The 57,671-nt window shown below is 49.0% G+C and carries 42 protein-coding genes (2 of these 42 cut by a window edge); 31 read left to right on the top strand and 11 right to left on the bottom strand.

Annotated elements, in window-relative coordinates; genetic code table 11:
- Positions 1-4,701 carry the 3' portion of a DUF8508 domain-containing protein gene (locus tag ACY2RR_RS11395; protein ID WP_490108268.1) on the top strand. It extends 327 nt beyond the left edge of the window, so the window shows 4,701 of its 5,028 coding nt (coding positions 328-5,028); the start codon falls outside the window, past its left edge; its stop codon occupies positions 4,699-4,701.
- Between the two features lie 62 nt (positions 4,702-4,763).
- On the opposite strand, the gene gltA is transcribed toward ACY2RR_RS11395, so the two are convergent.
- Complete coding sequence (gene gltA, locus ACY2RR_RS11390; RefSeq protein WP_490108267.1) at positions 4,764-6,050, bottom strand: citrate synthase; 1,287 nt, start codon at positions 6,048-6,050, stop codon at positions 4,764-4,766.
- A 521-nt stretch (positions 6,051-6,571) separates the two neighbouring features.
- Here gltA and sdhC point away from each other — a divergent pair.
- From sdhC to sucD, 9 genes are all read left to right on the top strand, one after another.
- Positions 6,572-6,946 carry a succinate dehydrogenase, cytochrome b556 subunit gene (gene sdhC, locus ACY2RR_RS11385; protein ID WP_490108266.1) on the top strand — a complete coding sequence of 125 codons (375 nt, stop codon included), beginning with the start codon at positions 6,572-6,574 and terminating at the stop codon, positions 6,944-6,946.
- Positions 6,940-7,308 (top strand): succinate dehydrogenase, hydrophobic membrane anchor protein, encoded by a 369-nt coding sequence (gene sdhD, locus ACY2RR_RS11380; protein ID WP_490108265.1) that lies wholly within the window; start codon positions 6,940-6,942, stop codon positions 7,306-7,308. Before sdhC ends, sdhD begins: the two co-directional genes overlap by 7 nt.
- Positions 7,309-7,311: 3 nt before the next feature.
- The gene (gene sdhA, locus ACY2RR_RS11375; RefSeq protein ID WP_490108264.1) at positions 7,312-9,084 is read left to right on the top strand and encodes a succinate dehydrogenase flavoprotein subunit; all 1,773 of its coding nucleotides are present in this window, start codon (positions 7,312-7,314) and stop codon (positions 9,082-9,084) included.
- A gap of 19 nt (positions 9,085-9,103) precedes the next feature.
- Positions 9,104-9,814, top strand: coding sequence for a succinate dehydrogenase iron-sulfur subunit (locus ACY2RR_RS11370; RefSeq protein WP_490108263.1), 711 nt, complete (start codon positions 9,104-9,106; stop codon positions 9,812-9,814).
- 446 nt (positions 9,815-10,260) lie between these two features.
- The gene (locus ACY2RR_RS11365) at positions 10,261-13,107 is read left to right on the top strand and encodes a 2-oxoglutarate dehydrogenase E1 component (RefSeq protein ID WP_490108262.1); all 2,847 of its coding nucleotides are present in this window, start codon (positions 10,261-10,263) and stop codon (positions 13,105-13,107) included.
- A 32-nt stretch (positions 13,108-13,139) separates the two neighbouring features.
- Complete coding sequence (gene odhB / locus ACY2RR_RS11360) at positions 13,140-14,375, top strand: 2-oxoglutarate dehydrogenase complex dihydrolipoyllysine-residue succinyltransferase (protein ID WP_490108261.1); 1,236 nt, start codon at positions 13,140-13,142, stop codon at positions 14,373-14,375.
- A gap of 37 nt (positions 14,376-14,412) precedes the next feature.
- Complete coding sequence (gene lpdA, locus ACY2RR_RS11355; protein ID WP_490108260.1) at positions 14,413-15,849, top strand: dihydrolipoyl dehydrogenase; 1,437 nt, start codon at positions 14,413-14,415, stop codon at positions 15,847-15,849.
- Between the two features lie 153 nt (positions 15,850-16,002).
- Positions 16,003-17,172, top strand: a complete 1,170-nt coding sequence (gene sucC, locus ACY2RR_RS11350) for an ADP-forming succinate--CoA ligase subunit beta (protein ID WP_490108259.1) — start codon at positions 16,003-16,005, stop codon at positions 17,170-17,172.
- Complete coding sequence (sucD, locus tag ACY2RR_RS11345; RefSeq protein WP_490108258.1) at positions 17,169-18,041, top strand: succinate--CoA ligase subunit alpha; 873 nt, start codon at positions 17,169-17,171, stop codon at positions 18,039-18,041. Before sucC ends, sucD begins: the two co-directional genes overlap by 4 nt.
- Positions 18,042-18,098: 57 nt before the next feature.
- On the opposite strand, the gene ACY2RR_RS11340 is transcribed toward sucD, so the two are convergent.
- The 3 genes from ACY2RR_RS11340 to ACY2RR_RS11330 form a co-directional block, all read right to left on the bottom strand.
- Positions 18,099-18,848, bottom strand: coding sequence for an endonuclease (locus ACY2RR_RS11340; RefSeq protein WP_490108257.1), 750 nt, complete (start codon positions 18,846-18,848; stop codon positions 18,099-18,101).
- 78 nt (positions 18,849-18,926) lie between these two features.
- On the bottom strand, positions 18,927-20,957 hold the full coding sequence (gene gspD, locus ACY2RR_RS11335) for a type II secretion system secretin GspD (protein ID WP_490108256.1): 2,031 nt from the start codon (positions 20,955-20,957) through the stop codon (positions 18,927-18,929).
- A 76-nt stretch (positions 20,958-21,033) separates the two neighbouring features.
- Positions 21,034-21,666: a type II secretion system protein N gene (locus ACY2RR_RS11330; protein ID WP_490108255.1), complete on the bottom strand. Its 633-nt coding sequence runs from the start codon at positions 21,664-21,666 to the stop codon at positions 21,034-21,036.
- Between the two features lie 376 nt (positions 21,667-22,042).
- Here ACY2RR_RS11330 and gspE point away from each other — a divergent pair, with 376 nt between their 5' ends.
- The 9 genes from gspE to ACY2RR_RS11285 all read left to right on the top strand — a co-directional run bounded on the left by gspE (position 22,043) and on the right by ACY2RR_RS11285 (position 29,801).
- Positions 22,043-23,536, top strand: coding sequence for a type II secretion system ATPase GspE (gene gspE, locus ACY2RR_RS11325; RefSeq protein WP_490108400.1), 1,494 nt, complete (start codon positions 22,043-22,045; stop codon positions 23,534-23,536).
- 4 nt (positions 23,537-23,540) lie between these two features.
- Positions 23,541-24,764 (top strand): type II secretion system inner membrane protein GspF, encoded by a 1,224-nt coding sequence (gene gspF / locus ACY2RR_RS11320; RefSeq protein WP_490108254.1) that lies wholly within the window; start codon positions 23,541-23,543, stop codon positions 24,762-24,764.
- 68 nt (positions 24,765-24,832) lie between these two features.
- Positions 24,833-25,285: a type II secretion system major pseudopilin GspG gene (gene gspG / locus ACY2RR_RS11315; RefSeq protein WP_490108253.1), complete on the top strand. Its 453-nt coding sequence runs from the start codon at positions 24,833-24,835 to the stop codon at positions 25,283-25,285.
- Position 25,286: 1 nt separating this feature from the next.
- On the top strand, positions 25,287-25,829 hold the full coding sequence (gene gspH / locus ACY2RR_RS11310) for a type II secretion system minor pseudopilin GspH (RefSeq protein WP_490108252.1): 543 nt from the start codon (positions 25,287-25,289) through the stop codon (positions 25,827-25,829).
- Complete coding sequence (gene gspI, locus ACY2RR_RS11305; RefSeq protein ID WP_490108251.1) at positions 25,807-26,223, top strand: type II secretion system minor pseudopilin GspI; 417 nt, start codon at positions 25,807-25,809, stop codon at positions 26,221-26,223. Before gspH ends, gspI begins: the two co-directional genes overlap by 23 nt.
- On the top strand, positions 26,220-26,987 hold the full coding sequence (gene gspJ / locus ACY2RR_RS11300) for a type II secretion system minor pseudopilin GspJ (protein ID WP_490108250.1): 768 nt from the start codon (positions 26,220-26,222) through the stop codon (positions 26,985-26,987). The genes gspI and gspJ overlap by 4 nt, the downstream gene beginning before the upstream one ends.
- On the top strand, positions 26,987-27,967 hold the full coding sequence (gspK, locus tag ACY2RR_RS11295) for a type II secretion system minor pseudopilin GspK (protein WP_490108249.1): 981 nt from the start codon (positions 26,987-26,989) through the stop codon (positions 27,965-27,967). The genes gspJ and gspK overlap by 1 nt, the downstream gene beginning before the upstream one ends.
- 2 nt (positions 27,968-27,969) lie before the next feature.
- Positions 27,970-29,298, top strand: coding sequence for a type II secretion system protein GspL (gene gspL, locus ACY2RR_RS11290; protein WP_490108248.1), 1,329 nt, complete (start codon positions 27,970-27,972; stop codon positions 29,296-29,298).
- Complete coding sequence (locus ACY2RR_RS11285) at positions 29,298-29,801, top strand: type II secretion system protein M (RefSeq protein ID WP_490108247.1); 504 nt, start codon at positions 29,298-29,300, stop codon at positions 29,799-29,801. Before gspL ends, ACY2RR_RS11285 begins: the two co-directional genes overlap by 1 nt.
- On the opposite strand, the gene ACY2RR_RS11280 is transcribed toward ACY2RR_RS11285, so the two are convergent.
- The 3 genes from ACY2RR_RS11280 to ACY2RR_RS11270 all read right to left on the bottom strand — a co-directional run bounded on the left by ACY2RR_RS11280 (position 29,798) and on the right by ACY2RR_RS11270 (position 33,091).
- On the bottom strand, positions 29,798-30,175 hold the full coding sequence (locus ACY2RR_RS11280; RefSeq protein WP_490108246.1) for an MAPEG family protein: 378 nt from the start codon (positions 30,173-30,175) through the stop codon (positions 29,798-29,800). The genes ACY2RR_RS11285 and ACY2RR_RS11280 overlap by 4 nt on opposite strands.
- A 36-nt stretch (positions 30,176-30,211) precedes the next feature.
- Complete coding sequence (locus ACY2RR_RS11275; RefSeq protein ID WP_490108245.1) at positions 30,212-31,981, bottom strand: HAD family acid phosphatase; 1,770 nt, start codon at positions 31,979-31,981, stop codon at positions 30,212-30,214.
- Positions 31,982-32,077: 96 nt separating this feature from the next.
- Positions 32,078-33,091, bottom strand: a complete 1,014-nt coding sequence (locus ACY2RR_RS11270; protein ID WP_490108244.1) for an AraC family transcriptional regulator — start codon at positions 33,089-33,091, stop codon at positions 32,078-32,080.
- Between the two features lie 208 nt (positions 33,092-33,299).
- Between ACY2RR_RS11270 and ACY2RR_RS11265 the strand changes: the two genes are divergently transcribed.
- Positions 33,300-35,315, top strand: a complete 2,016-nt coding sequence (locus ACY2RR_RS11265) for an oxidoreductase (protein ID WP_490108399.1) — start codon at positions 33,300-33,302, stop codon at positions 35,313-35,315.
- A gap of 156 nt (positions 35,316-35,471) precedes the next feature.
- Complete coding sequence (locus ACY2RR_RS11260; protein ID WP_490108243.1) at positions 35,472-36,455, top strand: zinc-binding dehydrogenase; 984 nt, start codon at positions 35,472-35,474, stop codon at positions 36,453-36,455.
- On the opposite strand, the gene ACY2RR_RS11255 is transcribed toward ACY2RR_RS11260, so the two are convergent.
- Complete coding sequence (locus ACY2RR_RS11255; protein ID WP_490108398.1) at positions 36,456-37,355, bottom strand: DUF1853 family protein; 900 nt, start codon at positions 37,353-37,355, stop codon at positions 36,456-36,458.
- 180 nt (positions 37,356-37,535) lie between these two features.
- On the opposite strand from ACY2RR_RS11255, the gene greB reads away from it, so the two are divergent.
- Together greB and ACY2RR_RS11245 are read left to right on the top strand one after the other, a co-directional pair.
- A complete protein-coding gene (greB, locus tag ACY2RR_RS11250) occupies positions 37,536-38,018 on the top strand; it encodes a transcription elongation factor GreB (protein WP_490108242.1) in 483 nt (160 codons plus the stop codon).
- Positions 38,019-38,165: 147 nt separating this feature from the next.
- Complete coding sequence (locus ACY2RR_RS11245; protein ID WP_490108241.1) at positions 38,166-38,477, top strand: hypothetical protein; 312 nt, start codon at positions 38,166-38,168, stop codon at positions 38,475-38,477.
- Positions 38,478-38,526: 49 nt separating this feature from the next.
- Here ACY2RR_RS11245 and ACY2RR_RS11240 read toward each other — a convergent pair whose 3' ends face one another.
- Together ACY2RR_RS11240 and ACY2RR_RS11235 are read right to left on the bottom strand one after the other, a co-directional pair.
- Complete coding sequence (locus ACY2RR_RS11240) at positions 38,527-39,612, bottom strand: 3-deoxy-7-phosphoheptulonate synthase (protein ID WP_490108240.1); 1,086 nt, start codon at positions 39,610-39,612, stop codon at positions 38,527-38,529.
- A 143-nt stretch (positions 39,613-39,755) separates the two neighbouring features.
- On the bottom strand, positions 39,756-40,547 hold the full coding sequence (locus ACY2RR_RS11235) for a sulfite exporter TauE/SafE family protein (protein WP_490108239.1): 792 nt from the start codon (positions 40,545-40,547) through the stop codon (positions 39,756-39,758).
- 172 nt (positions 40,548-40,719) lie between these two features.
- Between ACY2RR_RS11235 and cysB the strand changes: the two genes are divergently transcribed.
- Positions 40,720-41,694 (top strand): HTH-type transcriptional regulator CysB, encoded by a 975-nt coding sequence (gene cysB, locus ACY2RR_RS11230; RefSeq protein WP_490108238.1) that lies wholly within the window; start codon positions 40,720-40,722, stop codon positions 41,692-41,694.
- Between the two features lie 61 nt (positions 41,695-41,755).
- Here the strand turns inward: cysB and ACY2RR_RS11225 are convergent, their stop codons facing one another.
- Positions 41,756-42,739: a metallophosphoesterase gene (locus tag ACY2RR_RS11225; RefSeq protein WP_490108237.1), complete on the bottom strand. Its 984-nt coding sequence runs from the start codon at positions 42,737-42,739 to the stop codon at positions 41,756-41,758.
- 231 nt (positions 42,740-42,970) lie between these two features.
- Here ACY2RR_RS11225 and ACY2RR_RS11220 point away from each other — a divergent pair, with 231 nt between their 5' ends.
- The 7 genes from ACY2RR_RS11220 to cobB all read left to right on the top strand — a co-directional run.
- Positions 42,971-44,602: a ricin-type beta-trefoil lectin domain protein gene (locus ACY2RR_RS11220; protein ID WP_490108236.1), complete on the top strand. Its 1,632-nt coding sequence runs from the start codon at positions 42,971-42,973 to the stop codon at positions 44,600-44,602.
- A gap of 146 nt (positions 44,603-44,748) precedes the next feature.
- On the top strand, positions 44,749-45,939 hold the full coding sequence (locus ACY2RR_RS11215) for a hypothetical protein (RefSeq protein WP_490108235.1): 1,191 nt from the start codon (positions 44,749-44,751) through the stop codon (positions 45,937-45,939).
- Between the two features lie 144 nt (positions 45,940-46,083).
- Positions 46,084-47,367 carry an HlyD family secretion protein gene (locus ACY2RR_RS11210; RefSeq protein WP_490108234.1) on the top strand — a complete coding sequence of 428 codons (1,284 nt, stop codon included), beginning with the start codon at positions 46,084-46,086 and terminating at the stop codon, positions 47,365-47,367.
- The gene (locus ACY2RR_RS11205; RefSeq protein ID WP_490108233.1) at positions 47,364-50,498 is read left to right on the top strand and encodes an efflux RND transporter permease subunit; all 3,135 of its coding nucleotides are present in this window, start codon (positions 47,364-47,366) and stop codon (positions 50,496-50,498) included. Before ACY2RR_RS11210 ends, ACY2RR_RS11205 begins: the two co-directional genes overlap by 4 nt.
- Positions 50,488-51,894 (top strand): hypothetical protein, encoded by a 1,407-nt coding sequence (locus tag ACY2RR_RS11200; protein WP_490108232.1) that lies wholly within the window; start codon positions 50,488-50,490, stop codon positions 51,892-51,894. The genes ACY2RR_RS11205 and ACY2RR_RS11200 overlap by 11 nt, the downstream gene beginning before the upstream one ends.
- A gap of 100 nt (positions 51,895-51,994) precedes the next feature.
- A complete protein-coding gene (locus ACY2RR_RS11195) occupies positions 51,995-57,280 on the top strand; it encodes a hypothetical protein (RefSeq protein ID WP_490108231.1) in 5,286 nt (1,761 codons plus the stop codon).
- Between the two features lie 73 nt (positions 57,281-57,353).
- Positions 57,354-57,671, top strand: the 5' portion of a protein-coding gene (gene cobB / locus ACY2RR_RS11190) for a Sir2 family NAD+-dependent deacetylase (RefSeq protein ID WP_490108230.1). The gene runs 387 nt beyond the window's last position; the window shows 318 of its 705 coding nt (coding positions 1-318); the start codon lies at positions 57,354-57,356; the stop codon falls past the right edge of the window.

Genomic DNA, 57,671 nt, shown 5'->3' with positions numbered 1-57,671 from the left:
GCACCTTTTGGTTCCATTGTGGATTCCGTGGCAGTAAATGATGGCAACAGCAATGACTTGGCTTACAGCCCTGCCGTTTTAGTACGTAATGCCGATGGTGTGGACTTTACTTTTGGTGGAGCTTCCCGGGTTGTTGATGGTGTGGATACAGATTCCGCCAGTGACTATGTTCGCAACAACTACGACGATAATGCTCCAACACCTGCTGGTCAGGCTGATAACACACCGGGAGCTCCCAATGTTGTTGAAGATGGCGGAGGCAACTCTGGTGGTGTAGAGAGCAAGGCGATTTATGACATTCAGGGTAAAGGTCATACGTCCCAGTATGTTGGTCAGACCGTTGCTACCGCAGGTATTGTCACGGCTGTAGAAAGCAATGGTTTCTACCTTCAGGGAGAGGCCGATGGTGATGTCGCCACATCTGATGCATTGTTTGTTTTCACTGGCAGTGCGCCAACTGTTGCAGTTGGGGATGATATCTCTCTTCAGGGTACGGTTGCAGAATACACGCCCGGTGGTTCCAGCTCTGGCAACCTTTCTATCACTCAGTTGACCAGTATCTCTGAACTGACCATAAACAGCAGCGGCAACGATCTTCCCGAAGCTGTTGTTATTGGTCAGGGCGGTCGTGAACAAACAGCTTCCGTTGTTGATGATGACCAGCTGGCTTTGTTCGACCCTGAAAATGACAGCATTGATTTCTTTGAAAGTCTCGAAGGGATGCGGGTCACTGTGCAGGATGCACATGCTGTGTCTGCAACCAATAAATACGGTGAAATCTTCACCGTTGCTGACCAGGGCCAGAATGCGACCGGTTTGAATAGCCGGGGTGGAATTGATCTGGCGGCAGATGATCTGAACCCTGAGCGCATCCAGATTCAACTAGATGATGACCTGTTGTCTGGCTTTGATGCCCAAGTCAATGTAGGCGACAACTTAGGTAACGTGACAGGGGTTATGGATTATTCCTATGGCAACTATGAAGTAAAAGCTACGGAAGCGTTTTCAGTAACAGCGGGTGATCTGCAGAAAGAGCAGACTCAACTTGTTGCTGGTGCTAATGAGCTTACTGTTGCCAGTTACAATGTCGAAAATCTTGATGCTCAGGACGACAACAGTCGTTTTGAAAGTCTTGCCCAGCAGATCATTAACAACCTCTCTAATCCCGATATTCTGGCGCTGCAGGAGATTCAGGATAATGATGGTTCTACCGACAGTGGCGACCCTTCAGCGGATCAAACCTGGCAGAAACTGATTGATGCCATAGAAGCTGCTGGTGGCCCCAGTTACGAGTATGTGCAGCTGGACCCTGCCAACAATGCCGATGGTGGTCAGCCTGGTGGCAATATTCGTGTCGGTTATCTCTACAATCCTGACCGTGTTGATTATGTAGAGAACTCAGCGCAAAAGCTGACTGATGATGCCTTTGACGGTACTCGCAAGCCTTTGCATGCCCAGTTTGAGTTTAATGGTGAGACTGTTGATCTGGTGAATGTTCACCTGTCATCCAAATATGGCAGCACACCGATTTATGGCTCCCAGCAGCCATTTGTAAATGCTGGTTATGAAGACCGAATGGAGCAGGCTCAGGCAATCAATGATTATGTTGATGGGCTGATGGCTGCCGATCCTGATGCCAAGGTGATGGTGCTGGGTGATTTCAACTCATTCCAGTGGGAAGGCCCGGCTGATGTGATGGAGGGACAGGGCGCTGACAATGTGATGACCAACCTGATTGATGGTCTGAGCGATGATGAGCACACCTATAACTTCCAGGGTAACTCTCAGGTTCTGGATCAGATTCTGGTCAGTAACAACCTCGCTGGTTCAGCAGAGCTGGATGTTGTGCATGTCAACACTGAGTTTGCTGATGGTGCCAGCGATCATGAGCCTCTGGTTGCCCGGGTGACCATTGGTGAGCCGGTATACACATTACAGATTCTGCATGCTTCCGATCTGGAAGGCGGTGTAGAGGCCATTCCTCGTGCAGCCAACTTCGCAGCAATTGTTGATGCCTTGGAAGACACTTACGACAACAGTATTACCTTGTCGGCAGGTGACAACTATCTCAGTGGCCCTTTCTTCTCAGCTTCCGGTGATCGTGGGGTATTCCGGGATAGCGATGTATTTAATGACTTCTACAACAAACTGTTTGGTCTGGAAGGTGATGAAAGTTATCAGGGCTTGAGAGAGGGTGGTGGTCGGGTGGATATATCCATCATGAATGCCATCGGCTTCGATGCTTCAGCGCTGGGTAACCACGAGTTTGATGTGGGCACATCTGTTCTGGCGGATATTCTTGCTCCTGAATACAAAGGTGAAGGTCTGGCGGATGACCGCTGGGTTGGTGCTCAGTTCCCTTATTTGAGTGCAAATCTGGACTTCAGCAATGACCCTAACCTGGCCGAGTTTTATACCGATCAGCTGCTGCTGTCGTCTTCCTTTGCAACCGGCCCACAACAATCGGGCACACCAACTCCAAAGATTGCCCCGGCCACTATCGTAGAAGAGGGTGGTGAGAAGATTGGTATTGTGGGTGCGACTACTCCACTGCTGGCGCAGATTTCTTCACCCGGAAACACCAGTGTTATCAACGGCGATAACCCAAGCGATATGCAGGCTCTGGCCGATGTTCTGCAACCTGTTGTTGATCAGCTGCTGGATCAGGGTATCAACAAGATCATCCTTGTTTCCCACTTGCAGCAGATTGCTTTGGAAAAAGAACTGGTACAGCTTCTCCACGGTGTCGATGTGGTTATTGCTGGTGGCTCTGACACTTTGCAGGCGGATGAAACCGATGTTCTGCATGCTGGTGATGTGGCGGCAGAAAATTATCCGTTCACGACGACAAACGCTGATGGCGATCCAGCAGTAATTGTTAGCACTGATGGACAGTACAGCTATGTTGGTCGTCTGGTCGTAGATTTCGATGCCGATGGCAAAATCATCGTTAACGACAATGGCGAAGTGACGGATGCCGATATCAGTGGTGCGTATGCCAGCACCGATGAAAACGTTGATGCTCTGTGGGGTGAAGACGATGCTTTTGCAGAAGGCACCAAAGGTGATTTGGTTAAAGATCTTACCGATGCCGTGCAGGAGCTGGTGAATGAGAAAGACAGCAATATTCTCGGCAGTACTAATGTTTTCCTCGAAGGTCGCCGTGAAGCAGTTCGTACTGAAGAAACCAATGTTGGTAACCTGACCGCCGATGCCAATCTGGCTGCAGCGCAGCAATACGACAATAGTGTGATGGTGTCCATCAAGAATGGTGGCGGCATTCGTGCCCAGATCGGCACTATTCAAGATGATGGCACTGGTAACTACAGTGAGTTGCCTCCACAGGCTAACCCCGCCAGTGGTAAGCAGGCTGGGCAGGTTTCCCAGCTGGATATTGAGAATACCCTTAAGTTCAATAACTCACTGACTCTTCTTACTTTGACAGCCGAGCAGCTGGTTCAGGTGCTGGAGCATGGTGTAGCAGCTTCCGGTGAAGGTAATACTCCCGGGCAGTTTGCTCAGGTCAGCGGTGTGCACTTCAGTTATGACACCTCTCTGGCATCTGGTTCCCGTGTTCGCTCTGCTGCTCTGGTTAATGGAGAAGGGCAGGTCATCCAGATTCTGGTCGAGAGCGGAGAGCTGGTTGCGCCTGCGGATATGGCTATTCGTATCGTGACACTTGGCTTCCTGGCTTCCGGTGGTGACGGCTATCCATTTGCAGACTTTGCCACGGATGTTGTTGATCTCACTGATGTGTTAACGGATGTCGGAGCGTCAGACTTTGCTGCGCCGGGTAGTGAGCAGGATGCTCTGGCCGAGTACCTGCGGGCAAACTTCAATGATCAGCCTTACAACGCAGAAGAAACTGATGCTTCAGAAGACACCCGCATCCAAAACCTTGCTGAGCGTGAAGACACAGTTCTTCAGGGGCAGACAACTATTCCTGTGGATGTGGTTGATGGTAGTGGTGATGGTGTTCTTATGGGAGCTGCTGGAGCCGATATGATCAACGGTGGTGCTGGTGATGACCTGATTGATGGCCTGGGCGGAGATGATCATCTTCTGGGTGGTTATGGGGATGACAAGCTCTATGGCCGTGAAGGGCAGGATCTTCTGAAAGGTGATGGCGGCAACGACTGGCTCTATGGTGGAGTGGGTGCCGACGAACTTCATGGTGGTAATAACCAGGATTACCTGTTCGGTGAAGAGGGTAATGATCGCTTATTTGGTGAGCACGGTAATGACGAGCTGGATGGTGGCAAAGGTAATGACTATCTGGCCGGTGGTGAAGGTCAGGATTACCTGCTTGGCGGTAAGGGCAACGATCAGCTGATGGGGGGAAGTGGCCATGACTGGCTGGAAGGTGGTCAGGGTTCTGATCATCTTGAAGGTGGTAGCGGTCATGACTATCTTGCCGGTGGTAAAGGTGATGACTGGCTGCTGGGTGGTTCAGGGCAGGATGTGTTTGCTATTGCTGCGAATGGTGGTCATGACACTATTCGTGACTTTGAGGCGGGCAGTGACACTATTCTCCTGAATGGGCTGGGCTTCGATTCTCTGGATGCTGTGCGTGACGCCAGTGTACAGCAGGGGCGTAATCTGGTTATTAGCATTGACGATAACAACTCACTGACCCTGATTGGTATGCGGGATGATCTGCTCAATGAGCAGAACCTGCAGTGGGGCGATCAATTAGTGTAGATGCTGTTATAAAAAATCCCCCACCATTTCTGGTGGGGGATTTTTTGTCTCAGAACTATGAATTAACGGTCAGACATTGGGGTGAAATCCCGTTTTGCAGGGCCAGTATAGAGCTGGCGTGGGCGACCGATTCGGTAGCTGCTGCTGATCATCTCATGCCAGTGAGCAATCCAGCCTGGAGTACGGCCGGTGGCAAAGATAACCGTGAACATTTCAACAGGAATGCCCAGGGCTTTCAGGATGATGCCGGAGTAGAAGTCCACGTTTGGATATAGCTGGCGATCAATAAAGTACTGGTCTTCCAGGGCAATCTGTTCCAGACGCTTGGCAATCTTGAGCTGAGGATCGTTAATGCCCAGTTCACCAAGAACTTCGTCACAGGTTTGCTTCATAACTTTGGCCCGTGGGTCAAAGTTCTTGTAAACCCGGTGGCCGAAGCCCATCAGGCGGAATGGGTCATTCTTGTCTTTGGCCTTGGCAACAAATTCATCGATATTGGCTTCATCACCAATCTCATCCAGCATCTTCAGAACGGCCTCATTGGCACCACCGTGAGCAGGACCCCACAAAGCGGCAATACCGGAAGCAATACAGGCAAATGGGTTAGCGCCACTGGAGCCTGCCAGACGTACAGTTGATGTGGAAGCGTTCTGCTCATGGTCGGCGTGGAGCAGGAATATCTTGTCCATGGCGCGAGCCAGAACAGGATTGACTTCATATTCCTGACATGGGGTAGCAAACATCATGTGCAGGAAGTTGCCGCCATAGGAGAGGTCGTTCCGTGGATACATGAATGGCTGGCCGATGGAGTACTTGTAAGCCATGGCCGCCAGAGTTGGCATCTTGGAAATCAGGCGGTAGGCAGTGATTTCACGATGACGCTCATTATTTATGTCCAGGGAGTCGTGATAGAAAGACGACAATGCACCAACAAGACCGCACATGATAGCCATGGGGTGAGCATCACGACGGAAGCCGTTCAGGAATTCGATCATCTGCTCGTGAACCATGGTGTGACCCATGATTGTCGTTGAGAAGTTTTCCTTTTGCTCTTCTGTTGGCAGTTCGCCGTAAATCAACAGATAACAGACTTCAAGAAAGTCTGATTGATCGGCCAGCTGCTCAATTGGGTAGCCTCTGTGTAAGAGGATTCCCTTGTCACCATCTATAAAAGTGATCTTTGATTCGCATGCTGCGGTGGATACAAAACCCGGATCGTAAGTGAAAACACCATTGGCGGTGAGTTTTCTTACGTCTATGACATCGGGTCCAAGAGTTCCGCTGTAAACCGGCAGTTCCAAGGATTCTTCACTACCTTCTATGGTTAGCCGCGCGAGCTTCTCAGCCATGGGCCCTCCTGCTAGTACTATCTGATTGTGTATTTGCTTTCTTGTAATTTTTTTGAGCCTGATGTCGTGTATTTACGTATTTTATTTATGGCTCAGTGTGCTTGGTTTTGCCCAACTATAGAGAGATTAATGTTTTTGTCAAACAGGCTGTAGGCTTCGGGTAATAACGTTTTCTCTCTAAAAGTTGATTCCTTGAACGGAATATTATTGTCCCTGTTTTGATGTTGTTTTTGTCAATAGCACCTGCAGGTATTTTTATTAACCCTGTTGTTTTGTTTTGGTGCGCAGGCATTGTTCTGGTGCGATGCAGGGCATAGGTTCTAGTGGTTTATACGGAGGCGCGCCGTTGTAATCAAAAACCGAAATGACTATACTTCCGGCCGAACTCTGAGGGGGGTGAGTACATATTTTCGGATGTTTTATTCAAAAACTCAGAGCATATGATCTGTCTTCAACCTTCAGCGTAAAACACAATTCATGCACAATTCCAAAAGCCCGTTCGGGTTACAGGGTGTTAGACCGTGAATAGCAAGAGACCAGTCAATCTCGACCTGACAACAATAAGGTTGCCCTTACCCGCCTACACGTCCATTTTGCACCGAATCTCCGGTGTGATCCTGTTTGTGGGTATTGCTTTCCTTTTATATGGGCTTGATCTCTCACTGGGTTCCAGGGAAGGGTTTAAGCAGTTTACCGAGTGTCTTACTTCACCAGTTGCCAAGTTTATAACCTGGGGATTGCTGACCGGCCTTGGTTATCACTTTGTTGCTGGTATCAAGCATCTGATTATGGATGCTGGTATTGGTGAAACGAAAGAGTCCGGCAAAACTGGCGCACAGGTTACTCTGGTGCTGGGTGTTGTCCTCAGTATTCTGGCGGGGGTGTGGGTATGGTAACCAATATTACCAATCTGTCGCGCAGTGGTCTTTATGACTGGATGGTGCAGCGGGTAACCGCCCTTGTTCTGGCCGCATACACCGTATTTATGGTGATCTGGTTGCTGTGTAATTCTCCCGTAGGGTTTGAAGAGTGGAGAGCGCTGTTTGACCAGACCTGGATGCGGGTATTCAGTCTGCTGACTCTGATTTCTTTGGGGGCGCATGCCTGGGTAGGTATGTGGACCATCTCTGGTGATTATCTGAACGAGCGAGCCCTGGGTAAAAAGGCGCTGGCTTTCCGTTTTCTGTTTCAGGCGCTGTGCGGCATTACTATGTTCAGCTATGTGGTCTGGGGTGTTCAGATTCTTTGGGGGTTATAAGGGATGTCGAAGATTCGTACGCTGACATTTGATGCCATCGTAATTGGTGGTGGCGGTGCAGGTATGCGCGCGGCTCTGCAATTAACAGAGTCTGGTGTCAGTACTGCATGTATTACCAAGGTTTTTCCAACCCGTTCACACACTGTATCTGCTCAGGGCGGTATTACCTGTGCAATTGCTAGTGATGATCCTAATGATGATTGGCGCTGGCACATGTACGACACTGTAAAAGGGTCGGACTATATTGGTGACCAGGACGCGATCGAGTATATGTGCTCTGTCGGTCCTCAGGCTGTTTATGAGCTGGATCACATGGGTTTGCCATTCTCACGTACTGAAGAGGGTCGTATTTATCAGCGTCCTTTCGGTGGTCAGTCCAAGAATTTTGGTGAAGGTGGTCAGGCAGCCCGTACCTGTGCTGCTGCTGACCGTACCGGTCATGCTCTGTTGCACGCCCTGTATCAGGGTAACCTGAAAGGTGGAACCACCTTCTTTAATGAGTGGTATGCCGTTGATCTGGTGAAGAATGCGAAAGGCCAGGTGGCCGGTGTTATTGCTATCTGCATCGAAACCGGTGAAGTGGTTTATATCAAAGCCAAAGCAACAGTTATGGCGACTGGTGGCGCTGGCCGTATTTACGCTTCTACCACCAATGCCCTGATCAATACCGGTGACGGTGTGGGCATGGCTCTCCGTGCCGGCTATATGGCTCAGGACATGGAAATGTGGCAGTTCCACCCAACCGGTATTTATGGTGCTGGTGTACTGGTGACTGAAGGTTGTCGGGGTGAGGGTGGCTTCCTTATTAATGGTGATGGTGAGCGTTTTATGGAGCGTTACGCACCAAATGCCAAAGATCTTGCTGGTCGTGATGTTGTTGCACGTTCCATGATTCTTGAAATTATGGAAGGTCGTGGCGCAGGTCCTAACAAAGACCACGTGCTGCTGAAGCTTGATCACCTGGGTGAAAAAGAGCTGCATGCCAAGTTGCCTGGTATCTGCGAATTGTCCAAGACTTTTGCTCATGTTGATCCGGTGAAAGAGCCAGTTCCTGTTGTGCCAACCTGTCACTACATGATGGGTGGTATTCCCACCAATATCGGCGGTCAGGCTCTGCACCAGAATGCTGACGGTGTAGAAGAAGTTATTGAAGGTCTTTACGCCTGTGGTGAGGCTGCCTGTGTATCTGTTCATGGGGCTAACCGTCTGGGTGGTAACTCCCTGCTTGATCTGGTGGTATTTGGTCGTGCTGCAGGTCTTCAGATCAAGAAGAGCCTGGAAGAAGGTTTCGACTCTGTTGATGCCAGCGAAGAAGATATTCAGCGTGCCATGGGGCGTCTGAATCGCCTGAATAACTCTACTTCCGGTGAGAAGGTGGCGGACGTTCGTAAAGAGCTGCAGAACATTATGCAACTGAACTTTGGCGTATTCCGCGAAGAGGCCACCATGCAGGAAGGTCTCAAGCAGCTGGATGCTTTGAAGGAGCGTTTGAGTAATATTCATCTGGCAGACAAGAGTAAGGCGTTCAATACTGCGCGTATCGAAGCTCTTGAGCTTGAAAACCTCTATGAAGTTGCTTACGCCACGGCTGTTTCGGCTCTTGAGCGTAAGGAGTCCCGCGGTGCTCACGCCCGTAACGACTATCAGGAACGTGACGACGAGAACTGGCTGAAGCACTCTCTGTACTTCCCGGTAGAGAAAAAGGTTGGCAAGCGTGATGTGAATTTCTCGCCCAAGACCATGGAAGCGTTCCCGCCTAAGGCGCGGTCTTACTGAGAATCGAGGGAGGCTTAAGATGAGTTTACAGGTAAGCGTTTATCGCTATAACCCCGAGACGGACTCTGCGCCTTACATGCAGGATATCAATATTGATATTCCTGAAGGTAAGGATCTCATGGTTCTCGACGTTCTAGCTCTGATTAAAGAGCAGGATGACAGTCTGGCTTATCGCCGCTCCTGCCGTGAAGGTGTGTGTGGTTCTGATGGCTTGAATATCAGTGGCACGAATGGTCTGGCATGTATTACCCCGCTGTCTGAAGCAGTGCGCAAGGGTAAGCTGGTTCTGCGTCCTCTGCCTGGTTTGCCAGTTATTCGTGATCTGGTTGTTGATATGTCTCTTTTCTATAAGCAGTACGAAAAGATTCGTCCCTTCCTGATTAATAATTCACCGGCACCGGCTATTGAGAGACTGCAGTCCCCGGAAGAGCGGGCAAAGCTGGATGGTTTGTACGAGTGTATTCTCTGTGCCTGCTGTTCTACATCCTGCCCATCCTTCTGGTGGAATCCTGATCGGTTTGTGGGTCCTGCTGGTTTGTTGCAGGCTTACCGCTTCCTGGCGGATAGCCGTGATACTGCAACTGAAGAGCGTTTGTCAGCACTGGATGATCCGTTCAGTGTATTCCGCTGCCGTGGCATTATGAATTGCGTCAATGTGTGTCCTAAGGGGTTGAACCCAACAAGGGCGATTGGCCATATACGTAATATGCTTCTTGCAAACGGTACCTGATGAAAAAAAATCCCCGGTTATCCGGGGATTTTTTTTGCCTGTTAGGTATGGTGTTGGTGCATTTTTGTGATTGTGCAAAAAAAGGATACAGAAAACCGTTACTTAACAGGTGATTTGTGTAGGTGATAATGCCTATAATTAGCGACAGATTTACGGCAAGTGTCCAATGGGTTTGGACTTGCCGTATTTGGGTTTGATTGCTGCACTTATGAGGCGCAGTTAGCAATACGGTATTTACCAGAGACGATCTTTGATGTCAGTTTGTCTGCATCCAGAACTACAAGCGTCTCGTAAGGTTTAACCAACAGGGGCTTCCGGGCACAATCCGGGCTATCTGTGGGGACCGGCAAATGACAGAGCATATTTCGATCTGTTCGCCCGTCATTTAACGACCAGTCGTGCCTGCTGGCAGATAGTGTGCCCCTTCATTTGGGGTGATAGATACAATGCAAGATGGTGTCATGCAGCGGATGTGGCAATCTGCCCATATCTCCGGGGGGAACGCTGCATATGTAGAAGAATTGTACGAACGCTATCTGCGTGATCCAAATGCAGTGCCCGAGCAGTGGCGTGACTATTTTGCTGGCCTTCCTCAGGTCAGTGGTGCGACTGCCAACGATATTCCTCACTCAACCGTTCGGGAAAACTTTGTCCACCTGGCTCAAAGTCGCCAGCGACGTCAGCCTGTGGCTGCCAGCTCGGTTAGCAGCGAACATGAGAAGAAGCAGGTTCTGGTGTTGCGGCTGATCAATGGTTATCGGGTTCGTGGACACCAGAAGGCCAAACTTGATCCCCTTGGGTTAATGAGCCGTAAGGATATTCCTGATCTTCAGCTGGAGCATCATGGCCTGACTGAGGCTGACCTTGATACTCCTTTCCAGACCGGTTCTCTTTTTATTGGAAAAGAAGAAGCCACGCTGGGCGAAATCTGTGAAACCCTCGAAGCAACCTATTGCAGCTCAATAGGTGCCGAGTTTATGCATATTGTCGACACTGAACAGCGTCGCTGGTTCCAGCGAAAGCTGGAAAGTGTTCGTGGTCGTCCGGAAATGAGCGCCGATGCCCGTATGCATCTGCTGGAACGACTGACTGCAGCTGAAGGTCTTGAAAAATACCTCGGCACCAAATTCCCCGGAACCAAACGTTTTGGCCTTGAAGGCGGTGAGTCACTGATCCCTATGCTGGATGAGATGATTCAGCGGACCGGTGCAGGCTCTGTTAAAGAAGTTGTTATCGGTATGGCTCACCGTGGCCGCCTGAATGTTCTGGTTAACATCCTTGGTAAAAACCCTTCCGACCTGTTTGATGAGTTTGAAGGGAAGATTAACCTTCATTCCCAGAACGGTTCTGGTGATGTTAAGTACCATCAGGGTTTCTCTTCCAATGTCATGACCCCCGGCGGGGAAGTTCACCTCGCATTGGCATTTAACCCATCCCACCTGGAAATTGTCAGCCCTGTGGTTGAAGGTTCTGTTCGTGCGCGTCAGGATCGTCGCCAGGATATGGATCGTGATCAGGTTTTGCCTATCTCCATTCATGGTGACGCAGCCTTCGCAGGCCAGGGTGTGGTGATGGAAACCTTCCAGCTGTCCCAGACTCGTGCCTACGCCACCGGGGGCACCATCCATATTGTTGTCAACAATCAGGTTGGTTTTACCACCAGTAAGCGGGAAGATGCTCGCTCTACGGAATACTGTACAGACGTTGCCAAAATTGTTGGTGCACCAATCCTTCATGTAAATGGCGATGATCCTGAAGCTGTGATCTTTGCCACCAAACTGGCAGCTGATTACCGAAAAGAGTTTAAAAAAGACGTTGTTATTGATCTGGTCTGCTATCGTCGTCGTGGCCATAACGAGGCAGACGAGCCATCTTCAACGCAGCCGATGATGTACAGTCAGATCAAGGTTCAGGACACAACCCGTACTTTGTATGCCAAATCACTGGTTGAGAACGGGGTGATCTCCGACGAGCAGAATAACGGTATGGTCGAAGACTACCGTACTGCTTTGGATAATGGTCAACACGTAGCCAAGAGTCTGGTGCGTGAACCAAATACCAATCTTTATGTTGACTGGACTCCTTATCTTGGGCATGAGTGGACAGCTCTCCATGATACCCGTGTCGCTTTGGGAACCCTGCAAGAGCTGGGGCAGTCTTTGTCTCAGGTTCCGGAAGGTTTTGCCCTGCAGCGCCAGGTTGGCAAGATAGTTGATGACCGCCGCAAGATGGCTGCTGGTGCATTGTCCATTAACTGGGGTATGGCGGAGCTGATGGCTTACGCTTCACTGTTGATGGAAGGGCATCCAGTGCGTATCACTGGTCAGGATGTTGGCCGTGGTACTTTCTCCCATCGTCATGCTGTCCTGCATAGTCAGAAGGATGGAGCTACCTGGGTACCTCTTGCTCATCTTGCTGAAGATCAGCCACCTCTGCAGATTTATGATTCTGTTCTCTCTGAAGAGGCAGTACTGGCTTTTGAATATGGTTACGCGACAACCCAGCCTAATTCACTGGTGATCTGGGAAGCTCAGTTTGGTGATTTCGCCAACGGCGCGCAGGTTGTTATTGACCAGTTTATTACCAGCGGCGAATCCAAGTGGGGACGTCTGTGTGGTTTGACCATGCTGCTGCCACACGGTTATGAAGGGCAGGGGCCAGAGCACTCATCCGCCCGACTTGAGCGTTTCCTGCAGCTGTGTGCTGAACATAATATTCAGGTGTGTGTACCTACCACACCTGCTCAGGTTTTCCATATGATGCGACGTCAGGTTCTGCGTCCGTTGCGTAAGCCTCTGGTTGTATTTTCTCCCAAGAGTCTCCTGCGTCATAAAGAAGCTGTTTCTTCGCTGGAGGAGCTGGCGGAAGGTTCTTTCCAGACAGTACTTCCGGAAACCGATGAGCAGGATAACAGCCAGGTAACAAGACTGGTCATCTGTAGTGGTAAGGTTTACTACGACCTGAGAGATAAGCGCCGGGCTGAAGAGCTCAAGCATGTTGCCATTGTTCGGGTTGAGCAGCTCTATCCATTCCCTGAGGACGATCTGCAGGGAATTATGGATGCCTATCCTAATCTGACTTCCGTTGTATGGTGCCAGGAAGAACCCATGAACCAGGGTGCCTGGTACTGCAGCCAACATCATATGCACCGGGTGGTTGCCGGTCATACTAATAAAAAACTTGCACTCACTTATGCCGGCCGTCCCGCATCGGCAGCTCCCGCCTGTGGTTACATGTCTATGCATGTTGAACAGCAGCAGAAGCTGGTTGCAGATGCACTGGACCTGAAATAAGCAGCACTGGAGCAAAAGGAATCTGATTGATTATGGCTACTGACATTAAAGCACCAACATTTCCGGAATCTGTAGCTGACGGAACTATTGCTACCTGGCACAAGCAGCCCGGTGAAAGCTGCAAGCGCGATGAACTGCTGGCAGATATTGAAACCGACAAGGTTGTTCTTGAAATTGTTGCGCCAGCAGATGGCGTTTTGAAAGAAATTATTAAAAATGAAGGGGACACAATTCTTAGTGAAGAATTGATTGGCCGCTTCAGTGCAGGAGAGGTTGGAGAGTCTGCTGCTCCGGCACCCGCTGCAGAACCAGCAACTGCTGCAGCATCAGCGAATGCTGACCCGGTTCTGAGCCCTGCGGCCCGCAGAGCTGCTGAAGAGCTGAGTGTCGATCCTGCAGCTGTTCCCGGTACCGGTAAAGATGGACGGGTAACTAAAGAAGATGTGCTGGCCTTTGCGAAAGGAGGCAGTGCTCCGGTTGCCGCAGCTCCAGCACAGGCTACGTCTGCCCCGGCTCCAGCTGCTGCTAAGTCTCAGCCTGCTCCTATGGCACCAGTTTTTGATGGTGAGCGTGTAGAAAAGCGCGTTCCCATGACTCGCCTGCGTGCGAAAGTTGCTGAGCGTCTGGTTGAAGCTCAGCAGACAGCGGCTATGTTGACCACATTTAATGAAGTCAACATGAAGCCGATTATGGATTTGCGCGCACAGTACAAGGATAAGTTTGAGAAGCGTCACGGCGTGAAGATGGGCTTTATGTCCTTCTTTGTAAAAGCTGCTGTTGAAGCTTTGAAGCGTCAGCCTGTGGTAAATGCTTCCATTGACGGGAACGATATTGTATATCATGGCTATCAGGACATCGGGGTTGCCGTATCCAGCGACCGCGGGCTTGTTGTTCCTGTATTGCGCAATGCAGAAAGCATGGGTCTGGCTGACGTAGAATCAACAATTCGTGAATATGGGGTTAAGGCCCGGGACGGCAAACTCTCCATAGAAGAAATGACCGGTGGTACCTTTACCATCTCCAATGGCGGTGTATTTGGTTCTTTATTGTCTACACCTATCCTGAATCCACCCCAGGCAGCCATTCTGGGTATGCACAAGATTCAGGAGCGCCCAATGGCCGTTAATGGAGAGGTGGTGGTACTGCCCATGATGTATCTGGCGCTTTCTTATGATCATCGGTTGCTGGACGGAAAAGAGGCCGTAACCTTCCTGGTTACGATGAAGGAACTCCTGGAAGACCCCGCCCGTATACTTCTCGACGTTTAATGGTGGGTCTGACGGTTATCATTCTGGAAATAAAGACATGACAGATAAGTTTGATGTAGCAGTTATCGGGGCAGGTCCAGCTGGTTACGTGTGCGCTATTCGCGCCGCGCAACTGGGGCTCAAAACAGTTTGTATTGACAAGTGGATTGATGACAAAGGTAAGGCAAAGCTGGGTGGAACCTGCCTGAATGTTGGCTGTATTCCTTCCAAGGCACTTCTGGATACTTCCCACAAGTTCCATGAAGCCCATAAGGGATTTAAGGCTCACGGTATTTCTCTGGAAAAGCTTGATATTGATGTTCCTGCGATGATTAAGCGCAAGGATAAAGTGATCAAGCAGATGAACATGGGTATCAATGGCCTGTTCAAGGCGAATGGTGTTGAGTCTGTACTGGGCACAGCAAAGGTTCTGGCGGGTAAGCAGATTGAAGTTACCGCTGCTGATGGCAGCACCTCTGTGATTTCTGCGGAAAATATCATTATCGCTACTGGTTCTGTGCCCATTGAAATTCCACCAACACCACTGGATAACGACATCATTGTTGATTCCACTGGTGCGCTGGAATTCGATGCTGTTCCTGAACGTCTGGGTGTGATTGGTGCCGGTGTTATCGGTCTTGAGCTTGGCAGTGTCTGGTCTCGTCTGGGTTCCAAGGTCACTGTGTTGGAAGCACAGGATGCATTCCTGGCACTGGCTGATCAGCAGATTGCCAAAGAATCTGCCAAGATTTTCAAAAAGCAGAAGCTGGACATTCGTCTGGGTGCTCGGGTTGTTGGTTCTGAGATTAAAGGCCGTGAAGTTGAGGTGAAGTACCTGGATCCAGCAGGTGAAGAGCAAAGTGAAACCTATGACAAGCTGATCGTGTGTGTTGGTCGTCGTCCATACACCGAAAATCTGTTTGCTGCCGATGCTGGTATCAACCTTGATGAACGTGGTTTTGTCTTTGTTGACGACCAGTGCCGTACTGATGTTCCTGGTGTATACGCTATCGGCGACGTGGTACGTGGACCAATGCTTGCCCATAAAGGCTCTGAAGAAGGCGTTATGGTTGCCGAGCTGATTGCTGAAAAGGTTGCTCAGGTAAACTACGAACTGATCCCTTCCGTTATTTACACCCATCCAGAAGTAGCCTGGGCGGGTAAAACTGAAGAAGAAGTGAAGGCCAGCGGCGAAGAATACAAAGTGGGTACCTTCCCATTTGCGGCTATTGGCCGCGCAGTGGCAGCCAGCGAGAGCGACGGTATGGTCAAGGTTATTGCTGATAAGGCAACTGACCGGGTTCTAGGTGTTCATGCTGTTGGTCCATGTGCTGCGGAACTTGTTCAGCAGGGTGTTATTGCCATGGAGTTCAGCGCCAGTGCGGAAGACCTGCAACTGACTATGTTTGGTCATCCGACTTTTGGTGAGGCGCTTCATGAAGCAGCGCTGGCAGTGGATGGTCACGCTATTCATATGCCGAATCGCAAACGTTAATAGTGCGATAAGCCAATAAGAAAGTAGTTATAGGGTGAGGCTCCAGCCGCCTTAAAAGAGTGGCTGGCCAGCTTTGCAGAGGGGGAAGGGGAGAGGAGCTCCCCCGACCGATAATGATAAGGGTCGCGCCCCGCGCGCAGACAGGGTATTTGAATGAATCTGCATGAATATCAGGGTAAGCAGTTGTTTGCTGCCTATGGTCTTCCGGTTTCGACCGGTTATGCCTGTGATACGGCTGATGAAGCTGTGGCTGCAGCTGACAAGATTGGTGGCGATACCTGGGTAGTTAAAGCTCAGGTTCATGCTGGTGGTCGTGGTAAGGCAGGTGGGGTTAAGCTGGTAAAAAGCCGCGATGAGATTCGTGCTTTTGCCGAGCAGTGGCTGGGCCAGCGTCTGGTAACTTACCAGACAGATGAAAAAGGTCAGCCGGTTGCAAAAATCCTGGTTGAGAGCTGCACAGATATTGCCAATGAGTTGTATCTTGGTGCTGTTGTTGACCGTTCAACCCGTCGCATCGTTTTCATGGCATCCACTGAAGGTGGTGTTGAGATTGAAAAAGTTGCGGAAGAAACCCCAGAAAAGATTCTTAAAGCAGAGATTGATCCTCTGGTAGGCGCGCAACCTTATCAAGGTCGTGACCTCGCCTTTAAGCTGGGTCTTGATGCCAAGCAGGTGAAGCAGTTCACCAAGATTTTCCTGGGGCTGGCCAAATTGTTCCAAGATCACGATCTGGCACTGTTGGAAATTAACCCGCTGGTTATTACCGACGAGGGTGATCTGCATTGTCTGGATGCCAAGATTAATATCGATAGCAACGCTATCTACCGTCAGCCAAAGCTGAAGGCTATGCATGATCCTAGCCAGGAAGATCCTCGTGAAGCTCATGCTGCTTCTTGGGAACTGAACTATGTGGCACTTGATGGCAATATCGGTTGCATGGTGAATGGTGCAGGTCTGGCTATGGGCACCATGGACATTGTTAAGCTGCACGGCGGTGAGCCAGCCAACTTCCTTGATGTTGGCGGTGGTGCTACCAAAGAGCGAGTAACTGAAGCCTTCAAAATCATCCTTTCTGATGACAATGTGAAGGCTGTTCTGGTCAATATCTTCGGCGGTATCGTTCGTTGTGACCTGATTGCTGAAGGTATTATCGGTGCGGTTAAGGATGTTGGCGTGAAGGTTCCGGTTGTTGTTCGCCTGGAAGGCAACAATGCTGAGAATGGTTCAAAACTTCTGGCCGACAGTGGTCTGGATATTATTGCTGCTACCAGTCTGACAGACGCTGCGCAGCAGGTGGTTAAGGCAGCGGAGGGCCAGGCATGAGCATCCTGATTGATAAAAATACCAAAGTAATCTGCCAGGGCTTTACCGGTTCTCAGGGCACTTTCCACTCTGAGCAGGCTATTGCTTACGGTACTCAGATGGTTGGTGGTGTAACGCCAGGCAAGGGCGGACAGACCCATCTTGGTTTGCCGGTATTCAATACTGTGGCTGAAGCCGTTGAAGCTACAGGTGCGACTGCCAGTGTGATTTATGTGCCTGCACCTTTCTGCAAAGACTCCATTCTGGAAGCTGCGAATGCTGGTGTTGAACTGGTTGTCTGCATCACTGAAGGTATTCCAACTCTGGATATGCTGGATGCCAAAGTGAAGTGTGATGAGCTGGGCGTAACCCTGATTGGCCCTAACTGCCCAGGTGTTATTACTCCTGGAGAGTGCAAGATCGGTATTATGCCTGGCCATATCCATAAGCCAGGTAAAGTAGGTATTGTTTCCCGTTCCGGAACCCTGACTTACGAAGCCGTTAAGCAGACCACTGACTATGGTTACGGCCAGTCTACCTGTGTCGGTATCGGCGGTGACCCTATCCCGGGTTCTAACTTTATCGATATTTTGGCGCGCTTTGAAAAAGACCCTGCGACTGAAGCGATTGTTATGATCGGTGAAATCGGTGGTACTGCGGAAGAAGAAGCTGCAGCTTATATCAAAGAGCATGTGACTAAGCCTGTTGTTTCCTACATTGCTGGTGTAACTGCCCCTCCGGGTAAGCGCATGGGTCATGCTGGTGCGATTATCTCTGGTGGTAAAGGCACTGCAGATGAGAAGTTTGCTGCCCTGCAGGATGCCGGTGTGAAGACCGTTCGCAGTCTTGCCGATATCGGTGCTGGCCTGAAAGAAGTTACCGGTTGGTAATCTTCTACTTTATAAAAAAACGGGCAGCCTTGGCTGCCCGTTTTTTTTATGGTGTTACTAATCTTGCAGTTTCAGTCTTTCCAAAACAAAAGGGTTATTCCAACCCTGGATCTCAGCGATACGTCGGTTTCTTTCTTCTTCCCATGGTGTAACCGGGTACATGTTATTCCATGCGGTGTAGAGCTTTTGATCCTGCTTACTGAGTTTCAACTTGTAACGGGCAGCCATATAAAGATAGATGCGTGCAATCTTTCCTCTTTGAGCGGTTGGCGGCTCAGCTCGTCGTTGTTTGAAATTAACTTTGAAATCACACTGGCCATACATCTCTGGTGTATCAGGAAGGACTGCAAATCCATAGTTGGAACGATCCCCATTCACTTCACCAATTGTCGGGGTTAGGTTAAAGAGGTCGGATTCCATAGATTTAAATATGGGATCCTTTTTACACTTCTTGCGCCCACCTTCTTGCCAGCACTGTCTCTGGTGACCAAACACCCAGGCTGGCATCACATGCTCCCATTCAATTCTGTTTGCTCGCTTTTCCTGCTTACGTACTTGGTAGCCACAAGAGCTGAGATCGGGAATAAGCTTTTTATATTTGGGTGTGACAGCTGAGTAATCACAGTCACAGTAAAATGTTTTTTCATGATCCTGGTAGATGATGGCAGCCTGCTTTTTGGCTGAGCTGAAACTGGATGGGGTTCCAGCAGCCTGTGCAAGAGTCGTGCAAAGGAGGACTGCGGAAATAATAAAGATACGGTAGGGAGACATGAAGGGAATAATTGAATAGGTAAAGGTGCTATTCAATCATTCCCGGATAAGAAACTAAAGAGGTTTCGTTGTTCAGAATGCGGGTAGCAGCGCTACCCGTGGCTGGCTGAAGTATTACTGAGTGTAATGGTTCTGTGGGTCAAATAAACCGCCAGCATCTTCTGGCATTGCACCCTTCAATGGTGAAGATGCGCGGCCATTATGAATCATCCGAATAGTTGAATATTTGTCCATAGTCGCATCTTCAGCATCTCCAGAGTTTCGGATAATACTGGGCTTGATAAACAGCATCAGGTTCTGCTTGGTGAGAACATCTCTCTTATTAGTGAATAACCGGCCAAGCAGGGGGATATCACCAAGAAGAGGAACCTTGTCGACGTTGTGCTGGATATCGTCCCTGAGTATTCCTCCCAGTACGATTGTTTCCTGATTATCGACAACGATAGTTGTTTTGATCTTTCGTTGAGATGTAACAGGGTTGCTGTTGATATCGCTGGTGCCTGTTATCACACTCGAAAGCTCCTGTTCAATCTCAAGCCTGAGGGTGTTTGCATCGCCGACGTGGGGCGTAACTTTCAGTGTGAGGCCAACAGGTTTTCTTTCTGTGGTGTTAAATGGATTAGAGCTGGGAGTGTTGTTCTGCTGGTATGAACCTGTGGTAAACGAGATTTCTCGACCGACAACAAATTCTGCTTCTTCGTTGTCAAGAGTCATTATGTTAGGTGTAGACATCAGGTTGGCATTACTGTTTTGGCTGAGAGCATTCACCAAAACACCAAAGTTGCTGTTTCTGAGAAGCACCTGACCAATGGACATTCTAGTTAAGTCTAGAGGAGCTCCAACAACGGAAACCGGATTGGTTACGCTACCTTCGCCACTGCCTCCTTGGGCTACACTGTTTTTACCCTGATAGCCCCATTGTAACCCCAGGGTTTCATCAAGTGATCCAGTCATTTCAACAATGGCCGCTTCAATCAGTACCTGAGCTCTGCGAACATCCAGCTGGCGCACAAGGCCTTCCAGTTCTTTCAGGGTGTCTGGGTCAGCAATCATAACCAGAGCGTTGGTAGTTTCATCAGCCTTGATAAAAGCGTTATTACCCAATCCGCCTTTGCTAGTGCTTGATTTGCTGCTGGAGCGGCTAGCCGTTTGAGGTGAGCGGCTGGTTGAACGGCTTTTGCTGGATGCTGGAGAGCTGCTTTTGGCGTCCTGAGATTCATCCTGAATGGTTTGTGAGGCTTCATTCAGGATCTCGGCAAGATTTTTCGCATCGGCATGGCGCAGGAAAATAACCCGTGTAGAGGACTTGCGGATACCTTCCTTGTCGAGAGTTTGAACCAGTTTACGTACTCGTGCCCGCTTGTTGGCGTTGCCTTTGATGACCAGTCTGTTGCTGCGCTCATCGGCAATCACTTGCATGCCACTGGGCAGCTGTCCTTTGGAGGTTGCCAGAGTGTCCTGAATGATTTTGGCAACATCACCTACCCAGGCATGTTCAAGTGGCAGAACCTCATAATCATTGTCGCTGGCCTGATCAAGTTCCCGGACCAAGCGGGTAATGCGCTCAACATTGTCCTTCTGGTCGCTGATAACAACAGCATTACCTGATGCAGATGCCGCGGCATGGCCATATTGAGCAATCAAAGGCCGTACTATGGGAATTACTTCAACCGCAGACACACTGTGGAGATCAATAACCTTGGTCACCATGGTGGCCTTGGCAGGTTTGTCTTTGCCTTCAAAAGTTGGGCTGGCGGTTTTCGCTGTCGTACTGGGGATAATGCTGCGTACTTTGCCTTTTGGGATAACGGCGTAGCCGTTGGCATTCAGTACTTCCAGGAAAATATCGTAAATCTGATCTTTGGTCATTGGGCGTGAAGAGATCACGCTGACGGTGTTGCCGCCTTTGATTCTTGGGTCAATAACAAATGTTTCGCCGGTAATTGCAGCCACCTGTGCAATGAACTCACGAATATCGGCATTTTGCTGGTTCAGGGTCCAGCGTTTTTCTTCCTGAGATTTTGTGGCGGCAGGCTCGGAAGCTTGCTCGGCAGAATAACTCTGGGGCAGCCAGGCTGTGCTCACCAGTAGCAGGGCGATCTTCAGGCTAAAACCGCCTGACGGTAAAAAAGTGCGCATCGTCATTTAACTGCCAACCCATGAATTCGTTGTAGTTATCGGCAAGCTGAACATTTCCTTGCCTGATTTAATCTGGCTGCAATCAGCTCTCATCATCGTTATCTATTCGCCGCCGCAGGCCTTCCATCTTTTGTTCTAGATCCTTTACCTGGTCTGCAGTGTGGAGAGGTCCAGGGGGGAGTCTGTTATTAGTCGCTGCTGATGGAGGAGGTGGAGTATAGGGTTTGGCTCCCTGGTTTGTGGCTTCAGGGAAAAGAAGTTTTTGTAAACGGCCGTTGTAATTAATCACAACATAACGGGCGTGAATGCTTTCCAGTGTGGCTCCCCCAGAAATGGTGTCACCAGGGCGATACAGGTGATCCTGTCCATCATTTCCCTGAATAATTGCGCTGGACGGTACATCGCCAACACCCGCTAGAGCTCCGCGCAAGGTCAGGTTCAGAGTAGTTGCGGGAATATCGGCAGCTTTCAGGGCCTTGGGTTTGTCATCCGCTTTCCCAAACAGAAGTTGGAAGTCACTGGCAGCCAAGGTCTGCTTATGATCTGAAGCGTCAGAAGTCTTACGTTCCGGGGCTTCGGCAGTGAATTCATCGAACAGGCGCAGGGAATGAAAGGTCAATGAAACCAGTAACCCTACACAGAGGATGCCCAGTAAAAGCTGCCGGTGATAATTAACGAGCCACTGGCGCCCGGTGATCAGGGGGTCATTATTCATGTTAATGCTAAGAGAAGGCTCGTATTTTCCACAGATTTATAAGTGTTTGCCCTTTTATGAAGATAACAGCCGAATTCAAAATACGTCAAACTCTAGAGCACTTTATCGATTATTTTTACAAGATTTGTGTGATGTTATCGGGGTAAGGTAATAAGATATTGCGAAAAGAGAGTCTGTTTCATATTTTTGGAGCACAGGTTCTGCCCTATGAAAGTCATTGCTGCTATTTCTGGTGATGTCTTTTTCGGATGAAAAATAACAAAAACAGTTAATTTTTCTGTGTGTATCCTGAATTTGGCCGATCGAAACAATAATAAAGGTGTGATGTCACAGTTATGACTTCGAGATCAGGAGCTCAGTGTTGAGTACATCTTCCATGGAATTGGCCTCTGAGCAGGAGGCGCCAGTGGCATTATTGCCATTTCCATTCGCAAACCGTCATCAGGTTGTTCTGACTGAGGAAGACGGGCAGCCTCTGTTATTAAGTCATGGCCGCCCCAAACCTGAAATTTTTGCCGAAGTGCGACGTTTTGCCGGACGACCGCTTGTTTACCGTCGTCTCGAGAAAGAAGCATTTGCTGAGCTGATGACCCAGTGTTATCACCAGAACAGTGCCGATGCTCTCCAGCATGTGGCCGGAATTGGTGATGATCCTGACCTGTTCAGCCTTGCGGATGCCGTGCCAGAAACGGAAGACCTGCTTGAACAGTCTGATGATGCCCCTGTTATCCGCCTGATTAATGCTTTGCTGACAGAAGCTATCAAGGAAGGGGCTTCGGATATCCATATCGAAACCTTTGAAAGCCGGTTGGTGGCACGTTTTCGGGTGGATGGTGTTCTGCGTGAAATTCTCAGTCTGAAGCGCACTCTGGCAGCATTGCTGGTTTCCCGTATCAAGGTTATGGCGCGGATGGATATTGCTGAGAAGCGGGTGCCACAGGATGGACGTATCTCTCTCCGGGTAGCTGGTAAAGAAGTGGATGTGCGGGTTTCAACACTGCCATCCAGTAACGGCGAGCGAGTGGTGTTGCGTCTTCTGGATAAGGCTGCCGGGCGATTAAGCCTTGAACATTTGGGCATGCCATCCAAGCATATGAATCTTATCCGCCATATGCTCTCCCAGCCTCACGGCATTATTTTGGTAACCGGGCCAACTGGTTCCGGTAAAACCACAACGCTTTACGCCGGGCTTTCTTCACTGAATGACGCCAGCCGGAATATCCTGACTGTTGAAGACCCTATTGAATACAACCTTGAAGGTATTGGTCAGACTCAGGTGAATGCCAAAGTTGATATGACGTTTGCCAGAGGTTTGCGGGCGATCCTGCGACAAGATCCTGATGTGGTTATGGTTGGTGAAATCCGGGATACGGAAACCGCCGAAATTGCTGTGCAGGCCTCCCTTACTGGCCACCTTGTACTCTCAACTCTGCATACCAACACCGCTGTAGGTGCGATCACCCGTTTGCAGGATATGGGCGTTGAACCATTCCTGCTGTCTTCCAGCCTTGTAGGTGTGATGGCTCAGCGCCTGGTTCGTTTGCTGTGTGACTCCTGTAAGGAAAGTTATGTGGCAGATGATGCTGAGTGTAAGCAACTGGGTGTTGATCTAGCGAACCCTCCAACTCTTTATCATGCCAAAGGCTGCAGCGACTGTAAGTTCAATGGTTACCGTGGGCGAACCGGCATATACGAAGTGGTCATTATTGATGAGCAGATTCGCCGGATGATTCACCGTAATGAAGGTGAAATGGCCATCGTGGAATATATGAGAAAAACCACGCCGGGTATTCGTACCGATGGCATGGGCAAGGTGCTTGCCGGAGCAACAACTCTGGAAGAAGTGCTGCGTGTAACCCAGGACGACTGACTCGATGGCAGCATTCGAATACACAGCTCTTGATGAAGCAGGAAAGCAGCAACGGGGAACCCTTGAGGCTGACAGTGCTCGCCAGATTCGTCAGACCCTGCGGGATAAAAGCTGGACACCACTGTCGGTTGAAGAAGTTGCGAATAACAAAAAGACCAAGAGTGAAGCTTCCAACGTTTTCAGTTTTGGAGGTGGGCTTTCTGCTTCTCAACTGGCACTGATTACCCGGCAGCTGGCGACATTGGTTCAGGCGGCAATGCCTATTGAAGAGGCTTTACAGGCTGTTGCTGAGCAGCAGGAAAGTCGACGGACCCGAAATGCTGTTCTAGCGATTCGTTCCAAGGTTCTTGAGGGGTATACCCTGGCTCAAAGCCTGGATAATTTTCCAGGGTATTTTCCTCAAATGTACCGGGCTACAGTTGCTGCCGGTGAGCATGCTGGTTATCTCGATAAGGTTTTGAACCGACTTGCGGATTATACCGAGCAGCGTATGCAGTCCCGGCAGAAAGTGCAGCTGGCTATGTTGTATCCGGTTATTCTGATGCTGGCAGCAGTGGGTATTGTTAGTTTCCTGCTTGGTTATGTTGTTCCCGATGTGATCAAAGTGTTTATTGAAAGCGGCCAGGAACTGCCAGCACTGACCCGTTTCTTGATTGCGACCAGTGAAGGTTTCCAGGTCTGGTGGCCATGGCTGCTGTTGGGTGGTATCGCAGCCTTTTTTGGTATTCGGTATATCTTGTCTAAAAAGGGGCCGCGTCTGGCCTGGCACCGGCAGATTCTTTCCATGCCGATTATTGGTCGTTTCAGTCGGGCTCTGAATACTGCCCAGTTTGCAAGTACATTGAGTATTTTGACTCGCAGTGGTGTCTCTCTTGTCGATGCACTGGCGATTGCTGCTCAGGTAGTCAGCAATGATGCGATGAAAGCTTCCGTTATTGTGGTGGCGAAAAAAGTCAGTGAAGGGGCCAGTCTGCACAAAGCCTTGAAAGATACATCCCTGTTTCCACCGCTGATGATGCACATGATTGCCAGCGGTGAGGCGACTGGTGAACTCGATAATATGCTGGAGCGTACGGCGAACAATCAGCAGATGGAGCTGGAAAACCGGGTTTCCATGCTGGTAGGGATATTTGAGCCACTGATGCTGGTGGTGATGGGCGGTATTGTGATGGTGATTGTTCTGGCCATTCTTCTGCCTATCCTCAGTATGGATAGCTTGTTGGGATAATTGTGCGGTAACGACCCTGTAATACAGAATTTCAATGACAAGATTTGGGTTTTTGAAGGAGTTTTAAAATGATGTATCAGCGAAATCGAGTGTCGGGGGCGCAAGCCGGTTTTACCCTGATCGAAATCATGGTGGTAGTGGTTATTCTGGGGGTTCTGGCTGCCATTGTTGTACCAAATATTATGAGCCGCCCTGATCAGGCCAAGGTGACAGTGGCTAATGCTGATGTGAAAGCCATTGCCAGTTCTCTTGAAATGTATCGTCTGGATAATGGGTTTTATCCCAGTACTGATCAAGGGCTTGATGCTTTGGTCCGTGAACCTTCAGGATCCCCAGAGCCTCGTAACTGGAACCCTGATGGCTATCTGAAAAAGCTTCCTCAGGATCCTTGGGGCAATGCTTATCAGTATGAACAGCCAGGCACTAAAAATACCACGAGCTACGATCTTTACTCCCTCGGTGCTGACGGACGTGTAGGCGGCGACGGATTTAATGCGGATATAGGCAACTGGGAAGAGTGATTTGAATTCGCTGCGGAAGGGACTCAAACCATTCAGAAACGGTCAGGGCTTTACCCTGATCGAACTTCTGGTGGTGCTGCTGATTATTGGAATTGTTATTGGTGTGGCATTGATTGCCCCCAATGTGGGTGGTCCGGCGCAAACATTGAAGGATGAAGCATTGCGACTGCAGACTTTGATGGAGCAGGCGCGGGATCGTTCACTGCTGGAAAATACTGAAATGGGTTTGTCGTTTACTGGTGATGGTTATCGCTGGTGGCTCTGGAATCGGGATGAAGACAAGTGGGCGCTGTTGCAGGAGCAAAGCTTCCGGGATTACCGGTTACCCGAGAGCGTTGTGTTGACCAGTTTGAGCGACAGTTCAGCACTGAAAAACAAATCCGGCCAGCAGCAGTGGCGAAATCTGGAAAATGAAAAACCAACCTGGATTTTCCAGACAGATACACAGATTACCCCATTTCGATTCGAATTTACTTTGCGTGATGATCATCGCCACTCGGTGATACTGGAGAGTGACGGTATTGGCCCGGTTACAGCCCCCTGAGCAGAAAAAAAAGACCTCTCTGGCCGGTTTTACCTTACTGGAGATTCTGGTTGCGCTGGCAGTTTTTGCATTGGCCGCTTCAATTCTGCTTGTCGCAGATGGTCGTGCTATTCGGCAGACCGCCCGGATCCAGGAAAAGGTTCAGGCTTCATGGCTTGCCGATAATCAACTGAATAAATATTACGTAGAAGCGTCTTTTCCCGAGCCGGGTAAACGGTCCAATACAACAGAGTTGGGCGGAAAACAGTGGTACATCCGCGATACCATTTCTGAAACATCTCAAAGAAACCTGCGCAAGGTTGAAGTTGAGGTGTTTCCTGGAAAGGCTCGCCCTGCAGATAAAGCCAAGCCAGCCTTTCGCCTTACTGGTTACATCCGGAGGGTGAAGGAATGATCACTCTTCGTTCGTCTAGAAATGCTGGTTTTACCCTGCTTGAATTGTTAATCGCCATTGCCATATTTGGCCTGCTGGCAGCGGGGTGCTACAGGTTGTTTAAATCCGTAAGCAGCACCCATGAAGTGACTTCGGCCATCTGGCAGCAGAACAGTGAGCTGCAAAGATCACTGGCGATTATCCAGAAAGACTTCTCACAGCTGGCTATCCGACCCATTCGTAATGAATTTGGCGATAAGGAGCCAGCACTGACAACCAGCCTCCAGAAAACACTGGTGACTTTTACTCATCATGGTTGGCGTAATCATACCGGCGCAAAGCGCAGCGAGTTACAGCGGGTCAGTTATGTGTTCGACAGTGGCCGTTTGCTGAGGCGTTACTGGGAAACTCTGGACCGAGCGCCTGATACTCCTTACCGGGAGCAGGTGTTGATGGACAATATCCAGGGTTTTACCCTGAGATTTCGGGATGAAAAGAAGCGTTGGCATGAAAGCTGGCCACCGGTCAGTGACAAGCAGAGTGAACGGCTAAAGATTTTGCCGTCTGCGGTGGAGTACACCATTCTTCATGAAAAAATCGGTAGTGTTAAACAGCTTGTAGCGGCAGTGACCTATAAAGAAGAGGAAAAGAAAGCGCCTCCTCCAGCAGATGATAAAAACAATAATAAGCGATCACCCCAGAACCCAAATTCATCAACCGGCTCGAATAGTGGATCAGGTGAAAGCCAGGGTGGCGGTGTGCCTATCTATCCGGGGGATGAATAATGAGACGGCGTGAAGGTGGTGTTGCTCTGATTTTCGTCCTGCTGATTTTTGCCATGATTGCGGTTATGGCTTCGCGGATTGTTTCGGATCTTCACTTCAATACCGAAAAAACAGCGAGATATCTCCAGCACATGCAATCCCGGCACTATGCTATGGGCGCTGAACAGTTTGTTGCTGTGCTGCTGGAAGAAGACGCAGAGAAAGATAAACAGACCAAAAGAGCTGTTGATCACTGGAATGAACCCTGGGCAAATATTGAGCAGTCTCTCGAAACTGAGGATGGTGAAATCACAATCCTGACTCTGGATGACCAGGGACGGTTTAACTTGAATATGCTGGCAGGGAAGAGCTCAAAAGAATCCCAGGAAAAACTGAAAATGCTGGAGCGGCTGTTTGTGGCCAATGGCATTGATGCCCAGCTTGCGTATCGTATTCAGGATTGGGTGGATGAAAATCAGGACCCATTGCCGGGTGGTGCAGAAGACAATACTTATCTGCTGTTTGATACACCTTACCGAACGGGGGATACCACACTGGCCTCGGTATCAGAACTCAGGCTAATGGATATTTTAAATCCAGAAGAGTTTGAAAAGGTGCTGCCGCTGGTTAGCGTGCTGCCCGGAACAGAGGGCATTAACATTAATACTGTGTCTGCCCCTGTTTTTCGGGCTTTTCATGAGCGTTTCAGCGAGGCTGATGCGAAAGGTTTTGTTGACGGTCGCAGTAAGGATGGCTTTGCTGATATGAAGGAGCTGAGTAAACATCCTTTAGTTGGTGATAAATTCAGTAAGCAACCGTCTGGAGTGGTTGTATTTAAAAGCCAGTATTTCAGTGTTTACACCAAGGCACGCTATCGGGATATCACTTATTACCTGCATAGTCGGCTGGCGAGAAATGCAGAAGGGAAAGTCACGGTTATTTCCCGTGAAGTTGGAACGTTTCCACGTTGGGTGAAGACCTTGAGAGAATCAGTGAGGTAATAATGAAAACACAGCTGATTGTCAGGCTGCGCCCAGGCTCAGACCTGAGTGAAAACCGGTTTGAACTGGAGTGGGCTTGGGGCTCGCGGGATGAAGCCAGTGAAGGTTCTTTCCACCATGGCACGCTGGATGAACTTGCTGCCTGGAGGCAGGAGTTACCGCTGGATGAACAGGATTTACCGGTCATTCTGATTGTTTCTGGCTCTCTTGCCAGCAGTCATGTTGTTGTTCTCAATGAGAATCAGCGCAAGCATTGGCAACAGGCGCTGCCTTATCTTCTGGAGGAGCAGCTGGCTTCCGATCTGGAAAGCCAGCACCTGGTGTCCAGCCAGGCAGGTGATGACCGTGTTCATACGGCCTGTATCGGGCAGAATGACATGTCCTCAATCGTTAAGGCTTTTGTGGCTGCGGATGTTGACCCTCTGAAAGTTGTTTCGGAAACCCAGCTATTGAAAGGGCAGAATGGTTTGCTCTCTATCTGGCTGGAAGGTGAGCATGCGTTTGTTGTTTCTCAGGATGGCTTTGCCCAGTGGCTGGACCAGGATGCTCTGCCAGTTATGGTTCCAGGCCTTCTGGAAGAAGAGGCGGAGGAAGGTCTGGTTCAAAATGAGGATGAAGATTCAGACCATGCTCATATTGTGACTGGAGTAACGATTTATACACCTGCAGCAGATTCCCCTGTCGTGAGTTCTCTCGTGGAATTGGCCGGAAGTGATGTGCCTGTTGATGTTCAGCACAGAGAGTACGAATCTTTGTTGATTTCCATGATGCCTGAAATTGCCCGCCTGAATCAAAAACGACAACTTCTGGATTTTCGTACCGGCTCATTCAAATGTACCCGACGCGCTTCACGGCGTTGGCGGCAATGGCGTCCGGTCGCTGTAGCTGCAGGAGTCTGGTTGAGCGTAGAGTTGCTGTTCAATATTGGTAGTGGCTTTTATTTCCAGCAACAGGCGGAAGATTTGCGCAATGAGAACTTCGCCACTTATAAAGAGCTGCGGCCTGATGATCGCAGGGTGGTTGATGTTCGCCACAACCTGACCAAGTTTCTGCGGGATTCCAGTCAACAGAAAAGCAGTGCGGACTTCCTGAATATGCTGCAAGTGCTCTCCAGTGTCAGCAGTGATGAGGTAGGCAAAAGTATTACTCCCAAGAATATGGATTTTAATGATGCCAACGGCCGGTTGTCCCTCGATGTTCAGGCGGAAAGCTTTGATCTGCTAAACCGTTATGTCGATGCCCTGAAAGCGGCAGGATTAAATGCCCGAATGGAAACCGGTAATCAGGATGCCAAAGGTGTATCCGCTCGTCTGACTGTGAGGAGAGCCTGATGAATATGCTAAGCAGCAAACTCACTCCAGCGATAGATCAGGTGCGTGATCGTTTTCAACAGATGTCCCAGAATGACCAGCGTGCACTGATGGCGTTGTCTCTTTTCATGATTCTGGTGATTTTCTGGTTTCTCATCTGGAAGCCTCTGGATGACTGGGCTGACAGCGAGTATGCCGAGTTGGTGCTGGAGCGGGAAACCCGTTCATTTCTTGCCGCTAACTACAACCGTGCCAGTGAAATCATTAAAAACCAGAGTGCAGGCCCGAAAAAGGATGCGGCTGTGGTGATTTCCAGTAGTGGCCGAAAAGCTGGTTTGGAGTTAACCCGGGTGCAGCCCGCAAGGCAAGGAGTTTCAGTCTGGCTGGATGAAGCACCGTACCAGAAGTTGTTGGGCTGGTTGGTGCAGCTTCATAACCGGGAAGGGCTGGAGGTGCGCCAGATCAGGGTAGAACGCACCGACCAGACCGGAATGGTAAAAGTGTTTTTGAGGCTGGCCCGTTAAGCTGATCCCACAAATAAGGCAATATTACACCCTAAGGCAGCAATCCAAACCAGGGAGCGCTGCCAGTGCATATTGGTTAGATAGAAAACTCCAAACAGCACTCTTAAAGCAATAAACGCGATGGCCAGATAATCAATCAATGATTGATCCATTGCGCCAATCTGCTGAGCAATAATGACACCGGCAGCAAAGAACGGAAATGCTTCAAAACTGTTCTGGTGAGCTGCGTGGGCACGAGCCCCGAAACCTTCCAGAGAATCAAGAAACTGTCGTGGTCGTTTATTATTAAATCCGGGTTTGGATTTTTTGGCGATAGATGCCCAGATAAAAGGCATGATAGCCGCAACCAGTACACACCAGTAGGCGATAGTCATAATACCCGTCCATGTTATTGTTATTAGGGCCAGATATTATGCAGCCACCACCACTGGAATAGAAGCGGCATCCGGGCACCAGCAATTGATTTTACGCAACTCCAGAGACAACTCTTCTCTTTGTGAGTCAGGGGCGTGTTTAAGCTGTTCTTCCTGCCACTGTTTCAGGTGCGTTTTCCAACCTTTACTGAAAGCTGGGTTTGGGCATAGAAAACGGGTCACACCAAGAGTTTTTAGTTTTTCCTCAAGTTCGTCTGACCATCGCGATTGATCGGCAAAATGCATATCAAAAGGATCAATATCCAGATCTTTTAAAGCGTCTCCGAACATAAGTTCCAGTTCCAGAGGTGAACCTTTACCCAGCAGTTCCCGTGCTTTTGAAATACGTGATGCTTTATTGCGGGATTTTTCCGGGGCTTCGTAGTCAGGATTATGATCTTCTCTCATAAACAGGTGGTCACTGTCAGTCATAAGCCCTTTGGCCTTAAGCTCATGTCTTGTATGGTCTTTCAACGTTTCGCCTTGATCTGTTGGCTTTACCTTTAGTGGCCTGTTAGTGATAAAGCAGGTGTTAATCTTCCGTTCATGGAGTTTTTTGGCCAATGGTTGCATTCCAGCAATCAATTGACCATTTTCTGTTTTGGCCCACTGGTTAAAGCATTCCTGTCCGGATGCCACATGCCCTTTGGCTGCCATGGCTGTACGCCAGCGGTCGTTTGAAAGAAAAGTGCCGTCGATATCAGCAATAACACCAGCTTTTTCGGGGGCTCCGGCGTACTCGTCAATCATGTCACTCACAATATTTGTGAGCTGAATCATATAAGCTTCGAAACTTGCACTTTGAATGTAATGCAGGCTTTGCAGACATTCTCTGGCCCGGTCTTCATTAGGAATGCCTTCATCATCGAGGGAGTCTTCTTTGTGTAACTCAATAAGACGATTTTTGGCTTCTTCATCAATATCAAAACCGGCCTTATGAGTGATTCTGTCCCAGTAGCCATAAACTGGGTTTGGGAAAACAATATGATCCCGTCCTAGGGCTTGTTGACCTTCTTCCGAATGTACCCAAATTGCAGGGCCATCGGGAGTATCTGGCATACTGGCTCCTGAGTCGGATAGCTTATCTCCTACGGTCAGGATGCCACCTTTATGTTGTTCCCTGATTCCCTGAATTTGTTCTTTCTTGGTTTTTCCGGGAACTTTTGAAGCAATTTTTACCTGACCATCTTCAACGGAGAATCCATGTTTACGCAGGGTTGCCGTGGTCCAGGTTTCTAGATCTTTATGATCGCCTCGAGCTGTAAGAAAAGTAATTTTTACTCGTGGGTCTTTTGCCCACTTTTTTACAAAATCCAGAGAACCTGCCGTTGGGACAGACGCATGATTCTGGGCGTGTTGCCACCACTCGTTGCTGCGGGACTCACTCATTTGCTCATTTGTTTTTAACATTCCGCCGAAGAAACTGGAGGATTCCAGCAGGCAGTCATCAATATCAAGCACAAGGCCCACAGTTTCCTTGGAATCCGGAGGCAGCTTATCGAGCTTTTTCTGCAAGGCCCTGTCTGCAAAGGCGAATGTCTGCATGCTCAAGGCTTTAAAGGCTGCAGATTTTTGTTTCCATTCAATAGCCTGAACCAGTTCCTGGTAGAGCTTGTGCTTTTTGATCTGCCATTCCGTTAAAGGGGCTTCCTGGGGAGTTGTGCCTTCTATCTTCGGACGTTTGGCCGGTGGAGCTTGATCTTCAGAAAAACTATCAGGATGTGTATGAGGTACAGAGACAGCAACAGATTGTGCAGATTGAAACATTACAGAGTCACTCCATGACAATTTTGAAATCTGTCAAAGGGTGGCCGGAGACGTGCAGTAAAACACTGACTCAGCGGTTAGTTATGCTGACGCCTTTCAGGGTTGGTGGGTACGGCGGTACTCACCGGGTGGCATGCCCGTCCAGCGTTTAAAGGCTCGTTGGAAAGCTTCTGTGGAGGAAAAGCCTGTCAGGTAAGCAATTTCTGCCACAGGGAGAGGGGAATGGGACAAGCTTGAACAGGCTAGGTCTTTGCGGGTGGTTTCAAAAATATCTTTGAATGTTGTGCCTTCGTCCTGAAGCTTCCTGCGCAGAGTCCAATGGGGAACTTTGAGTTGTTCGGCAACAGTTTCCAGTGAACACGCATCAGGCAGGCAGCCGGCTATGGCGCGTGCTGTACGATGGGCAAAGGTCAATGGGTTCTCAAGGCTTGCCAATTGCTCCTGGCACAAAGCTTTCAGGCGGTAGTGATCTGGTGGTGAGCTGAACTGTAGCGGAATGTTCAGTGCTTCTGGTTTCAGAAATACACAATTTTCTGATTGAGCAAAAAATACCTCGCAGGGAACAGTCTGGCTGTAAGCCTCTATATAATGTGGAGCCGGGAATTCAATATGAACTTTGGCGACAAGGTCGTTGCTTCCCGTCAGGTGCTGACACAAGCTAACCCAGCCCATCAAAATACTGTCGACCACAAACCGGTTAAATTCATTGTAGGGCGCTATTGAATAGAATCTGATGCTGGGGTTCTTCGGATCAGCATCCCAGCAAATATTACCCCGTATATTACGGGCATAGAGCGGTTCAAACTGTGCCAGTGTTTGGAAAGCTGATCCAAGATCAGGTGCTGTAAGTGCTGCCATGCCTGCCAGTCCCGAGCCGGTAATGCCTCCCAGACGGCCAGCTTCCAGCCCCAAGGCGGGGTTATCGGTTAAGTCAATCAGAGCCTCTCCCAGACGCATAAAGCGAGGGATGCTTAGCCACTGCCCGGACTGTTGCAGTTTCTCTTCATCAAGATCAAAACGAGCCAGAATTTCTGACGGATCCCGGTCAGCAGCCCGTGTTGCTTTCAATAATGGCAGTACAAAGTCTGCAGAAAGTTCACCCAGGTTCATAAAAGTTCGAGGCACACAGCGATCATATTTTTGTCAGTTCCTATCATTGTTGTTTGCTTCCTGGCTGGTTACTTTGAACCTATCCGGACACATTGTAAAAGACCATTGAAGACAGTGGCAGATGAAATGTGTCAGTTTTCCGTGATCAGGAAGAATAATGAGAGAGGAAACTCCCGTGAGCAGCACAAGTCAGCATTATCCGCATCTGATGGAACCACTGGATCTTGGTTTCACTACCCTGAAAAACCGTTGCCTGATGGGCTCCATGCACACGGGGCTTGAGGAGCGCCCCAATGGTTTTGATCGGGTGGCAGCTTATTATGCGGAGCGGGCTCGTGGTGGTGTTGGCCTGATTGTTACGGGTGGCATCGGCCCAAATGAGGAAGGCAGTGTGTTTATGGGAGCTGCCAAACTCAGTACAGAGGAAGAGGCCTTTCAGCACCGTAAAGTGACGACAGCTGTTCACCAGAACGGCGGAAAGATCTGCATGCAGATTCTTCACGCTGGCCGTTATGCCTATAACCCCAAGAATATCGCCCCTTCAGCGGTCCAGGCACCGATTAACCCTTTCCAGCCCAAAGAACTAACAGAAGAAGAAATTGAAAAACAGATTTTTGATTTTGTGAACTGTGCGGCGCTGGCTAAACATGCCGGCTACGACGGTGTGGAAATCATGGGGTCAGAAGGTTATTTCATTAACCAGTTTATCTCTTCACGGGTTAATAAACGGGAAGACCAGTGGGGGGGCAGTTATGAAAACCGTATTCGCCTGCCGCTTGAGATTATTCGCCGGGTAAGGGCGTCAGTTGGCCCTGAGTTTATTATTATTTATCGCCTCTCCATGCTGGATCTGGTGGAAGGTGGCAGTGACTGGGATGAAGTTGTCACCCTTGCCAAAGAAGTTGAGAAAGCTGGGGCAACCATTATTAATACCGGTATTGGCTGGCATGAAGCCCGCATTCCAACGATTGCTACAAAAGTGCCCCGTGGTGCGTTTGCCAATGTTACTGAGAAGCTCAAAGGGGAAGTTTCTATTCCTTTGGTGACCACAAACCGGATCAATACTCCTGATGTTGCGGAAAGTATTCTTGCTTCCGGACAGGCGGATATGGTGTCTATGGCGCGGCCTTTGCTGGCTGACCCAGACTTTATGAATAAAGCTGAGGCTGGTCGCAGTGAAGAGATAAATACCTGCATTGGTTGTAATCAGGCCTGTCTTGACCATACATTCTCCGGCAAGTTGACCAGCTGCCTTGTGAATCCAAGAGCTTGCCATGAGACAGAACTGAACTACATCTCTCTTCACCACAACGAACCCGCTAAAAAGATTGCCGTTGTAGGCGCAGGGCCTGCGGGACTGGCTTTCTCAACTGTTGCTGCAGAACGTGGACATAAGGTGACCCTGTTTGATCAGGCCGACAAAATCGGTGGTCAGTTCAATGTGGCGAAGCTGATTCCGGGTAAAGAAGAGTTTTATGAAACCCTGCGTTACTTCGAGAAAAAGCTGGAAACCACTGGTGTTGAAGTTCGTTTGGGTGAGCGTGTTGAAGCCGCTGATTTAAGCGGAGCCGAATTTGATCATGTGGTATTGGCTACCGGCATTGCTCCACGGACTCCTGAGATTCCCGGTATCGATCATGACAAAGTTCTTAGTTATCTGGACGTGCTGCTTCACGGCAAACCGGTTGGTGAAAAGGTTGCTGTAATCGGAGCTGGTGGTATTGGCTTTGATGTGTCTGAGTTCCTTTCCCACAAGGGGGAATCAACCAGTCAGGATGTGAAGGCTTTCTATAAAGAGTGGGGGATTGATTCCGAGCTTAAGGTCCGAGGTGGTGTAGAAGGTATTGCCGCACAGCCAGATGCTTCGCCCCGTGAAATCTATCTTCTGCAACGCAAGAAAAACAAAGTTGGCCAGAATCTGGGTAAGACGACAGGCTGGATTCATCGTACATCCCTGAAAAACAAGGGTGTGAAAATGTTGAATCTGGTGGAATATCGCAAGATCGACGATGAAGGTCTGCATATCTCCCGTGAAGGGGAAGAGGCGGTTCTTGATGTTGATAATGTGATTATCTGTGCTGGGCAGGAGCCTTTGCGTGAGCTGCAGGTTGGCCTTGAAGCGGCAGGCATTAAAGTATCTCTGATTGGTGGTGCGGATGAAGCCCGCGAGCTGGATGCTAAGCGTGCTATTGATCAGGGGTCGCGACTGGCTGCTGAAATCTAACTACTGAATTATAAAGGCCTGCACAGCGGGCCTTTATAACCCTCTGTAATCATTTGAATAATAAATAATAATTTTTGGTGATTTTTTAATTGCGATAAAATCCTGTCCGATTCGTACTCCAAGTTCTGTTTCTGTTGTCTTCACTGAGAAACGCCCATGAAAGCTATTACGTTTGACCCTTCTTCTGACTCCTTTTCAGTCAACGATAAATCCCTACCAGAACCCGGTGCCGGTGAGGTGCGGGTGAAAGTTCTGGCCTGCGGATTGAATCCGGTTGATGCCAAAATTGTGTATTGGAAAGGCATGGTGCCAGATATGCAGACGGATTTTGTTCCCGGACTGGATGTTTCCGGTGTAATTGATGCAGTCGGTGAAGGCGTTACTGAATGGAGTGTGGGTGAGAGCGTTCTGTATCACGGCGATATGCTGAAAACTACCGGCGGTTATAGCGAATATTCTGTGACCAGTGCTGACATATTGCTTGCCCATCCTGATGTGTCTCCAGTGACAGCGGCAGCGACTCCCTGTGCAGGTTGGACAGCCTGGCGTGCATTGCACGACAAGTTACGCATTACCGCGGAAGATTCACTGGTGGTCTCAGGCGCGACTGGTGGTGTGGGCAGTTACGCTTTGCAGATTGCCCGCATACAGGGTTTGAAAACGATTATTGCCGTTTGCTCTGGTAAGAATGCCGCTCTTGCCCGGGATATGGGCGCGACTCACTGCATTGATTATCGTACGGGAAATGTCGTTGAACGCATTCTTGAAATTACCGACGGTGAAGGTGCTTCCAGAGCGCTGGATTGCGTGGGTGGTGAGATGGATAAAACCCTTGCTCAGGCATTGGCTTTTGAAGGGGAGCTTTGTGAGCTGGTTATTACTGCACGCCCATCAGAGTATCCTGATGCGTTTTTACAGGGCTGGAGTTTTCACCAGTTAAGTTTGGGTTCTGCTCTTCGCAGTGGTTCTAAAGGTTTAAGTCGTCACCTTAAATCCGCAGAAGCTTTTTCCAAAGCTCTGGAATCCGGTGATATTGTTCCACCTATGGTTGAGACCGTAGGGCTGAAGGATATTCCTGAGAAGATGGCTTCCTTGTTGGAAGGGCACACTGTTGGTAAGCTGGTTCTTGATTTGAGTTAATCAGTTGTTTGCATTGTCCAGCCATTGATCTGGGGTAACGAAGAACAGTGTTAGTTGCCCCGATTTCGTATGTCCGGTCACAAGTATTGGTTTACCAGAGAGTGACATTTGCAGATGTATTCCTTCCTGCAGGGTTTCCGGAGAATAAGGATGCAGAGCCTGAGTTAACTTCTCAGAAGGGGCCTGAAGCGAAAGCCAGAATTGCCTTGGTGGAATATGGAAATAATCTGCCTGGATGTGCTGGCAATATTCGTCGAGTTGATGGATCGGTAGCCAATCACCCCTGAGGTGTTCGGTGTGGCTGTTGTTTGGGGCGGCACAGTTGTTTTGCCACGGATAGAACAAGTACCCCTGAACGAGAAGTTCACGCTGCCAGTCTTGTTTTTCTGCCAGTTTCTCCAGGCATTGTGCGCCTTCCTCGGTTTCAGAGAGCATGATTTGAGAGTCAAACATCTTCTGCAGTTTAGCTCCCAGCTGATCAGAATGGTCAGGTCCTATCCAGTCGTACCAATCACCGTCGCTACCGGGTTTGCCAAGATAAAATTTAACGGCCATTTCCTGATGAATATGGCGAGTTGTTGATTTGTTTGTGTTGTCTACTCGGTAAAGAAGGTCAAACTCTCCCAGTGTTCTGGTTTTGCTTCGCACTGGTAAGTTACAGGCCAAAACATGGCAGTTGTTAGTGTGGTGGTAGAGAAACTGCCACAGGGTTTCATAACGAATACCCAGGCGGGTTGATTTTCTCTGCGATAGCAAACGCTGGAAACCATCGACTTCTTTGGTAGCTGTGTTTAAAAGCTTGTCTCTTTGTTCTGTTGCCAGGTTAGCCAACCCTTTCCGCAAGATGCTGGGATGGGCGTCGTCTTTCAAAAGGGGAGGGCTGAAAAGAAGCCAGCGAATTTCGTCTCCCAGCAGATCATAAGATTCGGGAGATTCAGGTTGGAGATGTTCTTTACTGAGAGGTTTTGTAGAAATTGTTATATCCCCGTGGGATGAAAGCTCTTTAATGATACATTAAAGAGCCTGTGGCAGAGGTCAACTACTCCTGCCGTGCAGACAGTATTTACATATTGAGGTTTTATGAAATCGAACTTGATCACCCAAGCCGGAAAGGATGCCTTGCGGGAAGAGCTCGATTATCTCTGGAAAAAGAAGAGACCTGAAGTCACGCAGGCAGTATCCGAAGCCGCTGCTCTGGGTGATCGTTCTGAAAATGCCGAGTACAAAGAGGGCAAGCGAGAGTTACGTTCCATAGACAGGCGGGTGCGTTTTCTGAGAAAGCGGCTGGAAGTGGTCAAGGTTGTAGAGTATTCGCCTGAGCAGGAAGGGAAAGCCTTTTTTGGTGCGTGGATTGAACTGGAGAATGAGCAGGGTGATGTGCTTCAGTGTCGTATAGTTGGTACCGATGAGATTGATACCAAGAAAGGTCATATTACCGTTGATTCTCCGATGGCACGGGCAGTACTTGGGAAGCAGGTAGACGACGAAATAAAGGTGCGTACTCCTTCTGGTGATGTTGTCTGGTGGGTCAATAAAATTCAGTATCAGCCTTTCGAGGTATAAGCGACTAAGGCTGTTTTTCAGGGTTTTGTAAAAAACGAAAAAAATGACCTGTTCCTCTAGATATTTCTTCGTAATAGTATCTAGGAAAGAATTCCTGTAGGCTACGGCGCCTTTCTTATAGCACCTTATGGTTCAGACTGAGCACTTGTGAAGCGTTACAAACAGAGCATACTCTCTGACTATTTTGTTACGCGCCCAGACTTTGGGCCGCGTCATATTGTAGAGGCTAACTATGATATTGAGGGGCGGGGCAACCGCACTCTCTGTACATCTCTGATTCAGCAGGAGTCAGGATTTGAGGTGCTGGCTAACAAGCACTTTGCTTCTACGTGCCATATCTGCAAAGCGATCCTGGATCAGCGTATTTCCAATATGCCTGGGCTGAGAAGTGTTCGCCCCGTTGATTCTGAACCCCGTCAGTTTGAACTGCCTGTCTGCCAGCTTGGTCTGGACCTGTAAAAAAGCCGAACTTGCGTCCGGCCTTTCTCGTAATACTCAAACCTTCTCGTTATCTGTCCCGGGTTGGTAATACATCTTTCAGTTTGGCAGCCATATCTCTGAGAGTGGTCTCAGTGGTTTCCCAGTCGATACAGGCATCGGTGACGGAAACGCCATATTTCAGCTGGCTCAAATCTTCAGGAATAGACTGATTGCCCCAGCCAAGGTTGCTCTCAATCATCAGGCCGATAATGGAGTTGTTACCTTCCACGATCTGGTTGGCAATATTGTCCATAACCAGTGGTTGCAGACTTGGGTCTTTATTGGAGTTCGCGTGGCTGCAGTCGATCATGAGGTTGGCGTTCAGACCAGCTTTTTCGAGTTCTTTCTCACACAGAGCAACGCTGACAGAGTCGTAGTTAGGCTTGCCATTGCCTCCACGAAGAACAACGTGACCGTATGGGTTGCCCTTGGTGTGAGTTACAGCAACCTGGCCATGGTGGTTAATTCCCAGGAAACGGTGAGGGCTGGATACTGACTGGAGAGCGTTGATAGCTACTGTCAGACCACCATCGGTACCATTCTTGAATCCTACAGCGGAAGAAAGACCACTGGCCATTTCCCTGTGGGTTTGGGATTCCGTGGTACGGGCGCCGATTGCAGACCAGCTGATCAGATCCTGAATGTACTGAGGAGAGATTGGGTCGAGAGCCTCAGTGGAGGTTGGCAACCCCATCTCAACAACATCCATCAGTAGCTGGCGCGCAGTACGCAGGCCCTTTTCCAGATGGAAGGAATCATTCATATCCGGGTCGTTGATCAGGCCTTTCCAGCCAGTTGTTGTTCTTGGCTTCTCAAAGTAAACCCGCATAACCAGATAGAGAGTGTCTGACAGTTCATCAGACAGGGCTTTCAACTTTTCAGCATATTCGTGAGCCGCTTTAACATCGTGAATAGAACAGGGGCCGACAACGACGAAAAGGCGGTGATCTTTGCCTTCCAGAATATTGCGGATAACGTTGCGGCTGTTCTCGATTTTTTCACGCATCTCTTCAGAAAGAGGAATGCTGGCCTTGAGGTCTTTTGGGGTTACGAGAACCGTCTGTGCCTCAATGTTGAGGTCTTCTACGGGGTGGCTGTTGAGTTCACTTGTCATCTGAGTATTCCGCCACAGTAAGGCTTTGTCTTGGTTATGTGCGTGACACTCTAATAAAAACCACTGTCACCCACAATCTTTCTGTGAAAAATACACAGAACCTTTTGGTTTTTATAAGTTTTTTCCCGTTTAAAGGGCGAAAATCAGATAAGTGCGTAGCGAATTCCCATAGCCAATAAAATCAGAGCGAGCATGCGCTGCATCAGAACTTCGGGTAGCTTCTGGCCAAGTTTTGCCCCGAAGTGAATGGCGGGCAGAGACCCTGCAACAAGACAGCCCAGCAGCATAAAGTCGACATTACCCAGGAACAGGTGGCCAACGCCGGCAACAAGAGTGAGGGGGACGGCATGAGCCAGATCGGTACCGACAACTCTAACGGATGCCAGAGCTGGGAATAAGACCATGAGAATGGCTGTACCGAAAGCTCCTGCACCAACAGAAGAAAGGGTCACCAGTAAACCAAGGAACAAGCCCATGATTACGGTAACGGGTCTGGATTTACTCTGAAGCCAGTGAACAACGCCATCATGCTCACCAGAGGCAACAATTCTACGACGGAACAGAAGGATGAGTGCTGTCAGAATCAGCATTAGCCCGAGACTGCTGGTCAAAATACGTGTATAAGCATCACTGTTGTTGAAGTAAGTGTTAAGCAGCCATATCGTAGCCAGAGAAGCAGGGATGCTGCCAGAGGCCAGTAAGCCGACAAGTTTCCAGTCTATGGTTTTCTGTTTGTGATGCGCGACAACGCCGCCGGTTTTGGTGATGGCCGCATACATCAGATCTGTCCCGATAGCTGTTGGAGCCGGGAAACCAAAGAGCAGCAGCAGGGGAGTCATCAGGGAGCCGCCGCCGATGCCGGTGAGTCCTACCGCGAAGCCGACCCCTGCGCCGGCAGCTGCATAAAGTAGAACGTTATAAAGAAGAGCATCCATATTAAAATTATTGTCTACAGTTAGTTATGTTTCGCCACTTGGGAAGAATCACTTTAAAAACCTCCTCTTTTCAGGCTGCTGGCAAATGTATCGACCACTATCTATTCTATAAAGTAATATTTTATTATATTTTTATACCCTCACCGTATATGGGGTGGAGCGGAGGCAAAGAATGAAGCTTCAACAGTTGCGATATATCTGGGAAGTTGCCCACCATGACCTTAATGTATCGGCCACTGCGCAGAGCCTTTACACCTCTCAGCCGGGAATCAGTAAACAGATTCGCCTGCTGGAGGATGAGTTAGGGGTAGAGGTTTTTGCGCGAAGTGGTAAGCATTTGACCCGGATTACCCCTGCTGGCGAAAAAATTATCGAAACGGCCGGAGAGATTCTTCGAAAAGTAGAATCTATTAAGCAGGTTGCCCAGGAATTCAGTAACGAGAAAAAGGGTACCCTGTCTATCGCGACCACCCATACTCAGGCGCGTTATGCTCTGCCTAACGTAATTCAGGAATTTATTGGCAAGTACCCGGATGTAGCCCTGAATATGCATCAGGGCACCCCCAGCCAGATTGCTGAGATGGCCGCCGATGGTACGGTGGATTTCGCCATTGCCACTGAAGCTCTGGAAATGTTCAGTGACCTGATCATGATGCCCTGCTACAAGTGGAACCGGTGCATTCTGGTGCCCCGCAACCATCCGCTGACACAGTTGCCCCGCTTGACTCTTCAGGATATTGGCCAGTACTCAATTGTTACCTATGTGTTTGGCTTTACCGGGCGTTCACGGCTTGATGATGCCTTTATCAAGGAAGGTATTGCTCCCAAGGTTGTGTTTACCGCTGCTGATGCCGACGTGATTAAAACCTATGTGCGTCTTGGCCTTGGGATCGGTATTGTCGCCAAAATGGCTTATGACCCAGAGTTGGACAAAGATCTGGTACCACTGGATGCTAACCATCTGTTTGAACCCAGTGTGACTCATATTGGTTTCCGTCGGGGAACATTCCTGCGAGGCTTTATGTATGAGTTTATTGAGAAGTTTGCACCACATCTTTCCCGTGATCTGGTGGATGAGGCGATTTCCCGCCACAACAAAGCAGACATAGAAGAACTGTTTGAAAATATCGAGCTTCCATCGCTCTGATTTATTAATACCAGCAAAAAGGGGAGCATTCGCTCCCCTTTTTGTTATCTGCTTTCAGGACTTACTTGGTAATCGTTCTGCTGTAAACCATGGTTGGCTTGCCAGTAGTCTGATCCACTTCCCACGCTTCACCAGTGAGCTGGGAATCGCTTAATGTAATCAGGAAGAAGCCCAGTACATCACCAGCCTGATACCAGGCTGCATTACGATTAGGATCTGTCAGGCCACGGGTTTTTGCACCGGCTCCTGATATGATAAAGGATGTTTTCTCGCAGCCTTCCACTGGTGTCAGCCACTGCAGGTCATGATCGTGGCCTGAAATCATCAGGTCGACTTTCCCGCACAGTTTATCTTCGGTTAATTTCTTCCAGGTTTTGCCCTGACCAATCAAACCATCATACTTCCCTGCATTGCCATGGCGACCGTTGGAGACATAAGGATGGTGAGAAAAAGCTATTTTCCATGTGCCCTCGGAAGCCTTTAATGTGTCACGGATCCAGCGACGGTGCTTCTTGGTGTATGGGCTACGCCAGAACTGGTGGTTCCAGTCTAGCCCCCCTGCGATAGGGTTAGAGTCAAGGGCCAAAAAGTCTACCAGCGGCTTATCGCTGTTCTCTGGCATGCTGAAATGGTAATAACGCGCAGGCATTTTCCACTTGTCGCTGAGCCGATCGTCCCGGTAGTGGTAGTCGACCTGAAAGTCCCCTTTGAAGTTGTCTAGACCATCTCCAGTACTGAAGTGTGAGTTATCGTGATTTCCCAGAGCCATATAAAAAGGGAAGTCCAGTTCCTGATATGGCATCTCGAATTTATCAATAAACTCACTGTCGTCTGCTGACTCAGCACCATTTTCATAAATGTTGTCGCCCAGTCCCAAGGCAAACTCACAGCTGCGTGTTTCGCAAACTTCTGCGATAGCGGCTGCAACTTTGTATTGTTTTTCTTCGCCGGTTCCGGTGTCGCCTACAGCAACAAAGGTAAGGGATTGGGCGTGAAGAGTTGAGCTTAAAAGCCCAGTCATCAGCAAGGCAGGCAGTGTTTTCATGTGCAGGTGTTCCCTGTCGTTTTCTATTTATTGTTTTTATTGTAATCATGCTCTGTGACGGTGTTATTGCACAGATATGACAGCGGAAAATGATACTGTTTGTTTGTTTTTTATGCGACCTCAAATGACGGTTTGATAATTGTCTGAATTTTGTACAATAACTTTGTCTTTTGTTAGGCGCTCGAAAACTGGAAGTAATAGTTCTCGATAATAATTATAAAAAGGTCATTTATGTTCAATCGTACTTCTCTCACGGGTAGTGTTCTGGCAACAGCTTTAACACTCTCTGGACTTGTGCAGGCTGATAAAATCACTGATTTTCAAAACAGCTGGGAAGGCAAAGCTCTAGCCTACCAGCGACAGCTTGATAATCACTCCCCTCTAGCAGATAACAATATTCTTGGTAGTCACAACACCTATAACTCAGAGGTCTACCGGAATCCTCTGCGCTATCTTGATCCTCAGCAAAAACATTCAATCTACGACCAGCTGCGGTTAGGAGCACGGTTTATAGAGTTGGATGCTCACTGGACGGCTCATACCCATGGCTGGCCATGGCAGTGGGGAACCGATCTGTTGCTATGCCACAGTGGTATTGGCAAAGAAGTTGGGGATCTTGATGTCGGGTGCAGCCTGACCGATCGTCGTTTAACAGATGGTTTGCAGGAAGTGCGCAACTGGCTGAATGCCAACCCTTATGAGGTCATCATTCTTTACATTGAAGATCATACGAACGGTAAACATGATGTTCTCCGCAGTCAGTTGAACAGTAAGCTGGGTGGGAAAATTTACAGCAGCGGTGGCTGTAAGGCGATTCCCGATACCCTGACCAAAGCCAAAGTTCTTCAGGCTGGTAAGCAGGTTGTGCTCTGGAAGGATAAAGGCTGTGCCAATGATGGCGAGTTGAAATCCATGGCTTATAGCAGCCTCGGGAATGTTGGCCGTATCTGGGAAGATGGCACCACGGTTGCCAAGATCGTTGACTTCTTCGAGCAGGGTGGTGGTGTTGATCGTATTGATGCCGGTGAAGTCACTGAAGCTTTCAAGAAGGGCGGTAATATCGTGAATCTTGATGATCTGACATACAGTGATGGTCGTCTGGCAGCAGGTGTCTGGAGTTGGGACAGACACGAACCCAATAATAGTGGTAACCAGGATTGCGCTGTTAGCTGGGGGAATGGTCGCTGGGATGATACCCAGTGCACGAAAACAGAGTACTTCGCTTGTGAAGACAGTGCAGGCCAGTGGAAAGTCAGCCAGACAATGGGGCGTTGGGATCAGGGTATAGCAGCCTGCTCTGCTTTGGGTGGCAGCTACGCATTCTCAGTCCCAACCAACAGTCAGGACAACGAAAGCCTTAAAAAGGCTAAGAGTAATGCCGGGGTGTCCCGTGTTTGGCTGAATTACCACGACATTACCAGTGAAGGCATCTGGGAAATTGTTGGTAAGCAGTCGTTTATTGCAACGCCTTATCGTGAGTTGCGCGATGTACGCAGCAACCGCTGCCTGGATGTGAACGGTAATCACAACAAGAACGGTACAAATGTGCAGGTGTGGGACTGTAATGGTTCTGATGCGCAGAAATGGTCGTACAATGCAGCAACTGGCCAGTTAAAGAACATTGGCGGCCGTTGCCTGGATATTCCTGGAAATGACAGCGGTGTTCACAATAACGGTAATGTCCAGTTGTGGGACTGCTCGTCCTCTGCCGTTGATCAGACTTGGACTATGGATGGCGTGACTATTCGTAACAAGAAAAACTCTAAGTATGTTCTTGACGCTTATGGAACTTCTAAAGGGAGTAATGCTGGCTTATGGGAGCATCACGGCGGACAAAATCAACAATGGAAATGGGGCAGTTAATCGGTTGATTTAACCGCCTGTCGTTTAAAACGGGTGTCCAGCTGGACACCCGTTTTCATTCCTTATTATGATAGCGGCACCGGTTTGCACAGGATGTAAGGCAGACCACCGGATGACCGGAAATATAATCATAATAGGGAACCATTATGTCCGAAGAGCAGCTTCACCGGCTTGTCTTTCGTGGTGATGTTCTTATTGGTTTCGATCGGGAGCAGGTCGAGGCTAATCTTTCACGTCTTTTAAAAATCACAGATCAGCGTAAACAGGCATTACTGTTTTCTGGCAAGCCCGTTGTTATAAAGAAAAATATTTCGGCGGATGTTGTTGAAAAGTATCAGGCCAAGCTGGAAAAGCTTGGAGTGCTGGTCAGTGTTGAACCTCCTATTTTGGTGCGTGATCCAGTACCAGAGCCTGCCTTTGCGATTGATGACGATGCGATAGAGGCCATTGATAAAGCCGCAGAGGATGAAACGTCTGTCTGGGGTGCTCAGGAAGAGGAAGAAACATCCTATGCAACTGGTTTGATTGAAGAGGATGAAGGGCCATCTTCTGAGGACGAGCCTGAAACCTCAAATACCGATGCACCAACTATTAATGCCAGCTTTACCGGTTTGTCTCTGGCTCCAATAGATATCTCGGATGATAAGGCGGATGAAACATCGGAAGCGCCAGACTCTCAGGATGCCGATGACAAAATCTCAGCACCAGATTTTTCCTTGGCACCTATAGAACAAAAATCCACAGAACCGCCAGAAGAGGTTCAGGAACCGTCTGCGAGCATGGGGTTGGCTTCTACACCAATTTCTTCAGGGACAGTTGAAAAGATCCATGTTGAACAGAAGCCTAAGGTTGCTATTGATATAAATAACTCCGGTCAGGGCGCTAACAGTGTTGTTCCTGAAGAGGTGAAAGGACTGAGCTGGGGCGCGTTTTTCTGGACCTTTATCTGGGGAATGTTTAACGGCACTTATCGTTCGTTCCTGGTTTTTGTTCCCATTGTTAATATTGCCGTTCCGTTTTATCTGCTGTTTCGCGGGCGTGAACTGGCCTGGCAGCATAAACGCTGGAAAAGCGTGGAGCATTTTAAACGTTCACAAAAGCGCTGGGGATTAACAGGTCTGGTTATTACAGCGCTTGGTTTCTACTGGTACTGGACGGCATGGAATTCGTTTATGGGGGATTTTGAGGAGGCGATGCTGTTGCAAGATCAGATGACGACTGAAGAACAACAAACGGAGTTTGAAAGGAATCTTGAAAGCATTGACGATCCTGAACTTCGTGAACAATTAAGACAGGTCCAGGAAGAGTTAAAAAAACTCGAAGCTCTCTCTCCGTAATCCCGATGTCTAACAGGGTAGCTCTGGTGTAATTATCAGAGTTACTTTGTTAGGAATTGATACAATTTAATAAACCCGCTTCAATCCTTTCTGGCATACTTTCTAAAACAACTTCCTGTCACAATAAAAATTACAGGTATGCAGGTGTCAGCATTTTATTCCTCTGTGTTATTGCTATTGCGTTCACACCTTTTACGCTGGCCATTGGCCGCTGTAACAGCGACTGTATTCATTATTGCTGTCTTGAACATAACTAGCGAAGAAACCCGCAAAGGAGAAGCGCCTTCCAGTCGCTGGAAAGTGGATGTTGGACCTGTCGAGTTCCAAGAGGAATTCATTGAAACCCGCTTGTATGGGCGAATAGAAACCCCACGTCTGGTAACACTGACTTCTCCAGTAACTGCTTATGTTAAGGATGCTTTTGTACTGGAAGGGCAGGATGTTGAAAAAGGCAGCCAGCTGGTATCTCTGGACTTACGGGATCAGCAGTGGCTTGTTCAGCAGCGCGAGGCTGATGTTGTCGATGCCAAGGCCAGAGTTTCTTCGGAACAGCTTCGGGCACAGGCGGACCGCCAATCCCTTGAGCAGGAGTTGGCTCTTCAGGATATTGCTGAGCGGGAATACCAACGCCAGGTAGCTTTGAAGGAACAGGGGTTACTATCAGAAAGCTTATTAGAAACTGCACAAGGTAATTTGGCTCGTCAAAAGCTTGTTGTGATTGGGCGCCAGCAAAACGCTGAAGATCATACCAATCGATTGAGTCAGGCAAAAGCTCAACTACTGCGTGCCGAAGCAGTGTTTCAACAGGCACAGCTTGAACTTGAACGCAGCAAAATCATAGCGCCTTTTTCCGGGAGAGTGACCTCTGTCGGTGCTGCGCAGGGTGAGAGGGTCAAGTCTGGAGAGATTCTGGTTGAGATGTATCCCTCAGACTCTCTGGAGGTACGCGCCCAGATACCAGATCGTTATCTGGACGATGTGAGGAATCTGTTGTCCAATAAAACAACAGTGAATGGGTATATTGTCGATGCAGATAATCGGATGCCTGTTGAGTTAAAACGTCTCGATGCTGATGTGGGTGACGGTCGTGGCGGTGTTGATGCTTTTTTCAAAGCCCAATCTGGCTCTCAGTTAAACGTCGCACTCGGCAGGCCGGTTGCTCTGATCTTACGTATTCCTGCCCCTGACAATGTTGTGCCTATAGAGCCCCGGTCTCTTTATGACGACAGTTATATCTACAGAGTTACCCAGAACAATGTTCTTGAGGCCATTGAAATAGAGCGAGTGGGTTCATTTGCTGAGGCTGGCCAGGAGCAGGTACTTGTTGCTTCCGAGAAACTCAAGGCTGGGGATCAGATCCTGCTGACTCGTATTGCGAATGCCGTCAGCGGGCTTGCCGTAGATATTGCGGAGCCAGTGTCAGAATGAAAGCTTCAGCAGAACATTCATTAATTGGAATTTTTACCAGTCACCGGGTTGCCGCCAACCTGGTGATGTTTTTGATGATCCTTGCCGGGCTGTGGGGCATTCAGAGACTGAATACCCAGTTTTTTCCGGAGTTTGAAATTGATGTCATTACTGTGTCTACCGTTTGGAGTGGCGCGACAGCGGATGATATTCAACGGGCCATTACTATTCCGGTTGAGCGTGAACTGAAAGGTATCGCCGGAATCGATCGTTATTTTTCTTCATCCTCCCCGGGCAGCAGCAGTGTACGACTGGAAATTAACCGCAATGCTGATGTGGCAGAGATTACTGATAAGGTTCGTCAGACCCTGACCGCCATGACCACGCTTCCCAGCGATGCTGAGAAGCCTCTGGTTGATCGGCTTGAGCGTTTTGAATCCATTGCCCGGGTGGTTATTGCCGGTGGCAACTCTCTTGATGAATTGCGCCCGTTGGCAAGACGACTAGAGCAGGACATTCTCAGCCGTGGCGTTCGCAAGGTGACGTTTACCGGCTTGCCCGAACTGGAAATGGCTATTGAGCTGGACAGTGTGGAGTTGCACAGGTTAGGGCTGACACTGCCTCAGGTTGCTGCAGCTATACAAAAACGAAGCGTAGACTTTCCTGCAGGAACGGCAGGTGTTGGTACTGTTGAGCGGCCATTGCGAAGTCTTGGCCAGGCTCGGCTGCCCAGTGAGTTTGCCAACCTTCCATTGTTAACACAGGCCGATGGTCAGGTAGTCAGGTTAGGGGATGTCGCTTCTGTCGCACTGGAAAGTGCTGAAGGGCAGCCGGTTCTTACTGTAAAAGGCAAACCAGCTGTTGAGCTGACACTTTATCGAACCAGAGCCGATGACACTCTGGAAGCTGCGGCCATTATGCAGGCGTGGGTTGAAGATATCCGTCAGGAACTGCCAGCTGATATGGATGTGGTGGTTTATGACCAGAGCTGGTCTTATCTTGATGAACGCTTGCAACTTCTGTTGAAAAACGGCGCTGGTGGTTTGATTCTGGTTATAGCCATTCTGTTTTTATTCCTGAATGTAAATGTGGCTTTCTGGGTAACTGTTGGTATTCCCATCTCTTTTCTTGCGTCACTGGCCGTTCTGGAACTGATTGGCGGCAGCATCAATATTATCAGCCTGTTTGGCTTAATAATGGTGCTGGGCATTATTGTCGATGATGCCATTGTGGTAGGCGAGAATATCCTCGCCCATGTGCAGGATGGCGAAAGCCCTCGCTCGGCGGCCATAGAAGGCGCCCGACGAATGATTGCTCCAGTAACGGCTGCATCTTTAACAACAATTGCCGCCTTTCTCCCCCTTCTGATTCTGCAGGGCAATGTCGGCAATATGCTGGTGGATATCCCTACTGTAGTGATCTGCGTAATCATTGCTTCGCTGGTGGAATGTTTTCTTATTCTTCCCGGACACCTCTATCACAGTCTGGGTAAAAAGCCTTATCAACCCAGTGAACGACGGCAGAAGCTTGATGCGATGTTTGAGCGTTTTCGTGAGCAGACTTTCCGGCCGTTGGTTAGAGTGGCCGTGCAAAACCGTGGCACCACCATGCTTATTGCCGTCTGCCTGTTTGTGATTAGTCTTTCATTGCTGATGACCGGGCATCTGCGCTTTACCTTTTTTCCAACTATTGATGGCCAGACTATGCGTGCGGCTTTCCAGTTTACGCCAGGCACACCAGCTTCCGAGGTGGATATGTTTATGGAAGAACTGGAACGTAGTTTGAGAGCGGCGGAGGAAAAGGCCGGCGAAACTCTGGTGGTTAATACCTTCCAGCTTAAAGGTGAGGCGCGATTCAGTCTGTTTTCTTCCGGTAAAACCACAGGTGATGGTTTTGGCACTTTGATTGTTGATTTGGTATCCACGCAAGCTCGGGATACAAAAAATGCTGAACTGATTCGCTTGTGGAAACAGGAATTGCAGCGTTCCCCAGGGTTAGAGCGATTCACCATCGCCCAAGCCAAAGCGGGCCCACCCGGAAAATCCATTGAGCTGAAATTGATTGGGCCGGATATTGATGATCTTAAAACCGCATCATTGGAGTTGCAGCAAGCTCTCGGCCAATATCCGGGAACCAGCAATATTGAAGATGATCTGCCCTGGGGGCGGGAGCAGCTGATTTTTGAACTCAATTCCACCGGTAAAGCACTGGGGCTATCCCTTCAGGATGTTGGTCAAAGGTTACGTACTGCAATAGACGGCCAGCGTCTGCAGATTTATCACCAGCGTTATGAAGAGGTTGAGGTTCATCTGCGTTTACCCAGAGAACAACGTGAACATCTGGAAACCATTTACGATTTCCCTCTGGTGATGGGCCCCGACAATACCGAACGGCTTGATAATCTGGTGGACTTCTCCAGTCGCAGAGGGCTGGATACATTAAAACGCGTTGATGGGCAGCTGGCAGTGCAGGTCAGTGCCGATGTGGATGAAACCGTAATTAACTCCAATCAGATTCTGGCAGAACTGGAAGCTGATCTTTTACCTGAGCTGATGGCTCGTTATGGCCTGCGTTATGGTTATGAAGGGCAGAGCGCAGAACAGAGTGAAATGATGGAGGAAATGAAACTCGGGCTGGTGATTGCTCTGGCGCTGATTTATATCATCCTGACCTGGGTTTTCTCTTCCTGGAGCTGGCCACTGGCCGTTATGATTGCCATTCCCTTTGGTATTACTGGTGCGCTGTTTGGCCACTGGGTAACCGGGCTGGATCTTACGGTTATGTCCCAGTTTGGCTTGTTTGGGTTAACCGGAATTGTTGTCAACGACTCTATCGTGCTGCTTACGTTTTATCGGGAGCTCAGGGAGAAAGGCCTGGAAATGATGGAGGCGATTATTGAAGCGGCCTGCCAGCGGCTTCGGGCCGTATTGTTGACCTCTCTGACCACCATGGGCGGGCTGTTGCCCATTCTTTTTGAGACATCGCCCCAGGCCCAGTTTCTTATTCCTATGGCGACAACTATTGTATTCGGATTGTTATTTGCTACCGGCTTAATTCTTCTGGTGGTTCCATCACTGCTGGTAGCTTTGGAAGATATAAAACTCCGTGGGCGGCGTATGCTGGCTCCGGCTGGAGGTAAAGGTGTTGCGTAAAAAAACAGTGTATGAAACACAGGTGCTGGCGCTGGCTGGTGCATTGTTAATGGCACCACAGCTGCAGGCTAGCAAACTGCCTGCGGTTGTTGATTTGAGCTCTGATATGGTGGAAACCTCCATGCTTACGGTTTACCCGGGGCAGGGGCTTGTTGATCAAATCTACAAAGTGGCTTTGCCTGCTGGCAAATCACGGGTGCAGTTTCGGCCTGACTTCCAAAGCTGGGAGCTGAGCACACTCTCTCTAACGGCCATGGATGAAGATAATCATACCTACCCTTATCAGCAGTCCTGGTATCAGCCTGCGCAAGGGCGAAGCGATTATATTTCCCAGCTGGTGGGAATGAATGTTGAGCTGTTTAGGCCAGGTAATGATGTCCCCGTTATTGGTAAGTTGCAGGCATGGAGTGGCGATACTGGTTTGATTTTACTGCGTGACTTAAAGCAGGAAATCTTCCAGTGGGGGGCGGGTTACTCTCTGAGAACGGTGGATCAGCAGGGGCTTTCCGGGTCACGAATCTATCCTTTTCTTGATTCTCGTTTTCAGCTGAAGCAACCCCATACAGGAGCCAGCCTCAGTTATATGAACCGGGGGCTGAGTTACAGCAATCAGTACCGAATGGTCACTCATCCTGATTCCGGCAAGCTGGACCTAAGCCTGTCATCAACTATCCGTAACCGCTCAGCCACCGATTATCTGCAAACCCGGCTACAGCTGGCGTCTGGTGATGTGGGCGGTATGGCTGGATATGCGCCCCAACGGCTGATGGCCAAGTCGATGAGTGCAGAAATGGCCTTTGATGGGGCGTCCCGGGAACGAAGTGGTGATTTGCTGTTTATCGGTGTTCCGGAAACTTACGATCTGCCAGCAGGTAGTGAGTTGAAGTTGCCACTGGTTCAGGAGCAAGGACTGGCCTACGAGTCCCGCTACCGCTACAGCTTCTATGGGCAGAGTCATCCAGGCAATAGAGTCATGCAGGAGCACCCTGTCAGGGTTCTGCGTTTTACGGCAGAAGGGGATTTGCCTGCGGGGACTGTGCAAATCTTTGAGGAAGGCGAGGATAAGCCACTGCGAATGGTAAATCTGAGCCAGATTGCCCAGAGTGCCGGCGGAAATCCTGTCGAGCTTTCGCTGGGGCAATCCTACACCATTACCCTTGAACGCCAGCAGTTGGCCTCCAGGGATGCAGGGCCACAATGGGAAGTTGACTGGCAGGTGAAGGTGCGTAGCCAGAGCGAGAAGCCTGTTGAGCTGATCGTGGAGGATACTTCTTCAGCTCTCTTGTCTGTACCCCGGATGAAAGGGATTGAGCGTAAAAACAATCTGCTGATCGCCAGTATACCGGCAGGTGGTGAAAAGACTCTTACCTTCACCAGCGTTTACCGGAAAAAGTGACGCTCTAGCCCCGGATTTTCCGGGCTGGCTGCTTTGCTGGCTACCCTGAAACAAGATATGCCCGTCATTGGGCTTACTCTGGTTTCAGGGGATTTCAGGGATGAATGATGGTGTAAATAGAACGGGCGGGCCTGGTATTGAGCCGCCTCGCCGTGAAGTTGAAGGCCATAAACACAAAAGGTTTCGCAAACTTCGTAAAAAGGCAAGTCACTTTAAGGCGAAGTACTTCACCCGATCAGGTAAAAAAGTTGAGGAAACTCAACCAAAGACCAGTGCAAAAACCGCGGCTGATGTAGAGAATCCCGTAAGCTCCTCTCCTCAATTACCAGAGCGTAAAACAGAGACTGTCTCGCCTGTCACCCCTGAAGTTCAACCTAAAGAAAAAAAGAGATCCTGGTTTCCTAGGAGACATAAAAATAAGCCAGAGTCTTTGCCAGACGCTCAAAAAACTCCGGTATTACCCTTTGCTGGTTCACCCCTGCCAAAAATAGTTGTCACAGACGATGCAAGCTCAACCGATGATGAATCCCTTAGCACGTTTGGAGTGAGCTATGGAGATCGGGGGTCTGAGGAAGATATTGACGAGGTTTTAAATCACAAGGGGTTTGACAAAAAATCAAAATCATCCAGAACACTTCAGGCTCAACGTAACCTTGCTGATAAAACAATTGACTGGGTTTTGGACAAGGCCATTGGTAGCAAACTGCCTGTTGACTCGGAAGAGATTGATAAATACCAGAAAAGAATTGAAGACCTTGAGGCGAAAATTAAAGATGCCATGAAAGGTCAGAAATCATGTAAGGATATTCAAGCTCAGCATCTTAAGAAAAAAGCCAGTGTTGAAAGTGAATTAAAGAAACAAGAAAAAATTGAAGCTGAACTGCAAGAAAAAGTACAAAGCAATGAGAGTAAATTAAAAAAAGAAGAGAAAATAGAAGGTAAAAACAAAGTCCAGCATTATAAGAAAAAGCTCAAAGACTTCGATATTCGTACAGTCGAGTTGAAAAAGGAAATAACTCGGCTGAAGCAGGAAATTGACAGTCTAGATGAAGTGTTAACGCTGGACCGGAGAGCTATTCAGGAAAGGCGAGACCTTGAAACTCAACTCACTGAGAGCAAAAGAGCGCTGGAAGGAGACCTCGAAGTAGCCAAAGATCACCAGCGGGTATTCAATCGTCAACTTGTTTCTCTTGCCCTCAGTTTACGCCGAATTCATGCCGGTAAAACCAGTCTGCCACCTATAAACGTTCCCAAAATGAAAGTTCCCATGGGAGAAGATTTCCTGGAACTGAGCAATGTGACGTTTAACCCTGTTGCAGTTGTCACTCATAAGCCCGGTGAACCGCCTCATGTAGAGATTACCCTGGCTGATGTGGAAGCTTCAGTGTTGGCTCCCATTGAAGGTGGTGTCAAAGCGGATGTCAGAGTCAAGATCAGCCCGATTAAACTCAGAATGGGTGGGAAAATCGGCAAGAAGTTTGATAAATACCTGAATAGTAACAAGGCTCTATTAGGGAAGCGTTTAGCTTCTTTGATCTGGAATGTTGTCAAACTGGCAAGGGGGAAAGATGATGGAAGCCTTGCCGCTGTTGGAGCTGAAATTGGTACTGTTCAGGTTATAACGGAAGGTACGGACGCTGATGTTATCGTTCGAGGAGTGAGTCTTGCCAAACGTAATCCAGGCTCTGCGCTCAATAAAATGCTAGCCACCACTGTTCCCCTTGATGTGAAGGTTCAACAGCTGGATGTTCAAACCCACGGTGAGATTGATGTTAATGCCGAAGTCAAAGATCTCGAACTGCATCTCCGCCCCGATGTGTCTGGTGAGGAGCGTGAAGAGACCAGACTGGCTGCGTTAAGTGTGAAAGCCAAAGAGATTCATGTCGGTGCTGGTGGCCCTGTTGTCCTTGCCGGAAATGTTGTCAGTCAGCTACTTCCTCAAGATCCGTTACAAGTGCTTGCGGGGAAAGGTGTATCACCATCGGTGTTGCAGAAGTTGCCTGCTGATACCTGTACCGACGTGAATGTGCTGGTTGCTGGTTTGGATGTTGATCTGACCAGAAATGTTAACAAGAGACATACAAAGTTAGAGAAGGAAAAAAAGGTCTGGGTTGTTGAAGGTGATGGTTCAACCGAGGTTCAGGTAGGCAAGCTTGGGCTCAAGGCTAATGGCAAGCTGGGAGTTGATGGTGAGGTTAAACAAATCCACTTTAAAGCTCAGCAGGTGGGTGATGAGCAGGATACGGTCGAATTCTCTGTAGGATCAGAGGGGGATCAAGAAACAGGTTCTGTGGAACTGACCTGCCAATCTGATTTTGCAAGAACTCTGGTAACGGCATTCCGCGAGGACAGTGACGAAACCAGTGAAGCCAAAGTTGGTGCGAAAAAGGATCCTGTCCAGCATCTTCTGATTGATGGTAAGGCTGTGATTAAGCTGGAAGGTAAGTCCGACGTATTCCGTGACAATAAAGCAGGTGTTACCCGTTCCAATGTTCATGGCATAACGGGGCAAACATTAAAACCGGCTCTGGTTCAGACAGAAGATCTGCGATTGAAGCTACCAGCCAGTATCCATGGCGAGGTTCATGGTACACACATACAGGCTGTGCCTTTGAAGTATCCAGGTGTTGAGAAAAAGGCTGTCAAAATGCAGTTCGATCGGGTTGATCTGAACGGTGACGGCACCATCGTTGTTGAGACTGGTCTGGATACCGGTAGTAAGCCACGACATCATTTTGAGTTCCCTTTGCACGGCAAAGGTCATATGACCGGCCTGAAGATGGAAGTTGTTGAACATACTGATACCGATCAGGGCCGTCGTACCAAGATGAGCTTGTTTACTCCGGAAGATTTTGAGTTGCAAGTTGAAGAGGTGAGTTCTGGGCAGATGCAGCTTGGCAAAGTTGGTCTTCATCTTGATCAGGAGTTAAACGGTGAGTTGGAGCTGGAAGGTGTACGTATTGGTTTCAACGATCTTGTGAATGACCGTGTTTATTTCGATGCGGCGAAGTCCAAAGCATTAGAAGCCCGTTATCAACAAATCCAAAGAGTCAAAGAACATCTGAGAGCTGCAGAAGTGCAGCGCAGTAAATTGAGAAACCAGGTAAAAACACTGGCCGCAGATGAAGCTAAAGCTATTGCCGAGCGAAAACATCCCTCATTGTTAGCAGATGATTTTGAGCCGGATGTTCAGGAACTTATTGAGCAGCATTTAGCGGTTTTTCGTGATCGAGTAGACCGGATTGATGAGTTAGTTGAGTCAGGTGTTGAAAGACCACAGGCCGTTGCTCAGGCTCAGAAGGAATTGCCTGTTGTTATTGGTGAGGAGCAGTTGGCCGGTCGGGAGAATGGCCAGGATATAAAAGAGCACGTTGAAGTTACGGAGGTGCAACACCTTCGATACAGAAATGAACTCAAGCATCAATTAAGTTCAGATGAGCTTTGGAGTAAAGCAGAGTCCAAAGCTTCCTTTACCTATCCAAGCATTTCAACGGATGAGTATGACCTGGAAGACCAACAGCGTATTGAATCTCACCTTGCTGCCTATGATAAAAGGCAAGACAGAGCAGAGGAGCTGGTTGCTGAAGGCCTCGACAGACAAGATGCAGAGACGCAGGCACTAGAAGAAATTCCAGAAACCGTTCTTGAAGAACTTACTGACGAAGAAGGGCAGTTGGAAGATTCGATCAAGATTAATGACTCTTTGGGCATCCCTGATCTTAGTGGCAAGATCACTGGTGGCAAGAAGGGGCTTACTGGAGCCGCACTGGAAAGTAACAGGGGCAGAGTGAGGAAAACCCAGGGAAGAATCACTCGTTGGGTGAAATCGGCTTTAAGAAACAAAACACTGGTCATGGATGGTAAAGCCAGTGTAACTAATGGCTCTGTTCAATTGAATGACCTGAGAGCTTCACATATTCGAGTTATTCCAAATGCGACTCTGGCCCGCATGCCTATTGATAAGAGAGTAAAAGAGCTGGAAGACCGTGAATGGAAAGGTGAAATCCTGCCAGATCATGAGTGGAGAGAACTGCAGGACAAACGCCAGAAGTTAAAGGTTATGCCTAAAGCTGGCTTTCGGGATAAAGCAGTTGCGGGTCTCTTGAGTTTGGGTGCACGTGCTGCAGTTTATTTTGGTGGAGGGCGAGCTGTTCAGTTCAGTAATGAAGGAGGCCAGCCAACTCTGCGTTCACCTGTTCTTAGAAACAGAAAGTTACCAGTCGGCGAAAAGCTGAAGTCACATCTTGTTGTTAACAGTAATGGTTCCCTGAATATTGCGGCTATGCAGAATCTGGCCACAGGCATGTACTGCTTCCCATGGAAAACCAGAGAAAGACTGGACGGCATTTTGAGCCAGCTCTATAAGAGTGACGACCCGGTTGAAAGCCTCGATAAGCTGTTGGGTACAGTGGAAGAGGCCTTTGGGGATAGAACGCGAGTGCAGGAAGCACTTTATCTGCTGAACAGTATGAATATTGAAACACTGATCAATCAGGCTCAGGCTGCAGGAGACAATGAAGCAATCAGGCATCGTTTACGAAGTGTTGCTACACATGCCTTGCGTCACCCCGCAACTCAGGGCGTTGCGCTCTATCTTTACAACACCGGCTTCCGGTTATTGTCTCCGGTTTCGGACGCAACTCTGAAAGAGCTTTCAGAGCGCTGCGAAGAAACCGGCCACCAGGCTATGAATCTGGCGGAACTCTATCTCAAATGCGGCATGACAGAGAAAGCGACCCCCATGCTGGAAACAATTGTTAAAGCCGAATCTAAAAATGTTCAGGCTCGTCTGCTCTTGGCGAAAATACAATGGGCAAACGGGCAGAGGGAAGATGTTCTTACGTTACTGGAAGAGGCTGCTGTTGCAGGGGCTACAGATCAGGTTTTACCCATACTTGATAGCTATGTTGGAACGATTCCGGATGATCCTGCTATGCAGGACAGAATGCGTTTGCTGAAAGGCACACTGGCTTTACGCCTTGAGGTGAAGGATGACGATGGTGCTGGATTCCTGAGTGGTATGGACACTCTGGAGCAGCTGGCGACTTCAGGTTCGGATGTGAGTCAAAAAGCCAAAGATATTCTCACCTGGCGCTGTAAAGAGGCTTTCCACATTCAGGAGCAACTGGAACTGGAAGACTGGCAGGTTTGGGAAGATAAAATGTCCAAAGCCGCCGAGCGGGTCGAGGCCGGTAAACCAATTGGTCTTTCTCCGGAAGAGTGTCGTCTGGGAGCCCTGAGCTTTATGTATTGCTTCCGGGGCATTAACCCCAGCTTTAAAGTGGCCCGTGCCATGCTTCAGGGTGCTGGGAATACGCCAGCTACGGAGCTTCATCGGGAAATTCTTGATGAACTTGAAGCGGAAAAGGAAAAAGCAGCAGCCTGATTTAGCCGTCTATGGACTTTAAAATCCCGAGATAATTCTTTTAGTATAAAGCTCCCGACTGTGGAGCTTTCTTATGTCTGTTAACCCTTCCTCATTTCGCTCTATTGTTGTTCTGACTGGGGCCGGCATATCTGCAGAATCCGGTATCCGTACGTTTCGGGCATCTGATGGGCTTTGGGAAGATCACCGCATTGAAGATGTGGCATCACCGGAAGGATTTGCACGGGATCCTGAACTGGTAAACACCTTCTATAACGCCAGACGCCAGCAGTTGGATACGGTAAAACCAAATGCTGCCCACCATGCTCTTGCTGAGTTTGAGAAGTCTTTCAAAGCCAACTTTCTGTTAATCACTCAGAATGTTGATGATCTTCACGATCGGAGTGGCTCT

The organism is Parendozoicomonas sp. 2304DJ65-17, assembly GCF_058148445.1.
Note: the sequence above shows the minus strand (reverse complement) of the source record. Positions and strands in the feature narration are given on the sequence as shown.

Bases quoted from the DNA above. Each gene is read 5' to 3' on its own strand.
- gspK (WP_490108249.1), top strand. From the start codon at position 26,987: ATGAGACGGCGTGAAGGTGGTGTTGCTCTGATTTTCGTCCTGCTGATT.
- ACY2RR_RS11235 (WP_490108239.1), bottom strand. From the start codon at position 40,547: ATGGATGCTCTTCTTTATAACGTTCTACTTTATGCAGCTGCCGGCGCA.
- gltA (WP_490108267.1), bottom strand. From the start codon at position 6,050: ATGGCTGAGAAGCTCGCGCGGCTAACCATAGAAGGTAGTGAAGAATCC.
- sucC (WP_490108259.1), top strand. From the start codon at position 16,003: ATGAATCTGCATGAATATCAGGGTAAGCAGTTGTTTGCTGCCTATGGT.
- gspD (WP_490108256.1), bottom strand. From the start codon at position 20,957: ATGACGATGCGCACTTTTTTACCGTCAGGCGGTTTTAGCCTGAAGATC.
- ACY2RR_RS11240 (WP_490108240.1), bottom strand. From the start codon at position 39,612: ATGACAAGTGAACTCAACAGCCACCCCGTAGAAGACCTCAACATTGAG.
- gspJ (WP_490108250.1), top strand. From the start codon at position 26,220: ATGATCACTCTTCGTTCGTCTAGAAATGCTGGTTTTACCCTGCTTGAA.
- ACY2RR_RS11285 (WP_490108247.1), top strand. From the start codon at position 29,298: ATGAATATGCTAAGCAGCAAACTCACTCCAGCGATAGATCAGGTGCGT.
- ACY2RR_RS11205 (WP_490108233.1), top strand. From the start codon at position 47,364: ATGAAAGCTTCAGCAGAACATTCATTAATTGGAATTTTTACCAGTCAC.
- ACY2RR_RS11215 (WP_490108235.1), top strand. From the start codon at position 44,749: ATGTCCGAAGAGCAGCTTCACCGGCTTGTCTTTCGTGGTGATGTTCTT.
- ACY2RR_RS11220 (WP_490108236.1), top strand. From the start codon at position 42,971: ATGTTCAATCGTACTTCTCTCACGGGTAGTGTTCTGGCAACAGCTTTA.
- gspG (WP_490108253.1), top strand. From the start codon at position 24,833: ATGATGTATCAGCGAAATCGAGTGTCGGGGGCGCAAGCCGGTTTTACC.
- gspL (WP_490108248.1), top strand. From the start codon at position 27,970: ATGAAAACACAGCTGATTGTCAGGCTGCGCCCAGGCTCAGACCTGAGT.
- ACY2RR_RS11195 (WP_490108231.1), top strand. From the start codon at position 51,995: ATGAATGATGGTGTAAATAGAACGGGCGGGCCTGGTATTGAGCCGCCT.
- ACY2RR_RS11365 (WP_490108262.1), top strand. From the start codon at position 10,261: ATGCAAGATGGTGTCATGCAGCGGATGTGGCAATCTGCCCATATCTCC.
- sdhA (WP_490108264.1), top strand. From the start codon at position 7,312: ATGTCGAAGATTCGTACGCTGACATTTGATGCCATCGTAATTGGTGGT.
- lpdA (WP_490108260.1), top strand. From the start codon at position 14,413: ATGACAGATAAGTTTGATGTAGCAGTTATCGGGGCAGGTCCAGCTGGT.
- ACY2RR_RS11225 (WP_490108237.1), bottom strand. From the start codon at position 42,739: ATGAAAACACTGCCTGCCTTGCTGATGACTGGGCTTTTAAGCTCAACT.
- odhB (WP_490108261.1), top strand. From the start codon at position 13,140: ATGGCTACTGACATTAAAGCACCAACATTTCCGGAATCTGTAGCTGAC.
- cysB (WP_490108238.1), top strand. From the start codon at position 40,720: ATGAAGCTTCAACAGTTGCGATATATCTGGGAAGTTGCCCACCATGAC.
- greB (WP_490108242.1), top strand. From the start codon at position 37,536: ATGAAATCGAACTTGATCACCCAAGCCGGAAAGGATGCCTTGCGGGAA.
- ACY2RR_RS11330 (WP_490108255.1), bottom strand. From the start codon at position 21,666: ATGAATAATGACCCCCTGATCACCGGGCGCCAGTGGCTCGTTAATTAT.
- ACY2RR_RS11275 (WP_490108245.1), bottom strand. From the start codon at position 31,981: ATGTTTCAATCTGCACAATCTGTTGCTGTCTCTGTACCTCATACACAT.
- gspE (WP_490108400.1), top strand. From the start codon at position 22,043: ATGGAATTGGCCTCTGAGCAGGAGGCGCCAGTGGCATTATTGCCATTT.
- sucD (WP_490108258.1), top strand. From the start codon at position 17,169: ATGAGCATCCTGATTGATAAAAATACCAAAGTAATCTGCCAGGGCTTT.
- ACY2RR_RS11370 (WP_490108263.1), top strand. From the start codon at position 9,104: ATGAGTTTACAGGTAAGCGTTTATCGCTATAACCCCGAGACGGACTCT.
- ACY2RR_RS11270 (WP_490108244.1), bottom strand. From the start codon at position 33,091: ATGAACCTGGGTGAACTTTCTGCAGACTTTGTACTGCCATTATTGAAA.
- gspF (WP_490108254.1), top strand. From the start codon at position 23,541: ATGGCAGCATTCGAATACACAGCTCTTGATGAAGCAGGAAAGCAGCAA.
- ACY2RR_RS11265 (WP_490108399.1), top strand. From the start codon at position 33,300: ATGGAACCACTGGATCTTGGTTTCACTACCCTGAAAAACCGTTGCCTG.
- sdhD (WP_490108265.1), top strand. From the start codon at position 6,940: ATGGTAACCAATATTACCAATCTGTCGCGCAGTGGTCTTTATGACTGG.
- ACY2RR_RS11260 (WP_490108243.1), top strand. From the start codon at position 35,472: ATGAAAGCTATTACGTTTGACCCTTCTTCTGACTCCTTTTCAGTCAAC.
- ACY2RR_RS11280 (WP_490108246.1), bottom strand. From the start codon at position 30,175: ATGACTATCGCCTACTGGTGTGTACTGGTTGCGGCTATCATGCCTTTT.